This is a genomic window from Sphingobium sp. GW821-FHT02B05 (assembly GCF_059421905.1).
Window position 1 is genome coordinate 230,687 of the sequence record NZ_JBWKVW010000002.1, and the last position, 57,671, is coordinate 288,357.

Below are 57,671 nucleotides of genomic sequence, written 5' to 3' on the forward strand. Positions count from 1 at the left end.
CGACCGCCTTTACCGTGCCGCGCGCAGACAATCGGCGCAGCTGGCTCTATCGCATGCGGCCCAGTGCCATGCACGCCCCTTTCCTGCCCTATGCCAAAGCGAGTTTGCTGCGCAGCGCGCCCGACCCGGACGCCGTCGCATCGCCCAACCGTATGCGCTGGAATCCTCTGGAGCTGCCGACCGCGCCCGTCGATTTCATCGACGGCCTCGTCACCTATGCGGTCAATGGCGACGTCGCGGCGGGTGTCGGGTGCAGCGTCCATCTTTACGCCGCGACGCGTTCCATGGTCGATCGCGCCTTTTTCAGCCCGGACGGCGAATGGCTGATCGTGCCACAACAGGGCCGGTTAAGGATCGTCACCGAAATGGGCGTGCTGCCGGTTGCCCCGCTCCAGATCATACTGATCCCGCGCGGGGTGCGCTTCCGCGTCGAACTGCTGGACGATGATGCGCGCGGCTATGTCTGCGAAAATCACGGCGTCCCGTTCCGCCTGCCGGACCTTGGGCCGATCGGCGCCAATGGCCTGGCCAATGTCCGCGATTTCGAGGCGCCGGTCGCAGCCCATGAGGATGGGGAGGGCGCGCATGAACTGGTGCAGAAATATCAGGGGCAGCTATGGTCGAGCAAGCTGGCCCACAGCCCGTTCGATGTAGTCGCATGGCATGGCAATGTCGTACCCTATCGCTATGATCTAACGCGGTTCAACACGATCGGCACAGTCAGTTTCGACCATCCCGACCCCTCCATCTTCACCGTGCTGACGTCGCCCAGCGACAGCGCCGGCACCGCCAATATCGACTTCGTCATCTTCCCGCCGCGCTGGATGGTGGCGGAGGACACGTTTCGGCCACCCTGGTTCCACCGCAATATCATGAGCGAATTCATGGGCCTCATCACCGGCCAATATGATGCCAAGGCGGGCGGCTTTGCGCCGGGCGGGGCCAGCCTGCACAACATGATGTCCGCCCATGGCCCGGATGTCGCCAGCCATGACCGGGCCGTCGCAGCGGCTTTGCGACCGCACAAGATAGAGGAAACGATGGCCTTCATGTTCGAAAGCCGATTGCCGTTCGCGCCGACAGAGTGGGCGATGAAAACGCCTTTGTTACAAGGCGATTATGACGCATGCTGGGCGGGTTTTCGCAAGGCCCAACTGCCGGCCGCCGGGGGCGCGGCATGAACTGGTGGACCACCGACGATACGCATGATCCCGCCCGCACCAGTTGGGTGGAAAGCGCCAACGGCCATGCCGACTTCCCGATCCAGAACCTGCCCTATGGCGTGTTTTCTCCGGCCGGCGGAGAGGCACGCATCGGCGTCGCCATCGGCGACCGGGTATTGGACCTGCTCGCGTGCTCCACAGCCGGCCTGCTGTCCGCTTCGATCGCGCCGCTCTGCACGGCAGGAACGCTCAATGGGTTGATGGCGCTGTCCGTCGCCGACCGGCGTGCGTTGCGGCACGTGTTGAGCGATCTCCTGTCCGATCCTGCCCATGCGGATCGCCTGACGCCCATGCTCCACGATACCGCTGGCTGCGCCCTGCATCTGCCCGCGCATATCGGCGACTATAGCGACTTCTATGTCGGCATCCACCATGCCACCAATATCGGGCGGCAATTCCGACCGGACAATCCGCTTCTCCCCAATTATAAATATGTGCCGATCGGCTATCATGGCCGGGCCTCCTCGATCCGTCCGTCGGGCGTGGCGCTCCGCCGGCCGGTGGGGCAGCGCAAGCCGCCTGAAGCCGACGCCCCCCTTGTCGGCCCGTCCGCCCGGCTGGATTATGAGTTGGAGCTGGGCGTGTGGATCGGCGCCGGCAACGCTTTGGGCACGCCCATCCCGATCGCGCAGGCGGCGGACCATGTCGCTGGCTTCTGCTTGCTCAACGACTGGTCTGCGCGCGATTTCCAGGCCTGGGAATATCAGCCGCTCGGCCCGTTCCTGTCCAAAAGCTTCCAGTCGACCATTTCCCCATGGGTGGTGACGAGCGAGGCGATGGCACCCTTCCGCCTAGCACAGCCGCCCCGCCCGGCGGATGATCCGGCGCCTTTGCCCTATCTGTCGGACGCCGACGATCAGGCGCATGGCGCGCTGGGCCTGATGCTGGAGGTGCTGATCCTGACCGAAGCGATGCGTGCGCGGGGCGATGCGCCGTTCCGGCTGAGCAGCGGCCCGGCCAGCAACATGTACTGGACCGTGCAGCAGATCGTCACCCATCATGCGTCCAATGGCTGCAACCTCAATCCCGGCGATCTGCTGGGCAGCGGCACCATCTCCGCGTCGGACCGGTCGGGCCATGGCAGCCTGATCGAACTGTCGGCGGGGGGCAAGGAGCCCGTCGCATTGCCCGATGGCGAAAGCCGCACCTTCCTGGAGGATGGCGACGAGATCATCCTGCGCGCGCGCGCTTGGGCACCGGGCTTCATGTCGATCGGCTTTGGCGAATGTCGGGCAATGGTGATGCCGGCGCTCTGAGCGCGGCTTCGTAAGTGGCGACCAGTCGGCCGAAATGCGCGTCCTCATTGAAGCGGGCGCATACGTCGGCATGGCCCGCCGCGCCCAATTGGCGACACAGCGCCGGATCGTCCCACAGCCGACGCATCTGTCGGGCTAGGTCGGGGGCGTCGCCGGGCACGAAATGCAAGCCGGTCGCGCCTTCGCGCACCGTGTCCTGCAACGCGCCAATGCGTGAGGCGATGACCGGCACCCCCTGCGCCATGGCCTCGGCCGCGACGATCGCGAAGGTCTCGAACCAGAGGCTGGGGACCACCAGCGCCCGCGCGCCGCGATAGACGGCGGCCAGCGAAGCGGGGCCATCGGTGATCGTCACCGGCACCCCCCGTGCCAATAGCGGTGCGGGATCACTGCCGGCGGGTCCTGCGACATGGATGGGCAGGCCAGATAATTGCGCGGCCGCAATCAGGACGTCCAACCCCTTTTCCGGCACGAAGCGGCCGGCAAAGGCGAAATAGCGGCCGGTCGCCGGATCGACCGGGTTGGACGCGGCGGGAATGGCGCATTCATTGACGCTGATCCGGTCAATCGGGATCGCAGCATGGCGATGCAGCCAATCGCGACTGAAGTTAGTCAGCACGATGAAGCGACTGACATGGGCATAGAGGTTTCGCCGCTGTGCCACCGCATGGCGCAACGCGAAGGCGGCGCTTTCGGGCAGGTTGTTGCGGCAATTGCGCACCAGCCCCTGATGCGCGCCCCGATCGGCGCAGCGGGTGCAGACGGCGGCGCCATCATGATGGATGGCGATCGGGCAGGTGATACGGAAATCATAGCAGCTATGGACCACTGGCACCCCGGCGCGCGCACAGAGCGGGAAAAGCCACGGGGTGATCAGCGGATAGAGTTCATGGCTATGCACGATGTCCGGCCGCTCCCGCTCCAGCCGTGCGGCAAAATCTCGCAGCGTGGCGACGGGATAGAGACCTTGGGTAAAAGCCGTCATCTTGCCTGACAGTCCATTTGAAAGATGGCGGCTATCCTTTTCGAAAATATCGATATCCAATCCGCGCCGTCGCGACAGGGCGATGGTTGCGTCCCATGCGTTGTCGGCTCCGCCGCCATGGCGATGGCGGTTGAAGACATGCAGGATCTTCATGCCACCTGCGCGGGTGCGAACAGGTCGGGGCGGTAGGGTTCGCCGATCGAAGCGGCATCGGGGCGTCGGCCCGCCGCCTTGGCATCGACCAGATGGTGGAAAAGGTCAGCATAGGCCGCAACCACGGCGTCCCATCGGAAGGTCGCGGCCGCATGCGCCTGCGCCGCCCGACCGAGCGCCGCGCGATGCTGCGGATCGGTATCGAGCGCGCGCAGGATCGCCGCGAGATGGCCGCTATCCTTGCGGAAATAGGGCGCTTGAGCGCCGACATTTTCCCGGTGAAACACGACGTCGACGGGCACGCAGGGCGCACCCCAGTGCATGGCCCGCAGCAGGCTGGGGTTGGTGCCGCCGACTTCATGCCCATGCAAATAGGCGGCGCAATGGCGATATAGGGCATTGAGCGCGGCGGATTCGAACACTCCGCCGACGCACCGCACCTGTCCGTCATGCTCGGCCGCCACGGCGCGGGCATAGGCGCTGTCATAGGGGACCGATCCGACGACGATCAGCGGCTTCCTGACGCCCGAAGCGCGATATTCCCGAATGATATGATCGACATTATTCTCCGGCTCCATCCGCGCGACGACCAGATAATAGTCGCCGGGCGTGACGCCATAGCGGTCGAGCATGGCTGCATCGGGCGGGTCGCCCACCGCGCCGGAATAGGGGATGTAGGTAGAGGCGGCAGCATATTCGCGGGCATAATAATCCTGCATCGCGCGCGAATCCGTCACCAGCCAGTCGGCGGCCCAGGCACTCACCCGTTCAGACCATCTGTAATAAGTGCGCTGCAACCTGTTCCATTTGCGTCTTTGCCATCCCAGACCATCGGTGTGAATCAGCACCGCCATGCCGCGTGCGCGCAGCGGCAGGACGAACGGCCCATTGCCCGGATCGACCACGAAGACGATGTCGAAACCGGCCAAGGCCGCATCCCATATCGCCAGGTTGCTGTGTACGATACTCTCGAAACTCTTGCCGCCCGGCGCGGGCAGGTATCGGCATCGCACGCCCTTCCAGACCGGCGGGCGCGCCTCATAATAATGGGTACGGCAATAGACGGTGACGTCCATGCCATGATCGCGGACCAGCCCCGTGGCCAGTTCCTCGACCAAGGTGGAAAAGCCGCTATAGCGGGCGGGAATGCCACGATCGCCGATGATGGCGACGCGCAGGGGCCGGGCGGGTCGGGCGGGATCAGCCATGGGGCTTGTACCCGATCCAGATATCCTGCGTCATTCGAGCCTTCGGACCGGGGCGTATCTGCTCCACCCGGTCGAACGCGGCGAGTAGGTGATTGCGAACCCAGACGGGCGGATGAATGGCAAAATACCATTTCTTCCCCTCGGCAAAATGGCTTTGGGTGACGAGTTCCCCGCGCGCATAGGCGTCCGCTTCCTCTCGCCGCGTCAGCAGATAGCGATAATGATCCCCATGGGTGGTCGCGATCATGAGCCCACCGGGGCGCAGAACGCGGTGGAGCTCAGCGGTCCAGTCCCTGTGCATCTGTGTCGACAAATGGGTGAAGACGGAAAAATTATAGACCGCATCGACACTATTGTCCGGCAGCGGCAAGGGCGGCGCCAGCCCGTTCAGCGCGAAGTCTATACCGGGCAGATGGGCGCGACACCAATCGATCGTGGCCGCATTATAATCGGTCCCGATGATGTGCGGCGTCCGGTCCGCCAGCAAGGCTGGCATGTGGCGGATCAACCGACCCGGGCCACATCCCCATTCCAGCACGCGCAAGGCGGACGCATGGGGCATGCGCTCCCGGATCAACCGCGCGAACAGCCCGGCATGGACGATGCCCAGGTCATGATAATCGGCCCAATCGACTTTATTGTAGGCGTCGAAGGCCAAATCGGGCGGCGGTACGGCGAAATCGGGATGGCGAGCGGTGAAGGCACGATTGCTGCGCGCCGTCACCGCCCGCTTGCGCAGGAAGGCCATGCGATCGAACATCGGCAGCAGGCCGAGCGACCGGGTGGCGCTGAGAATGTGATATTTCATGTGCTTGTGCCTCCTTGTTCATTGGAGATGGAAGGAAGATCGAACAGGCGGCGGACATAGGCCCGATCCTGTCCCACGATGGCGATCAGCGGGAAGGGCGCGTCCGGCTGGGTCAGGCGGAAGCGGGTGGCGCGATCCTGGATGAGGTCGATCAGCACGGCCGCGACCACGCCCGCGCCAAGGCCCATGATGACCGAAGCGATCAACAGCAATTTGGTCTGCGGTGCGTCCGGCTTGTCGGGCAGCGCCGCGCCCTCGACGATCTGGATCGTGGACGGCGCGGACTGGGCCGTGGCCGCCGTCACCGCCGCCGTCATCAGCTTGTCCTGCAATGCCAGATAGGTCTTCTCCAGCATGTCATGGGCGCGGCCCAGGTCATGGCTGTCCTTCATCTTTTGCGGAATGCGATCAATCGCTGTGCGGCGGGCGCCGACCTCCGCCGACAGGGTGGCAAGACCCGCCCGGTCGCCGGCCAGTTGCGCCTGCAACGCCGCCTGCCGCGCGCGCAGCGCATCATAGCCGCCGTTGCGGGCGATATTGCTCTGCTGCACGCCGCGCTGGGGCTGCCCAGCCAGTTGGCGACCGATCGCCGCGATCTGATCGTCCATGTCGCGCACATCGGGTGAATTCGGCAGGTATCGGACCAGCAGCGCGTCCCGCGCGGCGACCAGCTTCGCCTGTTCCTGCTTCAACTGGGCGGCGACAGGATTATCCTGCACCAATCGGCTGGCGAGAACATCCTTCGGCTCGCGCGCCAGTTGGGCGGTGACGGTCGCCAATTCGCTCTGCGTGGCGGCGATGGTGGTGCGCTTGCCGTCCAGTTCCGCCTGCTGGCTCAGGAACTGGCCGATCTCGACCTTGTCCTTCTCGAACATCAGCAGCATGTCATTCTGGGTATAATAGCGCTCCATTCGCACTTCGAGCAGGCGCAGGTCGGCGCGGGCGCGATCGGCCTCCGCCTGCAAGGCGGCGTGCGCCTGCCGTGCTTCATCGGCGAAGCGGGCGCGGCGCTGGGCGATATAGGTCGTCGCTACGGCATCGGCGATCTCCGCCACCCGGGGGGAGGGGCCGCGCACCGTCAGCAGCGCGATGTGGCTGTCGGGTATCTGCACCATGGCGACGCCGGTGCGAAAATCGTCCAGCGTGCGGGCGCGATCCACCTCTTGCGCGCTCGGCACATAGCGGGACGGCGTCCGCGGGAAGAGCAGGTCCTTAAGTCCCCGCCATGCGCGCCCCGGCCAGCTTTGGGTCCACAGCCATGTCAGATATCGCAGCGGCGGATGATAGACGTCGCCATAGCCGAGCCGCTGGTCGGCGATCACCTGCTTCAGCACCGGGCCGGACGTGGCCAGGATCATCTCGTCCTTCAGCGCATTGCGACGGAATACGGCCCAGTCGTCGTAGAAGCTCTCGCGCTGGCGATCATCGTCGGACATGGCTGACAAGGTGACGCTGGCCGAATAGACCGGCGGCCAGACAAGGATGTAGAGGCCGACCAGTGCCACCGTGAGCGCCGCGATCGCCAGGATCAACCGGCGATGAACGGCGATTGCGAACCCGACTACCTGCCCCGCGCGGCGCAGGTCGAAATTGTCGGCTTCCGGACGATAGGGCACGGCTTCGGGAAGGCCGGTCATCGGTCGATCTCCTGCAGCAGGCGCAACTGGACATAGGGCGCCATCAATTGGCTGAGGCCACCCAGCGGCGCATTCACATAGGTCTGGAGGAAGCGGGCGAAGCGCGCGCCGCCGCTTTCCTGCACGACAATGATGTCGTCCGGTTGCAACGGCACATTCTGGAGCGCCAGCAACATGCCCGCATGGCCGCGCCCGCCGCTGCGCACTATATGGGCGGTCAGGCGCCCGTCCTCGCCCAACCGGACGAGCGCGATGTTGGAAAGCGCCGCGCCCTTGCCCGCGTCGCCCGCTATAATCAGCGCCTGCGCAGCCGTGGGCGCGTCGCGCAGCGGGACCGGGCCGGGCCGGTTGACCTCGCCCGCGACGAAGACTTTGGGTTCGCGCGGATTGGCCACGGCGACGCTTACCTGCGGATCGCGCACCCGCGTCAGCAGCCGCTCGCGCACTGCCACCGCCGCGGCTATCGGCGTCAGGCCGGCGACGGCGATGTCGCCCGATCGGGGCAGCGTCACCATGCCGTCGGCCCGCACGGTCGCGCTGCGCGACAATTCTGGCATGCGGTCCACGACGATCTCCAACTGGTCGCCGGGACCGATCAGATAGGCCCGTTCATAGCGGCCGGTGGAGCGGATCACGTCCGGCGCGGCGGTGATGCTCTGTGGCGCGGTCAGGCTGGTGGAACAGGCGCCCAGCAAGATGGGGATAAGCAGAAGCAGCGCGGTGATCAGGCTGGTGCGACGCGCGATCATTCCGCTCCTCCCGACACGGCAAGCCGCGCCCGCATCGCCCAGGCATGCGGCGATAGCGGGTTGGCGGCGCAAGCCTGCGCCAGCGCGGCGCGTGCAGCGGCGGCATCGCCGTCGTCCAGCCGCATCTGTGCCTGCGCGCGATGCAGCCGGGCGACGATCGCCCGGCGCCGGCGTTCGGGTGCACCGACATAATGGCGCCGCTCCAATATGCGCAGCATCGTGCCGACGACCTGGGGATTGGCCATCAGGCCCAGCGTGTTGCGCAACTGCCCGGCATGGTAGCGAAAGCCGATCAACGTCGCCGGATCGAACCATCCGGTCGCGCCGATATCGCCCAGGCGGGTGAAGATGTTCAGCTCGAACGGGAAATTGCCATGGCAGTCGGCATCGACGAAGCCGGACCGGATCAGCGCCTCCGTTCGCAAGACCGTGCCGGAAATCGGCGTGAAGCCGCTGCGCATATGCGTGTCGAGGATCGGGAATGGCCCGACTTTGCGCCGCGTCCGGCCATGGTCGCGATGATAGGCGGCGGTCATCCCTCGCGACGGCTTGCCGTCCACATCCATCAGCCACGGGTTGGCGACGAACAGCGCCGCGTCTGGTGCCCTGTCCAGCGCGGCGAGAGCCCGTTGCAGATAGTGCGGCGACAACAGGTCGTCGTCATGCAGGATGCAGAAATATTCAGCTGCTCCCGCCGCTCCGAACAGATAGCGGCCCTGCCCATATTCTCCGCCATTCTCCGCCTGCTGCACGAAGCGGATACGCGGATCACGCAGCCCCTCCACATAGGCACGCACCGCATCCCCCGCGCTATCGGGCGAGGCATTGTCGCTCACCACCGCGCGAAAATCGCGCAGGCTCTGCGCGCGCAGGCTCTCCACCGCGTCCCGCACCAGATGCGGCCGGTCATAGGTGGGGATGCCCACGAAGATGCGCTCAGAAGAAATGACGATGCGCCTTGTACCAGAGGAAGGTCTGGGCCAGCCGCTCGTCCAGCCCGGCGCCAGGCGCCCAGCCCAATTTCTCGGCCGCCAGCGCGGAGGAGAGATATTGCGCCTGAATCTCGCCATGGGCATTGTTGCGTACGTCGGGGTCCAGGTCGGCGCGCCCGGCGGCGGCGAGCGTGCGACGGGTCAGGTCCAGCACGCTCACCGGCTCGCCCGTGCCGAAGTTGAAGGCGCGGCCCACGACATCCGCGTCGCCCATATGCTGGGCGAGCAACAGGTAGCCACGCACGATATCCTCCACGAACACATAGTCGCGCACGGGCGACCCGTCCGACCGGATCACCGGCCGCGTCCCGTCGATTGCGGCCAGGCAGGTGCCCGGCACGATCCGGTTGCTGTTGAGGTCGCCCGGCCCGAACAGATTGCCGCAGCGGGTGATGGTCACGGGCAGGCGGTATGTCGTCGCATAGCTCAATGCGATCAGGTCGGCGCAGCTTTTCGACACGTCATAGGGATGGCGCCCCTGCAACGCGAAATCCTCCTGATAGGGCAGGACATCATGGTCGCCATAAGCCTTGTCGGAGGAGGCGATGACGATCCGGTCGACCGTGGCGACGCGGCGGCACGCCTCCAGCAGCACCCATGTGCCCTTGATATTCGCTTCGAACGTGGAGAGCGGATTGCGGTTGGCGACCCCGACGATTGCCTGCGCCCCCAGGTGAAAGACCGTATCGACCGCATATTCGTTCAAGGCGCGCTCGATGACGTCATAATCCTCCAGCGCGCCGCGCACGACCTTGGCGCTATCGGATAGGCCATCCGCCTGAAAGCGCGATTGCGGCACCATGTCGCGGACCAGCGCCACCACCTCCGCGCCCTCGCGCAGCAATTGGGATACCAGGCTGCCGCCCAGAAAGCCGGTGGCGCCGGTGACGAGGCAGGTCTTGCCTTTCCAGAAGCCGCTCATGCCGCGCGGTCCTCGATCTGGTCGCCTGCGATCCAGGGCAGCGGTACGCCCGACGCGATCACCTCGTCCGCCTCGATCACATCCTTGTAGCTGTCGAACGACTTGAAGAAGCCGCCATGGCGGTAGGTGAAGGCATCACCCCGCGCGATCATCGGCGGAATGATGTCCCGTTCCAGATTGTCGCCCTGCCAGTCGTCGAAAATGGTCGGGTCCATCACCATGAACCCCGCGTTGATCCAATAATCGGCGATCAGCGGCTTTTCGGCGAAGCGGGCGATGGCGCCATCCTCCTCGACCGACAGCACGCCATATTGCGAATACATCGGCACCGACGTGATGGTCAGCCGCGCATCATGGCTTTGATGGAAGGCGACGACATCGGCCAACGGCACATCGGACAAGCCATCGCCATAAGTGGCGATGAACGGCCCGTCGATCAGATGGCGGCAATTCCAGATGCGGCGGCCGGTATCGGCATCCTCGCCGGTGTCGACGATCCTGATGCTGGCACCGATATCCTTACCCTCGAAATAATCGTGCAGGACATCCTGCCGGTATCCGGCCGCAAGAATGAACTCGCGAAACCCCTGGCGAATGAAATTCTTGATCACATGGACCAGCACCGGCGTGCCGCCCAAAGGCAACATCGGCTTTGGCAGATAGGTGGTGAAGGGAAAGGCGCGGATGCCCTGCCCGCCGCACAATATGACGACTTTCATCTGTCGGTTCCTTTCTTCATCGGTGGTTGGGAGAACTGGTCGAGGGACATGGTGGCAAGGCCGATGCCGAATTCCGGCCCGGCAACGCCCCGCTGAATCAGGGGCGCGAGCCGCCCGCGCGACACATGGCCGCCGAACCAGAGGCGGATAATGTCTCCGTCGCGCAGCGGGCCGGGGGCGAGTATCTCTCCATCGGTCCAGCCCGTGCTGGCGCGGGTCAGCACGGGCGCGGGGTCTTCGCGGAAATGAAGGCCATCGGGCGCGCGGGCATGATGGATCGCCACCTGCTGCCATTCGGGATCGGCGCCGGGGCTGACATGGGCGACCGAGTAGAACAGGTCGATCGCGCCATCCGCATCGGCGAGCGCAGCGGGAGAGGAATAGCCGGCATACCCCTTGGTCGCCGGATAGAGCGGTCCTTGCGTCATGACCTGTTCGGGCGCGCTGAAGCACGCGCCATCGGTCGATCGGATCAGGCCGATCGACTGGCGCGGTGGCCCGCCGCCCTGCCGCGCACCCACGGCAGAGAAATAGAGCAGCAGTTCATCACCGCGCACCACAAGGCCCGGCTCGCCGACCAGATAGCCGTTCCAGTCGCTCGCTCCACCGGTGGCCTTGAGCAACGTCCAGTCGGCGACCTGCCAGCGCACGCCGTCGGGCGACACGGCCAGGCCGATCGCCATCGGCGATGGATCCGGATCGGCATAGACGCCGGTGAAGCCCATCCAGTATCGGCCGGCAAAGCGCACCACGCTGGGCGTCTCTATGCTGGCATAGGGGCCGCCCGCTGGTGACAGCAACGGCGTGGCCGGTGACAGCGTCCAATGCACGCCATCTATCGACACCGCCCGAAAGGGCAGGATGGGCGGCTTGAACGGCGCGGCGACGCTGCTCGTCATGTAGAGCGCATAGCCTTTATCGGTGCGGAGCGGGCTGGGGTCGTTCCATAATGCCTGCGCCCGCAGCGACCCTGCGGCAACGACGGGGGCGTCGCGCCGCACCGTCCAACCCGGCATCGGATCGGGCAGGTCGGGCGCCGGTGCGGGACTGGCGCATCCGGCCAACAGCGCGAGGAGGGGGAGCGGCCTGCGCATCAGAAGGCGTTCCGCTGCACGAACGGCACGACCAGCGTGCGCGCCAGAATCTGAAGGTCCAGCCACAGCGACCAACGGCGCAGATAGTCGATGTCATGCACGACCCGCTGCGCCATCTTGTCATGCGTGTCCGTCTCGCCGCGCCAGCCGCTGACCTGCGCCAGACCGGTGATGCCGGGCTTGATCTTGTGCCGCACTGCATAGCGATGGATCAGCGGACGGAAATTATCGTCCAGCGCGACCGGATGGGGACGCGGTCCGACCACCGACATGCTGCCCAGCGCGACATTGATGAACTGCGGCAGTTCGTCGATGGAGGTGCGCCGCAGCAACGCGCCGACCCGCGTGATCCGGCTGTCGCCCCGCCGCGCCTGAACGAAGACGTCATCATCGGCGACCCGCATCGATCGGAATTTCCAGATACGGAACGGCCGGCCGTCGAGGCCATAGCGGGTCTGGCAAAAGAAGACCGGCCCGCGCGTCTCCAGCTTGATCGCGATCGCCGCCAGCAGCGCGAGCGGCAGGATCAGCGGCAGGGCGATCAGGGTAAGCGCGATATCTTCCGCTCGCTTCACCCAGCGCATATGCCCTTCGAACGGGGATTCCACGATGCTGACGACCGGCTGGCCATAGACATCGTCCCAGCGGGCGCCCACCAGATCCAGCCGGAACAGGGGCGGGCAATAGTAAAGGGATGCGGTGGTGTCGCCGAACCGGTCGAGGATCGCCTTGATCCGCTGCTCCGCCGCCATCGGCAGCGTCACATAGATGCGGCTGACCGCCCCCGTCCGCGCCAGTTCATAGAGGCGATCGACCGGCCCGCCGAAATCATGGGGCGACAGGGCCACGGTGCGATCGTCCGACGGGCGACGGTCGTCGAACACGCCCAGCGACCTTATGCCCATCCAGCGCTGCCGCGCGAAGACATCGACCAGCCGCTGCGCGGTTTCGGTCGCCCCGATGAAGGCCGCGCTGCGCTGGTCATGGCCGACGCTGCGCCATAGCCGCAGGGCAAGGCGCATGGCGATGTGGAACAGGATGATCGCGCCAAGCGAACTGCCATACCAGAGCGTCGCAGCTGGCATCCATAGCGGCGCCTGCGCCAGCGGCAGATCGCCCAGCAGCGCGAACAGCGCCATGATGCCGGCAAAACTGATCGACCAATGGGCGGTCAGGTCCGCCAATTCATGGCGCAACCGCACGATCCGCCAGGACCGGCTGAGGTGGAAAAAGGATGCCGTCAGTTCCAGCACGGCGACGCACAACAGCGCGTCGATGATCGCCGGCCGGTTAGAAAAGGCCGCGGCGGTCGCCGCCAGGCACAACAGGATCAGCCCGGTGTCGACCAGCCGGCAAAGCCGCACGAACAGCGCGCCGAACTGCTGGAACATCCCGCTTGTCCTGAAGTCCGCATCCCATTGGTGGGTCGGCATGGCTGTCACGCTCCGATGTAAAGTAAAAACGCCGATCAAATACATAAAATACGAATTTTCTAAGTAATCAAATTCGCATATTTCATATATATGCGATGTCATTTACCGAATCACGATATGATGAAATCAAAAATGAAAGATGATTGGTAGGATGATTAACTGTAAAATTTCCGGTTGTGCCAATTTGTGACGTTAACAATTGACCATATTGATATGGATAGGCCGGAATATATTATTGCGTTCGAAACATTTATTTCGATTCGAATTTTTCGGTTGCTGGATGGATATGGCAACCTGGCCGGGAAAGGGGTGAGCGGGCGGATGCTGTGCACATGGGGCTATCACCGGGCCGATCCGGCTGCTGCCTGGAACGGCGGCATCGGCTTTACCCGCTGCCTTGGTTGCGGTGCAGAACTGGTCCAGCGGCCCGGTGCCCGCTGGACGCGGGTGCCGCGCGGCTATGCAGTCGTTTGGCGCCCCGCCATGGAACAGCCGGTGCTGGCGGCACAGGGAAAGGCGCGCCCGTCCCCTCTTACCCGCCTGTCCCCTCTCGCCCGCCTGTCGCGGCGGGCGATCGGCCATCGGCCTCTGCCCGTCGAACCGCCCTCACGCAGCTATCGCTATCTGGCACGCCGGATCGGCGATGCGCGCACCATTGTGCTGAGTGGGCTCTGCGCTGCCGATACCGCCAATGACGCATTTCTGTTGCTCGCCGCCATGCTTCAGGAGGAGCGGGGCGGGCGAATGCTGCTGATAGACGCGACGCTCGCCGATGATGGGGTAAGCGCGCCCTTGGGCGCTCGCGGCCATCCAGGCATATCCGAAGTCCCCGTCGATGATCCCTGGCCAGCGGTGGAGGCGATGCGCCTGCTGGCGCGGCCGGACATGATCCTGCTGGGCGCCGGGCTGAACCCGGCCGCAGGGCAGCCGGACCGGATTACAGCAATGCTGCCTTTCCTGGCCGACCGGTTCGATCATATCCTGATCCAGCAACGCGACATCGGCAGCGACAGCCGCCATCTCGCACTCGCGCGCGCCGCCGATCTGGTCTGGACGCTGGCGGAGGAAGGCCGATCGGCCATGGCACGGTTGACCGATGCACGCGACGCCTTTCGCGCGCACGGAATCGTGCCTGCCGGCCTGATCCTTACGGTGCCCGCGCATGGCCGCTGATGCGATCCAGCCCGGCCGCGCCCTGATGGTCGTGGCGGCCGCCAGCGCAGCAGCGCTCGTCGTGGCGGCAGGCCTCTCATCCGGCCGCGTGCCCGCTTTGGCAGCGGTCGGCGCGGTCGCACTGGGCGGGGCGCTCTGGGCGAGCGGCAATCCCCGGCTCGCCTGCCTGTGGGGTGTCGGCCTCACCGCCCCGCTCGGCATCGCCAAGCGCTTCCATCCCATGCCCCATATGGGCGGGGCTGGCGCCTATGCGATAGAGGCGGTCGATCTGTTCCTGCTCGCCCTCCTGCTCTTTCAGTGGCGCGACGCCCGGCGTGGAGGCCCGCCGATGGCCATGCCCCTGCTTGCTTGCGGCTGGATCGCGATGATCCTGCTTGGCCTGATCGACGCGCTGACCGGTCCCTATCGCCAGCTGGCTCTGGTGGAGGCAGTACAGATGGCCAAGTCGCTGGCCTTGTTCCTGCTGCTGATCGGAGAACTGACGCGGGTACGGCGCTTCCTCCATCTCTTCGCCGCACTGGTCGTGGGTCTGGGCCTGCAAGCGGCTGTCGGCATCGCCCAATATGCGAAAAAGGGCGATATCGGTCTGCAATTTCTGGGCGAGGCGACGATGACCACGCTCGAATATGCCAATCGTGCCACCTATATGGATGGCGGCGCGACCTTCCGCATCGGCGGCTTGCTGGGCCATCCCAACATTCTGGCCGGCTATATTGCCATGCTGGCACCCATGTTGCTAGCAATGCTGATGGCGCGCCTGTCTATGGCACGAAAGCTGGCCATCGGCGGGGTGCTGGCCGTGGCGCTCCTTGCCCTGCTGCTCACCTTGTCCCGATCTGGCTGGCTGGCCTTTGCGCTCGCCGTGCCGATCGTCATGGGCCTGATGCTGCGCGACCGGCGATCGCGGCAAAGGGCGCTGGCGGGTTCCGTAATCGCGCTGGTGACCGGTTTCACCGCTACGCTGGTGACGGCACCGGCCATCATCCGCCGCTTTACCCAGAGCGATCCGGGCGCGATCGATTTCCGCTGGGACTGGATGGGGGTCGCCTGGGCCATGGTGCGCGATCATCCCTTGCTGGGCGTCGGCCTCAACAGCTTCGTCCTGCACCTGCCCGGCCGCACCATCCATGGCGGGACCGACGGGCTGACGCGCAGCTTCGGCACCAACTGGCCGGTGGTGCACGATATCTATCTGCTGATCTGGGCGGAGCAGGGGACGATCGGGTTCGCCTGTTTCCTGGCCCTGCTGATCGGCCTGCTCCGCACCGCCTTGCGCAACGCCACGCATTGCGCCGATCCGCTGCTGCACGCGCTCAACGCCGGCGCGTTGGCCGGCCTTTGCGCCAATCTCCTGGACGGTTTCGGCAGCTTCTTCCTGCGCCAGATGCCCGGCGCGCGCCTCTTCTGGATACTGGCGGCGATCATCGTCGCGGTCGATGTCTGGCAACGACGCAATGGGAGGATGGCATGACCTATCCTCTCAAAACCGGCGCAACCTTGGCGTTCGGGCGGATCGCCTTGTCCGCGGTGCGTATGCTGGCCGCGCTGATCGTCGCGCGACTGGCAGGCGCCGAGGATTTTGGCGCCTATGCGCTGCTCCTCAGTCTCGTCGGTCTTGCAGAATGGATCGCCGATTTCGGGCAGACCGACTTGGCGGTGCGCGATGCGGCACGGCGGCCGGGGCGCAAGGTGGCGGTGCTGGATGCGCTGGCGCGGGTGAAACGAGTTCAGGGGCCGACGGTGGCCGCCGCACTGCCCCTGATGATGCTGATCGCCGGGCAGGATCGCGACATGGTGATGGCGGGATGCGCAGGAAGCGTCGCCGTGCTGGCCACGGCCTGGCTGCAACCGGCGCGCGCGGCGCTGCGGCTGGGGTTATGCATGGGGCGGGATATCGGCGCAGAACTGGCCGGCGTCGCGCTGATGCTGCCGCTGCTTGCGATCGCCTGCCTGTATCGCGCGCCGCTGCCCTGGCTGATCGGCAGCGTCGCCGTCGCGCGTCTGGTGCAGGCGGCGCTCGCCGCGCGCTGGGCCGGTCCCAGGGCGAAGGCGCCGGGGAGGTTCCATACCGGCCGGCTCGTTCGGCGGGCATGGCCGCTGGGATGCGCCGGCCTGCTGGTCCTCTTTTATGATGCGATCGCGCCGCTGCTCCTTGCTCGGCTGCTGGATATGCGGGCGGTCGCCCTTTACGCGGCAGCAGCGCGCTTCGTCATGCCGGTGCTGGTCGCGATACAGGCGGTCGGCAGCGCGGCCTTCCCCCTTGTAGCCCGCGACTGGCGGCGCGATCCCGTGGCCTGCGCGCGAACGCAGCAGGCCGTGCTTGAAATGTCGGTTGCGCTGGCTGCGCTCGCATTCGCGGGCATCCATGGCGGCAGCGCCTTCCTGATGGGATTGATGGGGCCTGATTTCGTCGCCGGTACGCCGCTGCTACGCCTGATGGCCTGGACGCTGCTGGCCCGCGCCGTCACGACTGCCATGTCCCCACTGATTGTCGTCGCCGGGCGGCAGGGGCGATCGATGCTGCTCACGGTCCTTTCATTGGCCAGCCAGTGCGCCGCCCTGTTCCTGCTGGTGCCGATGCTGGGCGTGATCGGCGCCGCCTGGGCCTGCCTGCTGGTCGAATTGCTGCTCGGCACAGTCGCGGTCAGCGGGATCGCGCAAAAAGCGTCCGGCCTGCCGATCGACTGGCGCCCGATCGCGGCACTGAACGCCGGTGCCATCCTTGCAGCGTTGCTGGTCACTGCCAGCCCTCTGGCCGGCAGCCTGATCGGCGGCATCGCGGCAGCGCTCGTCATGCTGGCGCTCATCGCCCTGTCGAAGGTCCGATGGCGTCCTGTGGCCGGGGGGTTCGCATGATCCCCCGCGTTGCGATCGCCTGCCCTGGCGTAGGTCTTGTCCAGCGCGGTTTCGAGCGGCTGTTTCGCGACCTGTTCGATGAGATGCGCGGCGACTTTCCCATGACCCTGTTCAAGGGCGGCGGCAAGGCTCTGCCTGACGAAGTCGTCCTGCCCTTCCTGGCACGCGGCGGCAACGCAATCCGCTACCTGCCCTTGCACCGGCTGATGGGCCGCACGCCGATGCACACCGAATGCCTGACCTTCGCGCTGGCGTTGCTCCCGCACCTGATCGCCGGGCGCTATGACATCGTCCATGTGATCGATCCGCCACTGGCGCGCCTGCTCTTCCATCTGCGCCGCCCTTTTCGCCTGAAGTTCCGCCTTCTTTATACGGAAGGGACGGCGATGCCGCCGCGCGACTATCCGCCCTGCGACCTTTTGCACCAGATCAGTGCAGCGACTTTGGCGGATGCCGTCGCGCAGGGCCATGACCCGGCGCGCATGATATTGCGCCCTTGCGGCTATCGCCCGGACCGCTTCGTCGCCAGCGCCGATCGCGCTACGCTTCGTGCCCGGCACGGCATCACGCCCGACCGTTTCGTCATCCTGTCCGTCGCGGCGCTCAATCGCGGACATAAGCGCACCCATCATCTGATCGACGAAGTCGCGACCATGCCCGGCAATCCGCTGCTCTGGCTGGACGGCAGTCTGGACCATGGCGACCCGGACCTGCCGGCCTATGCCCGCGCGAAACTGGGCGAGCGCGTGCGCGTGACCCATGTGCCGAGCGCGCAGGTGGCGGACCTCTTCGCACTGGCCGACGTCATGCCCCACGCCGCCACGTTCGAAGCCTTCGGCCTTGCCATCGTCGAAGCGGCGGCGGCGGGCCTGCCCATCATCCTGCACGACGCGCCGCATTTCCGCTGGCTGATGCCCAACTCCGCCTGCTGGATCGACATGACCGCGCCCGGTGCGCTCGCCACGCTGCTGACGCGCATGGCCGCCGACCCTGCCGAACGCCACCGGCGGCGGATGCAGGACCATGCCCGCGCCACCTATGACTGGGCGGCGCTGCGCCCGGCCTATGCCGATCTTTACCGGAGCATGATGCCATGACGCGGCTCGCCATCATCATCGTCAACTGGAATGTTCGCGACCTGTTGCGCGACTGCCTTGCCGCCGTCCCGCTGGCGACCCGCTCGCCCCCCGGTGCGGTCGAAACGATCGTTGTGGACAATGCGTCGGCGGACGACAGCGCAACCATGATCCGCACGGACTTTCCCTGGGTGCGCCTGATCGAAAGCGGCGCCAATCTGGGTTTCGCCGATGGTTGCCAGCTTGGCTATGACATGACCGACGCGCCGGTCGTCATGCTGCTCAATCCCGACACGGTGGCCGATCCCGGCGCCATCGCCACGATGCTGGACACGATCGTCGCAGACCCCAGCATCGGCATCATCGGATCGCGGCTGCGCAACAGCGACGGCAGCTTCCAGCGGGCGTCCGGCGGTGCCTTTCCCACGCTTGCCAATCTCGGCTGGAACTATCTTTTTCTGGGCCGCCTGCTGCCCCGCCGCTGGGCGCCGCCCGCCGTCTATCTGGATGACGATCCGCCCGGCCTCCGCCCGATCGACTGGGTATCGGGCGCGTCCCTCACCTTCCGCAGGGAAGCGGTCGGCCCGCGCATCTTCCACCCGGCCTTCTTCATGTTCGGCGAGGATATGGAATTGTGCCACCGCGTCGCACGCGCCGGCTGGCGCGTCCTCTATTCCGCGCGCCAGACCATCACCCATCATCATGGCGCCAGCTTCGCGCGCCAGCCTTCGCTGGAAATCCTGTCCAGCGTCTATAAGGGGCCACGCTTCTTCTTCCGGCAAAGCCATGGGCCGCTCGCGCGGATCGCCTATGACGCCATTCTCTTCACCGGCTACGTCCTTCGCTGGGCGGGCTTCAGCCTGCTCGCCCTGCTGCGCCCCGGCCGGGGCCACGGCGCGATGGCGCGCTTCAGCCGAACCTATCTGGCCGCCATGGCCGCCACCATCTTCAGACCGAAAGGAGCAACGCGATGAACAGGGGTATCAAGCGTATATTGGTGACCGGCGGGGCCGGTTTCCTGGGGTCGCATCTGTGCGACCGGCTGGTGGCGCAGGGGCATGACGTACTGTGTGTCGACAATCTCTTTACCGGGTCGAAAAGCAATCTCACCCAGCTGCTTGGCCGGTCCAATTTCGACTATATGCGCCATGACGTGACCTTCCCCCTCTATGTCGAGGTGGATGAGATCTACAATCTCGCCTGCCCGGCGTCCCCGGTGCAATATAGCATCAATCCGGTCCAGACGACCAAGACCAGCGTGCATGGCGCGATCAACATGCTGGGGCTGGCCAAACGCACCGGCGCCAAGATCCTGCAAGCCTCGACCAGCGAAGTCTATGGCGATCCGGAGGTCCACCCCCAGCGCGAGGATTATTGGGGCCATGTGAACCCCATCGGCCCGCGCGCCTGCTACGATGAGGGCAAGCGCTGCGCCGAAACCCTCTTCTTCGACTATCATCGCGAAGGGCGGGTGCGGATCAAGGTCGCGCGCATCTTCAATACCTATGGCCCGCGCATGGACCCGGCAGACGGGCGCGTGGTGTCCAACTTCATCTGCCAGGCCCTGTTGGGCCAGCCCATCACCCTCTATGGTGACGGCCAACAGACCCGGTCCTTCTGCTATGTCGATGACCTGATCGACGGGCTGATCCGCCTGATGGGCAGCGCGGACGCGATCACCGGACCGATCAATATCGGCAACCCCGACGAATTCACCATGGTCGAACTGGCCGAAATGATCCAGGCGCTGACCGGGTCGCGATCATCCCTCATCATGCGCCCCTTGCCCGCCGACGATCCGCGCCAGCGCCGCCCGGACATCGCCCGCGCCCGCGACATGCTGGACTGGGAACCGACAGTGCGGCTGCGCGAAGGGCTGACCCGGACCATCGCCTATTTCGATGCGCTGCTGGGCGGCGCGGCCAGCCCCGTGCTGCCACTCGCCATGCCGGGCGACATCATCCTGCCGCACGTCTATCCGATCAACCGGCTGGGGGTATGAGCATTGTGAAGTCGGCCGGAACGGCCGACGAATTACAGAATGTGGTAAGCAAAAGACAATCGGAGCATCGTCCGGTTCGACCTAATCGGACGATGCTCTGACAGGTGGGCAGGCGGATCGGCGCGACGACGCCCATGCAACCGCATTTTCCAGCATGGTGACATAATGGGGGTCGGCATAGGTTTCGGGGCGATGGCCGATGCCGGAATAGAAGACCCGGCCCTTGCCGACGCAGCGGGTCCAGGCGATCGGATGGTCGCCCATGGCCAGGGCGCCGGGCTTGTAGCTGCCCTCGTCCAGCGTCGCGATCACGGCGCTGCCGGGGCGGGGATTGACGGTAAAGCTATACCATTCGTCGTTCATCACCCATTCGCCCGGCAGGCCGGCCGCCACCGGATGCGTGCGCCCCTCGACCACGACCCTGGCATCCTGAAACTGCGGGTCCATGGGGTGGCCGGCAAATTGGGTGCCGACCAGCGTATCGACATACCAGGGCCAGAAAGTGGACGGATCGCCCGACGATCCATGGACCGCGACATAGCCGCCGCCCTGTTCGATATAGGCTTCGAACGCGGTCCGCTGCGCCAGCGTCAGCACGTCGCCGCTGACATTGTTCCAGATGACGGCATCGAACTGGCGCAGCAGGGCCGGCGTCATCACGCCCCCCTTGTCGCTTACCACCACGGCCCAGCCCTTGCGCTGCGCCATCGCCTGAAAGGCGGCGCGGGCGGCATCGACCGAAGGGCCGTCGCGAAAGCCGTTGATCTTCTCGAAGATCAGCAGCCGGGGCTTGCCCTTGGGCATCGCGATGGTCGGGCGGTCGTCATCGTAGCGCGCGCAGCGCGCCACCCTGTCCTCCGCCGTGACCGGCAGGGCGCGCAGCTTCGCGTCCAGCGCCGCCATCTTGTCGGCAGGCAGGTTCTTCATCTTCGCCAGCGCCTTCAGGTTCAGGATCGCGGCAAAGGTCGGCGCCTGCGTCGCAAAGAAGCGCGGGGGCAGGGCGGTGAAGACTTCCGGCACATCCGCCTCCAGCATCGCTTTGGCCGCTGGGCTCAGCAACAGGTCGACGATCGGCGATTGCGTGGAAAAGGGCGCATCGCGTAGAGCACAATCGGTGACGGGCTTAGCCATCGCACCGATGGGCGACAACGCCAACAACAGGGCGGCACCAGCCGCAAACGCTTTTCTCATGTCCCTCTCCCACGCTTTTTTCGCTTTTCCTAGCTCGCCCGGCGGCGCACGGAAAGCCGATCCGTGCGCCACTTCATGGCTTGCAAAAACAGCCTCTATCGCTCAGAGTAATGATAACGCTACCAGGCGCAAGCGAACAGGGAGAGAATGATGAAACCACTGTCCAACTCGGTGTCGCATTGGCGACGGCTGGTCTCCCTCTCCGCCATGGCCCTGGCCTCTCTTCCGGCTTCGCTGCTCGCCGCCGACAGCGTTTCGATCAGCAAGGACTGGCGCTTCACGAAGGGCGATCCGGCTGGCCTTACCACCGATCTGCGCTACGACGTCCGCCCGCCGATCGAGGATACGGGCGATGGCAAGCTGGCCGACACGCCCGCCGACGCAGCCGTGAAGGTGGAAGATAGCGGCGCCAACGTACTGAAGCCCTGGATTTTGCCCAGCGCCAATCCCTTCATCAAGGATCCGGCCAAACATCATGTCCGCCCGGCCGGCAATCCCGGTGGCGACGTCCCCTATGTTCGGGCCGGTTTCGACGACAGCGGCTGGACCCATGTGGACCTGCCGCATGACTGGGCGATCGCCGGTCCCTTCATCAAGGACGGACCCTATGGCGGCATGGGCCGCCTGCCCAGCTGGGGCATCGGCTGGTATCGCAAGACGCTCGACATTCCCGCCAGCGACAAAGGCCAGTCCATCTTCCTCGATGTGGAAGGCGCCATGTCCTACGCCACCGTCTGGCTGAACGGGAAACTCGTCGGCGGCTGGCCCTATGGCTATAACAGCTTCCGCCTCGACCTGACGCCCTATGCGGTGCCGGGGGCCAGGAACCAGCTTGCCATCCGCCTCGACAATCCCGCCGCCTCTGCGCGCTGGTATCCGGGCGGCGGCCTCTATCGCGACATCTACCTCACCACCGCGAACAAGGTGCATGTCGGCCAGTGGGGCGGGACAGTCCGCACGCCGCAGGTAGCCAAGGAACGCGCGACCGTGGATCTCAGCCTGACGCTCGACAATGATGGCGACAAGCCCGCACAGGTCGAAGTCTCGACGGATCTTTATCCGCTGGATGCTGAGGGCAAGCGCACCGGCCGCCGGGTGGCAAGCATCACGCGCCAGTCCGCCAGCATCGCGCCGGGCGGGAAGGCGGTGCTGAACGGCTCCACCACCCTCGCCAATCCCCGCCTCTGGGGACCGCCGCCCACGCAGCAACCCAACCGCTATGTCGCCGTTTCCACCGTGACGCAGGGCGGCAAGGTGATCGACACCTATGAAACCCGCTTCGGCGTGCGCGACATCAGGTTCGATCCCGACAAGGGTGTGATCGTCAATGGCGAACATATCCCCCTGCGCGGCGTCAACAATCATCATGATCTTGGCGCGCTGGGCGCTGCCTTCAACGCCCGCGCAGCCGAACGCCAGCTGGAAATATTGCGCGACATGGGCACCAACGCGGTGCGCATGAGCCACAATCCCCCCGCGCCCGAACTGCTCGAACTCACCGACCGCATGGGCTTCCTGGTGATGGACGAAGTGTTCGACAGCTGGGAAAAGAAGAAGACGCCGCACGACTTCCACCTGATCTTCCCCGACTGGCATGAGGCGGATGCCCGCGCCATGCTGCGCCGCGACCGCAACCACCCCTCCATCATCCTGTGGAGCGTCGGCAATGAAGTGGGCGAACAATATGATGGCGAAGCGGGCGCCAAGATCGGCCGCGAACTGGTCGCCATCGCGCATGAGGAAGACCCGACCCGTCCCGCCACGGGCGCCATGAACTTTGCCAAGGCGGACATGCTGCTGCCGACCACCGTGGACGTCATCAGCCTCAATTATCAGGGCGCGGGTATTCGCGGCATCGTTGGCCAATATCCCAACTTCCGCGCGAAATTCCCGGACAAGGTCATCCTGTCCACCGAAAGCGCCTCGGCGCTCTCCAGCCGCGGCGAATATATGTTCCCGGTCGCAGGCGCCATCAGCGGCCCGGTGCGCCCCTGGTCGGGCGGCAATCCCGACACGCATCAGGTGTCGGCCTATGAACTGCACGCCGCCGATTTCGGCTCTTCGCCCGATCGGGTGTGGGCCGCTGACGACCAGAACCCCTATGTCGCGGGGGAATTTGTCTGGACCGGCTTCGACTATCTTGGCGAGCCCACGCCCTATTACACGTCGCGCAGCAGCTATTCGGGCATCATGGATCTGGCCGGTTTCCCCAAGGATCGCTTCTGGCTCTATCAGGCGCGCTGGCGCCCGGACCTGAAATTCGCCCATATCCTGCCGCACTGGACCTGGCCCGACCGGGTGGGGCAAATCACCCCCGTCCATGTCTTCTCCTCGGCGGATGAGGGCGAATTGTTCGTCAACGGCAAGTCGCAGGGCAAGATTAAGAAGCGCGACTATGAATATCGCTTCCGCTGGGACTATGTCGTCTATGAACCGGGTGAGCTGAAGGTCGTCACCTGGAAGAAGGGCCAGCCCTGGGCGACCGCCACGATCCGCACCGTAGGCGAAGCGGCCAGGCTGTCGCTGACCGCCGACCGCCCCGCAATCGCCAGCGACGGCCGCGACCTCAGCTTCGTCACGCTCAAAGTGCTGGACAAGGACGGGAATGTGGTCCCGGCCGCCAAGCAGAAGGTCGATTTCACGATCGAGGGGCCGGGCGAGATCGTCGCGACGGACAATGGCGATCCAACGGACATGACTGCCTTCCCGTCCAGGAGCCGCGATGCCTTCAACGGCCTTGCTCTGGCGATCGTGAAGGGCGACCCCAAGCGTAAGGGCAAGATCATCCTGCGCGCCCGCGCACCAGGACTGGGCGAAACGCAGGTGGAGATCGTCACCCGTTAGGGCATGAGCGAAAAGGGCAGGGCTGTCCCATATGGACGACCCTGCCCCTTTGATCAGGCGGCGTCGACCAGCACGATTTCGCTGTCCTCGATAGCCGTCACGCGGATGACCTCGACGTCGCTGATCGCTACGCCGTCGCGCGCATTGGCACGGACATCGTCGATCTGGATCGCGCCGGTGGCGGGCACCAGATAGGCCTTGCGATCGGCACCGATCGGATAGTCGGCGCTTTCCCCGGCCTTCAGCGTCGCCGCAACGATCCGCGCATCGGTGCGGATGGTCAGCGCGTCATTGTCATTCTCATATCCCGACGCCAGCGTCACGAAATGCCCCGACCGTTCGCCCTTGGGGAAGGGACGGGCGCCCCAGCTGGGCGCTTCGCCCTGACGGGTGGGGATGATCCAGATCTGGAAGATCTTCGTCGTCACATCTTCGCGATTATATTCCGAATGGCGCACGCCGGTGCCTGCGCTCATCACCTGTACGTCGCCCGCTTCGGTCCGGCCCTTGTTGCCCAGGCTGTCTTCATGGGTGATCGCGCCTTCCCGAACATAGGTGATGATTTCCATGTCGCGATGCGGGTGGGGCGGGAAACCGGTATGCGGCGCGATCGTGTCGTCGTTCCAGACGCGCAGATTGCCCCAATGCATGCGGGCGGGATCATGATAGCCGGCGAAGGAAAAATGATGCTTGGCGTCGAGCCAGCCATGATTGTCACCGCCAAGGCTGTCGAAGGGGCGCAGTTCGATCATTGTCGTATCTCCTGATCGGGCGGAGGGCCGGGATGGCGTCGCCCTTGTTTAAGACGTCTTTACCCCTTGCCATCTTTCCTGTTCAGATGGATAAAACCGATCCTTATGTTCGAGGAAATGGAATAGTGAACAATCCCGGTACACCGACATTCGACCAGCTGCGCATCTTTCTGGCGATCGTGGACACAGGCAGTTTTGCCGCTGCCGGGCGCAAGCTGAACCGCGCCGTGTCGGTCATCAGCTATGGCATTTCCAATCTGGAGGCGCAGCTGGGCCTGTCCCTCTTCGATCGGGAAGGGACGCGCAAGCCGCAACTGACCGTCGCGGGCCGCGCCTTGCTGGCCGAGGCGCGCAGCATTTCCCACGGCCTGGATGGATTGCGCGCGAAGGTAAAGGGTTTGCTCGACGGGCTGGAGGCGGAAGTCGATCTGGCGGTCGATGTTATGCTGCCGTCCGACCGGCTGGGCAAGGTGCTGCGCGCCTTTTCGCAGGCCTTTCCGACGGTGCAGCTGCGTCTCCATGCCGAAGCATTGGGCGCCATCACCGCGATGGTGCTGGATCGGGCAGCCGTGATCGGCATTTCAGGCCCGCTATCCGCCGGTGTCGAGGGGATTGAGAGAATGGCCGCCGGCCTCGTGCCGATGGTCCCGGTCGCCGCGCCCGACCATCCACTGGGCCGCATGGAGAAGATCGCGCCGGGGGCCGGCCGCACCTATACGCAATTGGTGCTGACCGACCGGTCCCGCTTTACCGAGGGGCAGGATTTTTCCGTGAGCAGCCCCAAAACCTGGCGTCTGGCCGATCTGGGCGCAAAACATGCGCTGCTGCGCGAAGGCATTGGCTGGGGCAATATGCCGCTGCCGATGATCGAGGGGGATTTGGTGGCCGGTACGCTGGTGCGGCTGGTCATGCCCGACCATAGCGGGGGCACCTATCGTTTTTCGGGCATCTGGCGCCGCGATACGCCGCCGGGGCCGGCCGCAAGCTGGCTGCTCGACCAGTTTGTCGGACTGGGCCGCGACGACATGGAGCCGGACGGCATGAGCGACGTCTGATCCGTCACCCCACCGTCCGGCTTCCTGTCATCATGGCAGTAACCGCCTGGCCGCCACCTCGACGCCGTTCGCTTAGAGCCTGTCGAGAAGTATTCTCGAATATGCTCGAAACGAACGCCGGGTGTTGGGCGGTGCCTTTTAACCCTGGATGAAGGCCAGGATATCGGCGTTCAGCTCATCGGCGTTCACCGTCAACATGCCGTGCGAATAGCCTTCGTAGATTTTCAGCGTGGCGTCGGGCAGCAACTCCGCCTGCAACACGCCGGCATTTTTATACGGTACCACCTGATCGCCATCGCCATGCAGCACCAGCGTCGGCACCGTGATCGCCTTCAGATCGTCGGTCTGATCGGTTTCGGAAAAGGCCTTGATCCCTTCATAATGGGCAAGCGCGCTGCCGTTCAGGCCCTGCCGCACCCAATTGTCGATGACGGCAGGCTTCACATCGGCGCCATCCCGGTTGAAGCCGTAGAAGGGGCCGCTCGCGACATCGCGGAAGAATTGGGCCCGATTGGCGGCGAGCCCGGCGCGCAGACCGTCGAACACATCCATCGGCAGGCCGCTGGGATAGCGATCCGTCTTCAGCATGATCGGTGGCACCGCGCTCACCAGCACCGCCTTGGCGACGCGGCCCTGCGGCAGGCCATGGTGGGCAACATAGGCGGCCACTTCGCCGCCACCGGTCGAATGGCCGATATGAACGGCATTCTTCAGGTCCAGATGTTCGGCGACCGCGGCGGCGTCGGCGGCATAATGGGCCATGTCATGGCCGAAATCGACCTGCGCCGAACGGCCATGGCCGCGGCGATCATGGGCGATGACACGATAGCCCTTGGACAGGAAGAACAGCATCTGCGCATCCCAGTCGTCCGACGACAGGGGCCAGCCATGGTGGAACATGATCGGCTGGGCATCCTTGCTGCCCCAATCCTTGTAGAAGATATCGACGCCGTCGGTGGTGGTGATGAACTGGCTCATGGGAAGGCTCCTTGCTGGGTATCGGCCGGATCGTCCGGGCTGAACCAAGGTCTAGTCCAACTTCATTGTTCAGCGCATATGTATAAAATCGGTTCAATCATTCGATATTGTCGAAAAGCTGGCGACGATCCGGGGATCGCCGCCAGCTGTCCAACTCGCTGTCTCGCTTAGGCGGCCAGGTCGAACCGGTCGGCATTCATCACCTTGGTCCAGGCCGCCACGAAGTCGCGGACGAACTTGTCATTTGCGTCGGAAGACGCATAGACCTCCGCCAACGCACGCAACTGCGAATTGGCGCCGAAGGCAAGGTCGGTGCGGGTCGCCGTCCACCGCTGCTCGTTGCTGGCCCGGTCGGTGCCCACGAACGTCTCGTCGCTCGTGTCGTCCACCTGTTTCCAGGCCGTACCCATATCGAGCAGATTGACGAAATAGTCGTTCGTCAGCTGCCCGACCCGATCGGTCAGTACGCCATGGGTCGAACCGCCATGATTGGCGCCCAGCACGCGCAAGCCGCCCACGAGCACCGTCATTTCCGGCGCAGACAGCCCCAATAGTTGCGCTCGATCGACCAGCAACTCCTCGGTCGGCACATTGTAGCGCGTCTGGAGATAGTTGCGGAAACCATCGGCCTTGGGCTCCAGTACCGCAAAGCCGTCGACATCGGTCTGATCCTGCGACGCATCGGTGCGTCCCGGCGTGAACGGCACGGTCACATCATGGCCTGCCGCCTTCGCCGCCTGCTCGATGCCGACGCTGCCGCCCAGCACGATCAAATCCGCAACCGACGCGCCGCTGTCGTTGGCGATCGCCTCATAAACCGCCAGCACTCGTGCCAGTTCGGCCGGTTCGTTGACATCCCAGTCCTTTTGCGGCGCGAGCCGGAGGCGACCGCCATTGGCGCCACCGCGATGGTCGGAACCGCGATAGGTGACGGCGGATGCCCAGGCGGTCTTGACCAGATCGGCAACGGACAGGCCCGCCCCGGCAATCTTATGCTTGAGCGCAGCGATGTCCGCTTCGCGCAGGGCAGGCCCGGTCGGCGCAGGGATCGGGTCTTGCCAGATCAGGTCTTCGGCCGGGACGTCCGGGCCGAGATACCGGACCTTCGGCCCCATGTCGCGATGGCACAGCTTGAACCAGGCGCGGGCGAAGGCGTCGGCGAAATAGGCCGGGTCTGCCCGGAATTTCTCCATCACCGCGCGATAGGCCGGGTCCACCTTCATCGCCATGTCGGCGGTGGTCATCATCGTGGGCACCTTGACGCCGGGCGTATGCGCCTTGGGCGCCAGCGTCTCTTCCGGGTTGCCGACCGGCTGCCACTGCTTGGCGCCCGCCGGGCTGCGGACCAGCTGATATTCATGGTCCAGCAGCATGTCGAAATAGGTCATGTCCCACGTAATCGGCGTCGGCGTCCAGGCGCCTTCGATCCCGCTGGTGATGGTATGGTCGCCCATCCCGCTTTCATGGCCGCTCTGCCAGCCCAGGCCCTGCTGCGCGATATCCGCGCCTTCGGGCTCTGCACCGACCAGCGATGCGTCGCCTGCGCCATGCGCCTTGCCGAACGTATGTCCGCCCGCCGTCAGCGCCGCCGTTTCCTCGTCATTCATGCCCATGCGGGCGAAGGTTTCGCGAATATCGCGGCCCGACTGGAGCGCATCGGGATTGCCGCCCGGCCCTTCGGGATTGACGTAGATCAGCCCCATCTGGATCGCAGCCAGCGGGCTTTCCAGCGCCATGTCCTTTTCGGGCTGGATGCGCGTTTCATTGGCCTCGTCGCCGACCCAATTTTCTTCCGTACCCCAATAGATGTCCTTCTCCGGCTCGAACACATCCGCGCGCCCGCCGCCAAAGCCGAAGACCGGGCCGCCCATCGATTCGATCGCGACATTGCCGGCCAGGATCATCAGGTCCGCCCAACTCAGCTGCTGGCCATATTTCTGCTTGATCGGCCACAGCAGCCGGCGCGCCTTGTCCAGATTGCCATTGTCCGGCCAGCTGTTGAGCGGGGCGAAACGCTGCGACCCGGACGATGCGCCACCACGCCCGTCGCCGGTGCGATAGGTACCGGCACTATGCCAGGCCATGCGGATGAAGAAGGGACCGTAATGGCCGTAATCCGCCGGCCACCATGGCTGGCTGTCGGTCATCAGCGCGGTCAGATCCGCTTTCAGCGCATCATAATCGATCGTCTTGAACGCGGCCGCATAATCGAAATCCTTGTCCAGCGGATTGCCCGACAGGCCGTTTTGCTGGAGGATGTCGAGCGACAGCTGGTTGGGCCACCAGTCGCGATTGGTCCGGCCCAGCAAGGTGCGCCGTGCGGCCGGCTCCTTCATCGGACAACCCAGCGGGTCGGAAGTCTTCGCATCCATGAGATATTCTCCTGTCATTTCCCTGCGTCGGTTCTAGAATTGGTCAAAGCGCTCGCAAAACCGAGATTATCGCTCTGTCTGATTGATAGAATTGCGCAATGGCGCGCCGGTGACAATGCGCCGAATATGTACGTTTCATCCAAAAGATGGCCACAACGCTGCCGTCCCCGCCATCATGGGTGATGGCATGCAGATCAGGCGCGCGCCGGAACGCGCCAGCGGGCAGGGTTGCGCCTGACGCGGAACGTCAACTGCGCGGGGTAAGGCCGCCCAGGGCGATATCGACCAGCTTCTCCGCGACCTCTCGCGGACTGAGCGGCCCTTCTGGATCATGCCAGCGCGCCGGCCAGTTGAGCGCCCCCGCCAGCGCGAAGGAGGCAAAGCGCACATCGACCGGCGCAATGGAGCGATCGGCGATCCCCTGCGCGATCATGTCGCGCACCGCCTCATCAATCTCTCTTTTGCGCGCCCGAAACCGGATGGCGCTGTCCATCGACAGCACTTCCTCGTTGGTGCGGATCACGCAACGGCCGAAATCATCCATGTTGATACAGGCATAGCGAAGCAGGAAGGCGCGTAGCCGGTCATGACCGCTGCCCGGCGTCCCGGCGGCCGCATCCGCCGCCTCGCGCAGCATGGACAGGCCACGATTGACGCATTCGACCAGCACCTGCTCCTTGTTGCCCAGATAATGGTATATGGTCGGCTTGCTGATACCCAGACTCGCGGCGACATCGTCGAGCGAGGCGGCATGATAGCCGCGCGCGTTGAACATGCGCACCGCCGCCACCAGCACGGCTTCCCGCTTGTCCGCCCGGTCCTGTTCCCGTTCCGACTTGCTGCGAAAGGGCGAGGCAAGAGGCTGGGCAGGCGTGATGGCGACGGACTTGGGCAATAGTGGCTCCTTGGGCGTTGCGAGCATTGACAAGAAACGTAGGAACAATCAATATACTCACCAGTATATAAAATACGAGAGAGTAGATGCTGACGGATGTTCAGGCCGCCATTCGCGATACGGTGCGCGATTTCGCACAAAATATGATCCGCCCGCACAGCGCGCGCTTCGAGTCGGAGGGCGGCTATCCGGCTGCCTTGTTCAAGGACTTGGCGGGGCTTGGCCTGTGGGGCATGACCGCGCCCGAAGCCTTTGGCGGCGCGGAGGCGGATGCCGTCTCCTACGCGCTGGCCCTGATGGAGATCGCGGCGGCGGATGGCGCATTGTCCACCATCGTCTCGATCCAGAACAGCATCCTCGTCTCTGGCTTGCTCAAGGATGGCAGCGAAGCCCAGAAATCACGCTTCCTTCCCGACCTTATTGGAGGAAAGACCATCGGCGCCTTTGCCCTGACCGAAGCCGACGCCGGATCCGACGCATCGGCCGTGCGCACCCGCGCGGTGAAGGTCGACGGCGGGTGGCGCATCAATGGCGCCAAGCAGTTCATTACGTCAGGCAAGATCGCGGGTCTGGTGATGATCATTGCCGTCACTGACCCGGAAGCCGGCAAGAAGGGCCTGTCCGCCTTCATCGTACCGACCGACCGGCCCGGCTATGGCGTGGACAAGGTCGAACATAAGTTGGGGCAGGGTGCGTCGGATACCTGCGCGTTGCGCTTCGACGACATGTTCGTGGAGGACGACCTGCTGATCGGGCATCCGGGACAGGGCTATCGCATCGCGCTCGCCAACCTCGAAACCGGTCGCATCGGCATCGCCGCCCAGTGCGTCGGCATGGCGCAGGCCGCGCTGGAGATCGCGGTCGCCTATGCCAGGGATCGCCAGAGTTTCGGCAAGGCGATCATCGAGCATCAGGCGGTGGGCTTTCGCCTGGCGGATCTCGCCACCCGGCTGGAGGCGGCGCGCCAGCTCGTCCTGCACGCCGCCCGGACCAAGGATGCCGGGCTACCCTGCCTCGCCGAAGCCTCCATGGCCAAGCTCTTTGCCTCCGAAGCGGCCGAAGCGATCGTGTCCGGCGCGATGCAGACGCTGGGCGGATATGGCTATCTGGAGGAATATGGCATCGCCAAAATCTATCGCGACGTGCGCGTGTGCCAGATTTACGAAGGCACGTCGGACATTCAGCGCATGGTGATCGCGCGCAGCCTTTAACCACGCTATTTCAGGAGAGAGACCATGCAGGACGATCCGGTCGTCATCGTCAGCTATGCCCGCACGCCGATGGGCGGGTTTCAGGGCGCCTTGTCATCCGTAAAGGCCACCGAACTGGGTGCCGCGGCCGTGAAGGCGGCCGTCGAGCGCGCCGGTGCGCCGAGCGATGCCATCGACCGCATCTATATGGGTTGCGTGCTGCCCGCCGGCCTGGGGCAGGCGCCCGCTCGTCAGGCAGCTCTTGGCGCTGGCCTCGGTCTCAACACGCAAGCCACTACCGTCAACAAGATGTGCGGCTCCGGCATGCAGGCCGCGATCATGGCGCATGAGGCGCTGGCGTCCGGCGCGGCCGACATCGTCATTGCGGGCGGCATGGAAAGCATGACCAACGCGCCCTATGCCTTGCCCAAGCATCGCGGCGGCGCGCGCATCGGCCATGACCGCATCGTCGACACGATGATGATGGACGGCCTGGAGGATGCCTATGAGCCCGGCAAGGCGATGGGCGTCTTTGCCGAAGAAGCGGTGCGCGACTATCAGTTCACGCGCGAGGATCAGGACGCTTATGCCATACGCTCGCTCGAACGCGCCAATGCAGCGATCGGCAGCGGTGCCTTCACCCGGGAAATCACGCCGGTGTCGGTCAAGGGCAGGGGTGGTGACATGATCGTCGATACCGACGAGCAACCGGGCAAGGCCAGGCCGGAGAAAATCCCCTCGCTTAAACCCGCCTTCGTCAAGGACGGCACCATCACCGCTGCCAATGCGTCCTCCATTTCGGACGGCGCGGCGGCGCTGGTCATGACCCGCGCCAGCGTGGCGGAAAAGCTCGGCCTCAAGACAGTGGCAAAGGTCGTCGCGACCGCCGCCCATGCGCATGAGCCGTCCAAATTCACCACCGCACCGGTGCCTGCCATGCGCAAGGCGCTAGACAAGGCCGGCTGGACGGTTGCCGATGTCGACCTGTTCGAGGTGAACGAGGCCTTCGCCGTGGTCGCCATGATCGCCGCCAGGGAACTGGGCATCCCGGACGACCGGATCAACGTCAATGGCGGCGCGACCGCGCTCGGCCACCCGATCGGCGCATCGGGCGCCCGCATCCTGGCGACGCTGATCGCGGCGCTGGAGACGCGCGGCCTCAAGCGCGGCGTGGCGAGCCTGTGCATTGGCGGCGGCGAAGCAACCGCCATGGCCATCGAATTGATCTGAAGGAGACAGCGACATGGATATCAAAGGCGTAGCGGCGATCGTCACCGGCGGCGCGTCGGGGCTGGGCAAGGCGACCGCTGCGATGCTGGCGGCGCAGGGTGCCAGGGTCGCGATCTTCGACCTGAATGAGGATGCGGGAAAGGCGACCGCACAGGGGCTCGGAGGTGTCTATGTCGCTGTCAACGTCGCAGACGATGCCAGCGTCACGGCGGGTCTGGATGCGGCCGAAGCAGCACATGGCGTCGCCCGCATCCTAGTCAACTGCGCGGGCATCGCCCCGGCCGTAAAGACGGTGGGCAAGGAAAATGTGCCGCACCCGCTCGACACCTTCGCCAAGACGGTGGCGGTCAACCTGATCGGCAGCTTCAACGTCATTTCCAAATTCTCCGCACGCCTCGCCGCGGCGGACGAGGTGGACGGCGAACGCGGCGTCATCGTCAATACCGCATCGGTCGCCGCCTATGACGGGCAGGTCGGCCAGGCAGCCTACAGCGCGTCGAAGGGCGGCGTCGTCGGCATGACCCTGCCGATCGCCCGCGACCTCGCCCAGCACAAGATCCGCGTCATGACGATCGCGCCCGGCATTTTCCTGACGCCGATGCTGGAGGCATTTCCGCAAAATGTTCAAGACGCGCTGGGTGCGCAGGTGCCGCATCCCAGTCGCCTGGGCAAGCCTGCCGAATATGCGCAACTGGTGGAAAGCATCGTCCGCAATCCGATGCTGAACGGCGAAGTCATCCGCCTCGACGGCGCGATCCGCATGGCGCCGCGCTAGACGATAAAGCCCCCGGACCGGTGTGCAGCCCGATCCGGGGGCGGGGAGACCGGCCTCAAAGACCGGATTGCGAAGGCCCTTGCCCTTCGTGCGCGTCCAGCGGACGGAGGGCGCTTTCTGCTGCCCTATTCCTCGATCACCAGCGCGCCGAAAGGCGGCAATATGCCGGGCGCGGCGCCGTTGACGGTGCTGATCAGCTTGTTCGTCGGCGCGATCTGTTCCGGCCAGGCTGCCGGCTCGCCCGACAGGTTGAACAGGCAAAGCAGCGACTGGCCATCGGCGGTGCGTCGAAACAGCAAACGCTGCTTGTCGGCGATAAGGATCTCCAGACGGCCATGGCGCAACGCCGGATGCGCCTTGCGCAGGGCCAGCATGGCGCGGGTATGGTTGAGCAGCGAGTTGGCGTCCACCTCCTGCGCGTCGACCGCCAGCGCCAGATGATCCGCGCCATGCGGAAGCCAGGATTCGACGTCGCTAAACCCCGCCTGCGCTGCGTCCGCTGCCCATGGCAAAGGCGTCCGCGCGCCGTCGCGCGACAGGGTCAGCGGCCAGTTGGCTATCGCTTCGGGATCTTGCAGCCGCTCAAAGGGAATATCCACCTGGGTGATGCCCAGTTCCTCCCCCTGATAGAGGATCGCGTTGCCGCGAAGCGCGACCAGCAGCATCGCCTTCAGCCGCGCGAAGGCCGGGCGATCCTCCGGCGCGCACCAACGCGACAGTGCGCGTGGCGCATCGTGATTTTCGAACGCCCAGCTCGGCCAGCCCATGCCCGGCTCGTCGGGCCAGCGATCGACCGTGTCTGCCACCAGCGTCGGCGTCAGCGCGTCGGCATAGAGGAAGTTGAAACCGTAAGCGCTGTTGAGATGGCCTTCGCCTGCGGTATAAGCCTTCATCTCCGCTTCGGACAGGTCGCCACCCACCTCTGCCACGGTAAAGATCGCGCCATATTCGTTACAGAGCGTGCGAATACGCTTGATGAAATCGACCACGCCGGGATGGGACTGGCTGTAGCGCTTGATCTGGAAATCGAAGGATCGGGTCCGCGGCTTCCCTGTTTGCGGCGCGGGCGGATTGTCGCGCAGCAGCGGATCATGCATCGAATGATTGAGCGCATCGAGGCGGAAGCCATCGACGCCGCGGTCCAGCCAGAAACGCATCGCATGCAGCAGCGCATCCTGCACCGCCGGGTTATGGACGTTAAGCTGCGGCTGACTGCTCAGAAACTGGTGCATATAATATTGGCCGCGCCGCCCGTCCCAGGTCCAGGCCGGGCCGCCGAACACAGACTGCCAGTTATTGGGCGGGGTGCCGTCTTCGCGTGGATCGACCCAGACGAACCAGTCGGCCTTTTCACCCGTCCGGCTGGCGCGGCTTTGCGCGAACCAGTCGTGCTGGTCGGACGTATGGGCATAGACCTGATCGATCGTGACTTTCAGTCCCAATGCGTGCGCACGCGCGACCAGCGCGTCGAAATCCGCCAGCGTGCCGAAGATCGGATCGACATCGCAATAGTCAGCGATGTCATAGCCGAAATCACGCATCGGAGAGGTGAAGAAAGGGGAGATCCAGATGGCGTCAGCGCCCAGCTTCGCGACATGGTCCAGCCGCGCCGTGATGCCATTGAGGTCCCCGATACCGTCGCCATTGCTGTCCTGAAAACTGCGCGGATAGATTTGGTAGATTACCGCTCCCTTCCACCAGGGCTGATCGGTCGATGTCGTCGCAAGCGTCATGAAGGCGTTTTCCGTTTTCAGGGTTTGGCAGCGCAGACGGCATAGCCGAACGCAGGCAGGGAAAGGGCCAGGCTGCCCGGCGCGTTGGGAACGTCCGGGCAGGCGCCAGCCAGCGACGTGAAGCCGCCGCTTGCCGGATCGACCGCGATACGGACCGACAATGGCGCGGACGATGTGTTGAAGGCGACCAGCACTTCGCGGCCCGTGTCGGGATCGAAGCGGGATACAGCGAAAAGGCCGGGCTTGTCCGAACCGACGCGGAGCAGAGTCGCGCCGCGCGACAGGGCAGGGGTATCGCGGCGCAGCTTCGCCAGCCTGGCGATCGCGCGATAGAGCGGGTGGTCGGGGTTGAAATTGTCGGTCGCCGTGGTCGCGCTGGTGCCGACCAGCCGGTCCGCATTATATTCTGAGACCCTGGACGCGAACATGTCCTGCCGCGCCTGCTGGTCGTTGCCGGTGCCGGCAAAGCCTTGTTCGTCGCCATAATAAAGCGTGGGCACGCCGCGCAAAGTCAGCAGCATGGCATGGCCCAATATGGCGCGTGCCAGTTCTTCGTCCGCGCTCATGCCAGGCTGGGCCTGACGCAGGAACCAGGCGAAGCGGCCCGCATCATGATTGCCAAGAAAGGTCGGCAGTTGCAGCGCCGCCGCCTGGCCACCTTCATAGAGGGCATCGTCATCGCCCAGCCGCGCGAGCATCTCGGTGCCGCTCTTGCCACTGGCCGCATCGACGGCGGCGCGCATGAAGGCGAAGTCCAGCACCGCCGGGAAACCGGCATTGCGGGTCCAGCTGGCCAGCAGCGCCGGATCATAGGCGTCGGTCGCGACTTCGCCGAAGATATGGAAATGGGGGATTCCCCTCGCCGCCGCATGGGCGCGGATGGCGGGGATGAAAGCGCGCCAGAATTCGGCGTTCACATGTTTGGCGGTGTCGATGCGATAGCCGTCGATGCCGAACCGGTCGATCCAGCCCTTGTAGATGGCGATGAAGCCGGCGACCACGCGCGGATCTTCTGTGGCAAGGTCGTCGAGGCCAACGAAATCGCCATATTGCGCGCTCTCGCCCTTCCAGTCGGTGTCGCCGCGATTGTGATAATGAATGGGATTGTTCAGCCAGGCGGGGACTTTGATCCGTGCCTCGCCTTTGGGTACGACCGGCGTGTAGGCGAAGGCGGGATCGCTCAGCTTATCCCAATTGGCGACGCTGCCGTCGCGGTCGCCGGCGAAACCGGTATTGATCGCCTTGCCTGCTGCGCCACCCCGGCGCGACCAGGGATAGTCGGCCTTGCTGCGATAGGGTGCCGCGCTGGACGGGCTTTCCCGATACCGGATCACATCGGCCGTATGGTTGGCGATGATGTCCATATAGACTTTCATGCCGCGCTGGTGCGCCGCATCGACCAGCGCCTTGAAGTCGGCATCCGTGCCGAAATGCGGATCGACGGTGGTGAAGTCCGTCACCCAATAGCCATGATAGCCCGCGCTTTCCTGCCCCTTGGCGCCCTGAACCGGTTTGTTCTTGAACACCGGCGCCAACCAGATGGCCGTCGCGCCCAGCCCCTGAATATAGTCCAGCTTCGCGGTCAATCCTTTCAGGTCGCCGCCATGATAGAAGGCGCGCGACGTCGGGTCGTATCCGGTCCGGAGGGGGCCGCCTTTCAGGCCGCCAGGGTCATTTTTCCGGTCGCCATTGGCGAAACGGTCAGGCAGGACGAAATAGACGATTTCCTGTTCCGGCCCACGCGCACGCAGGTCGGACAGCGTGTCCGCCCGCGCATGTCCCACGCCGGTCAGGGCCGCAACTATCCCGGCAGCCGTCACGAGGAAAGTCGTGGCCGTTCGACCCATCAGGGACATCCCTTAGCTAGAGCCTTGAAAAAGGCCCGGCGACGTACAGCCGCCGGGCCACTCTACACATCAGAAGCGGTAGTTGAAGCCTGCCATGAAACGGCGGCCATAGCTTTGATAGTTGCGGATCTGGATCGACGCGCCGGTGTCCACGGACACGAAGGGTTCATCGGTCAGATTCTGGCCCTGTACAAACACCGACAGGCCTTCCAGCGCGCTGCCCTTCTGGAAATCATAGCCGACCTGCGCGTCGACGATGGTTTCGGCGAGCGCCCGGCGCAGCTCGCGTTCACCGCCAAAGCCGACGAACTGACCCACGAAGGCTGAGCGATAGCGGGCCGAAGCACGGGCGTTGAACCCCCATTTCTCGAAGAAGAGCGTACCATTGGCGACCCAGCGCGAATAGTCGGGCAGGTCTTCCGATGCGGCGCCGACGCCCGGCTTGATGCTGGTCTTGGTATAGCCCATGCCGCCGGTCAGGCCGAAGCCGTCCAGCGCCGGCGTGACGATCTCGAATGGCACCGTCCCGGCCAGCTCGAAGCCATAGAGCTTGCCGCCCTTGCCGTTGACCGGGCGGGTCAGCGTGCCTTCGGGATCGGTCACGCCCGGCGGCAGGACTACGGGCAGGCCGCTATAGTCGAACGCCGCCGTCTCGCGATAGACATAGCTTTGCAGCTTCTTGGCGAAGAGTTGCAGGCCGACATAGCCCTTCGTCCCGAAATATTTCTCGAAATTGAGGTCCGCCGCCCAGGCGCGATAGGGGCGAAGATAGGGATTTCCGCCAGTGCCGGTGATGACGCCGCTGGCCGTGTTATAGCCATAGTCGAGGCTGACCTTCATATCCTCGAACCGGGGTCGCTGGATTTCGCGCGCCGCCGCCAGGCGGACGACAAAGTCGCTGGGGAAGCGCAGCGACAGGTTCATGCTGGGCAGCACGTCCCAATAAGTGTCGCCTCGGGTCGTGGGCACCAGATCGGCCGCCGCCAGGTTGACGAAACCGCGCGATTTCTGTTCGGTATTCTGCGCCAGCACGCCGATATTGCCGCTCAGTTCCGCCGAACCCACCGATTGCTTGATATTGGCCATCAGATAGGCGGACATCACCCGCTCCGTCACCGAATAGGCTTTGGCGGGCACATCCTTGCTGGGGTTCAGCGTCCTGATATAGACGCCGTCGGCCAGCAGCTTGAACGGATCATAGGACAGGATCGGGCCGACGCCGATGAAGCTCAGGTCCGTCGCCGCCAGACGATATTGTTCCGGCAGTACCAGCGACGTCGCGCCATTCGCGAGGTTGAGCACATATTCTTCGGGCGTCTTGGATTTGGTGCGATCGACATAGCCCAGGCCTGCGGTGATCTTCGACAGGAAGCTGCCTTCGATCTCCTTGCCGAATTCGACCTGATAGCTTTTGATCTCATCGTCGATGATGCGATTATTATAATAGCCTTCCTGATGGCCGAGCGGCGCGCCGGCGCCCCAACCCAGCGGATCGGTCAGCACCATCAGATTGGGGTTGCCATAGTCCAGCTGATGGCTGGTGAAATGCGTGCCCTTCCCGTCGCTCACGAAATCCAGCGTGTCGGTGGCGCCATTGCCGGGGCCATAGCCCGTGCCGGCATTGGATTCGAGCGACAGTTCGTTGCGGTCGGTGCGCGAATAGCCGAAATCCAAACTGGCCGACCAGCCATCGTCGCCGGTATATTTGGCGTTGAACCCGCCCGAAAAAATCTTCGACTTGCGTTCATAGCCGTGGTTGTTGACCACGGCCTCGACACCGGTGAAGCTGCCCTTGTTGATGAAGTCGCCGTCCGTACCGATGCTGGCGGGCACCAATGTCGCGCCGCTCCAGTAGAGTGGGAATTCGACGCCGCGCTTGATCTGCTTTTCCTTGAAGTCGCCATAAAAGCCGTCGAAGGTCAGCAGCAGCGTATCGGTCGCCTGCACCTGCACCGCGCCCTGGATGCCCAGACGCTTCAGTTGCGTGGACACGCCGAACGGCTTGATGCCGCCAATCACCTTGTCGCCATTGGGCCCATCGGCATAGCCCCAGGCCTCGAACTCCTTCGACTGATAGGGTTCGTCATTATAGGCGGCCGACAGCGACACGCCGATACGATCCCCGGCAAACTGGCCGACATAGGTGCCGGTCAGGCGATAGCCCTTGTCCTTGCTGTCGGCATTGACCTTGCCAAGGTCGGTATAGACGCCGCGCGCACCGACCGAAAACAGTTCCTTGCCATAATCCAGCGGACGAATGGTGCGAATATCGACCGTGCCGGCCAGACCCTGATTGATGAGGTTGGCCTGCGGCGATTTGAACACATCCACGCGGCTCACGACTTCGGAAGGATATTGGTCGAATTCGACATTGCGCTGTTCGCCCGTCGAGGTCTGCGGCCGGCCGTTGAGCGTGGTCGAGGACAGGTCGGCGCTCGCGCCACGGATTGCGATCGAATTGGCGCGGCCGAACAGGCGCTGCGACGTCAGGCCGGGCAGGCGGGCGATGGATTCGCCGATCGACGCATCGGGCAGCTTGCCGATATCTTCGGCCGACACCGATTCCACGATCTGCGCGGCATTCTTCTTCACATTGACGGCGCTTTGGAGCGCGGCGCGAAAACCCGTGACGACGATCGTATCGCTGCCGCCGTCCTGCGGCGCGGCGTCAGCCTGCGTAGCCTCCTGCGCGGCGACGGGGCTGGCCGTAGCCATGATGGCCAGAAGCGAAGCGCCCAGCAAATGGACGCGGTTATGATGATAAGCCACTTTATCCTCTCCCCCAAAGACACCGGACAGACCCTGATCGCCGGTGCTGGAAACCCTCGCCGCCGGCATGACTTTACGGTGCCATGTCCCTGCGGGTTCGCCCTGCATAGGCTGCGTTCGATCGCCCCCGCCAGCAGGCATACGTATGCGCATATTATGCAGGGGGTATCGGCTGTCACCGGATTGTCACGTTCGTCCCTGTCGCGAAGGCCGCAATTGCCTTGTTTTCATGGGCCATCTACCATGGCTGTGGCGCATCGGTCCTTCGCGCCGGGAGAGGGAAGATGGGGCGTCCGCCCGGCAACAAGCCGACCAGCTTCGATATTGCCTATCTGGCCGGCGTGTCACAGCCGACGGTCAGTCGCGCGCTGCGCGGATCGCGATCGGTCAGCCGCACCACTCGCGAACGGATCGAGGCGATCGCTCGCGACCTCAACTATTCGGTCGACAAGAACGCTTCCTCGCTCCGGTCGCAACGGTCCAACACCATCGCGCTACTGTTCTTCGAAGATCCGACGCCGGACGAATCGAACATCAATCCCTTCTTCCTCGCCATGCTGGGATCGATTACCCGGCAATGCGGCGCGCGTGGACTGGACCTGCTCATTTCCTTCCAGAAGATGGAGGATGACTGGCATGTCCGTTATCAGGACAGCCATCGCGCCGACGGTCTCATTCTCCTGGGCTATGGCGATTATACGCTCTACCAGCGCCGACTGACCGAACTGGTCGATCATGGCACCCATTTCGTGCGCTGGGGGTCGGTGGGGACGGACACGATCGGCCCGACGGTGGGGTCGGACAATATAGGAGCGGGGCGGCTGGGGGGCGAACATCTGCTGGGGCTGGGGCGTCGCCGCATCGCCTTTCTGGGCCAGGCCGACGAACATTATCCCGAATTTGCGGATCGCTATGCCGGGCTTTGCGATGCGATGGCGGCTCATGGTATCGCGCCGGACCCCGCGCTTCAGGTCGATGCGCTGACCGCGGAGGATGCCGGCCATGCCGCTGCCCGGACCCTGATCGGGCGGGGCATATCCTTCGACGCGATCTTCGCCGCCAGCGACCTCATCGCCATCGGGGCGCTGCGCGCGCTGGCGGAGGCAGGCCTCACTGTGCCGGGCGACGTCGCCATCGTCGGCTTCGACGATATTCCGGCCGCCAGCCTGACCACGCCGCCGCTCACCACCATCATGCAGGACATGAAGGGAGCGGGGCAATTGCTGGTCGATACGCTGGTCGCGCAGGTGGAGGATCGACCCTTACCGCCCACCATATTGCCGGCGCGACTGGTCGTCCGGCGCAGCACCAGCGGATAGGCTCAATCGGCAAGCCCCCGCGCACGGATATTCATCGCAGGCCCCAATTCATGGCGAAGGCTGTCCACGGCCATCTGCACCTTGGGCAGCAAATGGCGGCGCTGGGGATAGACCGCCCAGATCGGCTCGTCCGCCGGCTGGCAATCCTCCAATATCAGCGCGACCATGCCATGTTTCAGGAAAGGCAGGATATAGAAGTCGGGCAGCTGGCAGATGCCCAGCCCCGAAATACAGGCCTCCATCACGGCGTCGCCGCTGTTGCAGCGGAACCGTCCCCTGGGCTGGTGCACGGCCTCCTTGCCTCCAGCGTTAAAATGCCAGGTCGCGCTGCTGCCTGCGATACATTCATGCGCGGCCAGATCACCAACCGTCCTTGGCGTGCCGGCGCGGGCAAGATAGGCGGGGGCAGCGCAGGTATGCAACGTGCGCGACGCGACCCGTGTCGCGATCAGGCGGGAATCGGCGACATGGCCTGTACGGATCGCCAGATCATAGCCCTCCGCCACCAGATCGACGACGCGATTGGACAGGTCGATCGTCACGTTCAACCTGGGGTGGGGCATGGCAAAACGACGGATGATGGGTGCCACGAACCGCTCGCCCATGGCTGTAGAACAGGTTATCCGCAATTCTCCCTGCGGTTCGCCCTTTTCCCCGATCAGCGCGATCGCCTCGTCCCGCTCCTGCGCGATCCGTTCGCATCGTTCGAAAAATATCTGCCCCGTATCGGTCAGGCGAACGGTCCGGGTCGTGCGGTGGAACAGTTGCGCCTGCACGCGCTGTTCCAGCGCCATGATGGAGCGGCTGACATGGGTGGGCGACATGCCGATGGCGCGCGCCGCGCGGGTGAAGGACCGGGTCGTCGCCACCGCGATAAATTCGTCTATCCCATCCCAAGCCGACATATTATCCCTCAAATGACATAGTCTATTGCAAAAAATCCATATTAACGCAGGATTGGACCAATGATAGAGCGGCTTCATCCTCGCAAATCAAGGAAGTCGCATGAAGACTCGCGCCGCCGTCGCATTCGAAGCCAAGAAGCCGCTCGAAATCGTGGAAGTCGATCTCGAAGGCCCCAAGGCCGGCGAAGTGCTGGTCGAAATCATGGCGACCGGCATCTGCCACACGGACGCCTACACGCTGGACGGTTTCGATAGCGAAGGCATTTTCCCGTCCATTCTTGGCCATGAAGGCGCGGGCATCGTGCGGGAAGTCGGTGCGGGCGTCACATCGGTCAAGCCGGGCGACCATGTCATCCCGCTCTACACGCCAGAGTGCCGCCAGTGCAAAAGCTGCCTTAGCGGCAAGACCAACCTGTGTACCGCCATCCGCGCGACCCAGGGGAAGGGGCTGATGCCCGATGGGACGACCCGCTTCAGCTACAAGGGGCAGCCGATCTTCCATTATATGGGCTGCTCGACCTTCTCCAACTTCACCGTCCTGCCCGAAATCGCGCTGGCGAAGATCCGTGAAGACGCGCCGTTCCAGTCGAGCTGCTATATCGGTTGCGGCGTGACGACGGGCGTGGGCGCGGTCATCAACACGGCCAAGGTGCAGGTGGGCGACAATGTCGTCATCTTCGGGCTTGGCGGCATCGGCCTCAACGTGATCCAGGGTGCCCGACTTGCCGGCGCGAACAGGATCATCGGCGTGGACATCAATCCCGACCGTGAGGAATGGGGCCGCAAGTTCGGCATGACCGACTTCCTCAACAGCAAGGGGCTGTCGCGCGAGGAGACGGTCGCCAGGATCGTGGAACTGACCGACGGCGGCGCCGACTACACGTTCGACGCGACCGGCAATACCGACGTGATGCGCACCGCGCTGGAGGCCTGCCACCGCGGCTGGGGTACGTCGATCATCATCGGCGTGGCCGAAGCAGGCAAGGAGATCGCGACCCGTCCCTTCCAGCTCGTCACCGGCCGCAACTGGCGCGGCACGGCCTTTGGCGGCGCCAAGGGGCGCACCGATGTGCCCAAGATCGTCGATATGTATATGACCGGCAAGATCGAGATCGACCCGATGATTACGCATGTCATGGGTCTGGAGGAGATCAATACCGCCTTCGACCTGATGCACGCGGGCAAAAGCATCCGATCGGTCGTCGTCTTCTGATGGAAACGGTCAGCACCAATTGCGCCTTTGGCGGCGTGCAGGGCGTGTACCGGCACGCCTCCACCGCCACTGGCACGGACATGACCTTCTCCGTCTATGTCCCGCCGCATGCGAAAAGTACGAAGCTGCCGGTCGTCTGGTATCTGTCCGGCCTGACCTGCACCCATGCCAATGTGACGGAAAAGGGTGAGTTTCGCGCGCTGTGCGCGGAACGGGGCCTCATCTTCATCGCGCCGGACACCTCGCCGCGCGGAGAAGGCGTGGCGGACGATCCCGACGGTGCCTATGATTTCGGCCTTGGCGCGGGCTTCTATGTCGATGCGACGCAGCCGCCCTTCGCCCCGCACTACCAGATGTGGACCTATATCACGCAGGAACTGCCGGCGCTGATCGCGCAGGCGTTTCCGGCGGACATGGATCGCCAATCGATCATGGGCCACAGCATGGGCGGCCATGGCGCGCTGACGATCGGCCTGACCTTCCCGGATCGGTACAAGGCGGTGTCGGCCTTTTCGCCCATCGTTGCGCCATCCCAGGTGCCTTGGGGGCAGAAGGCCCTGACCGGCTATCTGGGCGACGATCAGGCCGTCTGGCGCAAGCATGACGCCGTCGCGCTGATAGAAGATGGCGCGCGTGTCCCCGACCTGCTGGTCGATCAGGGGGATGCCGACAACTTCCTCACGAACCAGTTGAAACCCGAATTGCTGGAAGAAGCGTGCAGGACGGCGGGCATCGCGCTGACGATGCGGCTGCAACCGGGCTATGATCACAGCTATTATTTCATTTCCACCTTCATGGCGGACCATCTGCGCTGGCATGCCGACCGTCTGGGATGCCCGTGACGGTGATGCTGGAGGGTCGGTCGTCTTTATCGCCCATAAGGATGGAAGCAAACGGATGAGCGTTGATCTGCTGGGCCGCTATTATGCTGCCTTCAATCGTGGCGATGCCGCCGCCATGCTTGATCTTGTGACCGACGATGTCGTGCATGAACCGTCGCAAGGGGCCGTACGCCAGGGCAAGCAGGTCTTCGCCGAATTCCTCGACCATATGAACCGCTGCTATAAGGAAGAGGTGATAGATCCGATCTTTATCCTCACCCCGGATGACGAGCATGGTGCGGCGGAATTCATGCTGACGGGGCGTTATCTCGAAACCGATGGCGACCTCCCGCGGGCGCGCGGGCAGGGCTATCGGCTGCGGGTCGGCACCTTCTTCCAGTTCCGCGAGGGTAGAATCGCGCGGGTCAGCAACCATTATAATCTGGCCGACTGGCTGGCGCAGGTGCAATAGCACGCACCGCCATCGACGCTCTGCGCGAGGAAGGCATATTATCGAAGGCCTGGGTCAGATCGCCTATCTTCTTCGGGACGCATCTGAGCCCCGGCCTGTCGATCTCAAGGCGGACCAGAAGGCCGGCACATTGCTCGTACAATCCCATCATCTGGAACCAGGCGCGCCGCCTGACACGGACGACGCGCTCCGGCAAGAATTGCGCCTGCTCGCCGGCTGGCTTGGCCTATCCTATCGATAGCCCGCAGCGGCAAGGATAGCGAGCAGGTTCATCCGCTTCACTTTGAGCGACGGCAGCGGACTGATATCGATCCATTCGTCCAGCGAGTGACCGCGTCCGCCGGTCGCCGCCCGCGAAATGGTGATGCCGGGGATGCCCAGGTTCATGGGTACATTGGCGTCCGTCGAGGAGAAGCTGAGCCGTGCGGTAACGCCCTCGGTCGCATAGGCGGCCATCGTCTGCTGCACCAGCGGGCTGGCTGGGTCGGTGTTCCCTGCGGGGCGATCGCCGATCAGTTGCTTGTCCACGCTGATCGCACCATCCTTGGTCGATCGCGCCGCATTTTCCGATGCCACGCCGGCATCGACCTGCGCCAGCACGGACTGCTCCAGCTTCGCCAGTTCCGCCGCGCTTTCCGACCGCATGTCCAGCTGCAACCAGCTCTCACGCGGGATCGCGTTGACGGACGATCCGCCGCCTACCACGCTGGCGCTGAAAGTGGTCTTGGGCGATTTAGGCACCGGAATCTTGTAGATATTGACGATCGCCTGGCTCATCGCCGTCATCGGATTGACGATGCCGAAGGCGCCGAAGCTATGGCCACCTGGCCCCTTGAACGTCAGCTTGTAACGCTTGGAGCCGACACCGCCATTGGTCAGGCCGTCGACCGACCCGTCGTCGATCGAAAAGAAGCTGGCAATGCGGTCCTTATATTTGCCCTTCAGGAACAGATGCTTGACCCCGCGCAGGTCACCCAGTCCTTCCTCGCCGACATCGCCGACGAACAGGATGTCCATCGGCGCTTTGATCTTCGCCGCCATAAGCGCCTTTATCAGGCTGATCTGCGTGGCAAGGCCCGCAACATCGTCGCCGATTCCCGGCGCATGCAGCTTGCTGCCCTCGCGGCGCACGGTGACATCGGTGCCCTCCGGAAAGACGGTATCCAGATGGGCCGATACGACGACCAGCTTGCCGCCCGGCTTGCCGGCGCCGCGCAGCAGGCCCAGCACATTGCCTTCCTCGTCAATCTCGACGTCGCCCAGACCGGCCGTCCTGAACATATCGGCATAGGCCTTGGCGCGCATGGCCTCCTTGAAGGGCGGGGCAGGGATCTGCGTCAGGGCGATGATGTTCTCGACCCACTGACCATGCTCCTGTTCGAGCGCGGCGAGCGCGGTCTTGACCGCCGGACGGCCCTTCATGACCGCCATCAGCCTGGTATTTGCCGAAGAAGGCGTAGCGCCGCCGGCCGGCATGGAAAGCCCGGCTGAAAGGGACAGGAGCGAACCCGCCAATATCGATTTCAATATAGTCTGGTTCATCTCTTATCCCCTGCTCAGTTCATGACGGCGTCCGTTCAGGACGCCGTCATAGCCTTTTTCGTTCAGAAGCGAACCTTCGCCCCCGCCGTCATGTAACGGCCGATCGTGTCATAGTGGATCGCGCCATAGGTGGTCAGCGGCGGATCGCGATCGAACAGGTTGTTGACGTTGGCGAACAGGGTGAACTTGTCGATATTCACCTGAGCGCCGAGGTCGACATAGACGCGCGCTGCGATGTCGTTGTTGGCGATGTCCAGCTGATGGTTGAACTTGCCACCGCCGACATACCGAACGCGGGCGTCGACCGACACATCCTGATTGGTGTAGTTGACCGATCCGGTCGCGCGCCAGTGCGGCGTGCCATAGCTGACATTGTCGCCCACATCACCGGCGCGGTTCACCCCGTCGATGATCACCTTGGGCACATAGGTTGCCAGACCGCGGAAGCGCATCGTGCCGCCCAGGCCACTGCTGACCTTGTTCAGCGGCAGGCTGTAGCTGGCTTCCATGTCCACACCCTTGGTCCGATATTCGGCCAGGTTGATATAAGTGGTGTAGATGGTCGTGGGCGCGCCGCTGCTGTCACGCACGATCTGGCTGCACAGACTGTCATTGCCGCCCGCGCAACCGCTGACCACATCCTGCGCGCCCAGCGAGGTGATCGCATCCTTCAGCTTGATGTTGTAATAATCGACCGACAGGTTGAAGCCCGGCAGGAAAGTCGGCGTGAACACTGCACCCAGCGTCAGCGTGCTGCCGATTTCGGGCTTCAGGTCCGCGTTGCCGCCGCCATAGCGGGTGATCGAATAGGTATTGCCGTTCTCCGCGACGGTCGTGAAGCTGGTCGTGGTGGTGGTGTAGAGTTCAGCGAGGCTGCCCGAACGAATGTCCCGCGAACGCGACACGCGGATGAGCAGATTGTCGAAGATGCGGTCGGTCAGACCCAGCTTCCACGACCAGATGCCGCCGCTGGTGCTGTAACGGCTGTATCGGGCCGCGCCATTGACGTCGAGCTTGCTGAACGGCTGGTCCAGCAGGGGGATGGCGACTTCGCCGAAGCCTTCCTGCACGTTGAACCCGCCGTCGAGCGGCGAGAAGTTGAAGCGGCTGAAGCCCTTGGCCGCCGATGTGGCGTCCAGGCTGTTGGTCACCTGCTCTTCCCAGCGCGCTTCGGCTCCGACGGCGACGGAGACGGGGCCGGCCCAGGTTTCGAACAGGTCGCCGCGCAGGCTGGCGCCGGCGCTGTCCATCTTGGTCGTGTAAACGACGCGGGCGGTGTTGCCGAACACATAGTCGATCGCACCTTGGCTGGCGGTGCCGGTGCCCAGAATGTTGAGCGGACGGCAGGCCGTGTTGGCATCGGTCAGCGCCACGCGGCAGACGATATTGCCGCTCGAATCGCGCACCGCGTCCAGTGCGTTGGTCAGGTTCGTGCCGGTGATCTGATTGTCATAGCTCTGCATGTTGCGGTTTTCGCCATGGCTGTAATAAGCCGAATAGCGCCACTTGCCGTCGGCGAAGCTGCCGTCGACACCGACCGAACCTTCCACATTCTGGCGGTAATAGCCGAACGTGCGATAGCCATAATCCTCGAACACGCGGCCGACGCGCACGCTGCTTTCACCAGCTGCGGCAAGCTGGCTGCGGATCGTGTCCGACAGATAGGGGTTGCTGGCCGACAGGGTATAGGTGCCGCTTTCCGCGTAGAAGGGATATTTCGCCCAGATACGGCTGTAGCTGCCATCGGCCCAGAAGGTAGCGTCACCGACTTCGAAGCTGGCGCGGGCATAGCTGTTGACGCGCTGATAGGGGTTGGTCAGCGAATATTCGTCGTTGGTGGCCACGCCTTCGCCGCCGACCATCGTCGTGCCGCTGATCTGGCTGCCATATTGGAAGGCGCGCAACGTGCCGTCGCTGTTGAAGGTCTGGCCCCTCAACGTGCCGGCAGTGATGAGGCCGCCCAGGCTGGTGTTGGACGCATTGACGTCGCGTACCAGAATATAGTCGTGATCGCCCGTCGTCGGCGAAAAGAGATTGGCGCTGCCGACATTCTTGCGCGAATTGCGGTCAAGGATGCCGTCATCCTTCTGATATTCGGCGCCGATCATGAAGTGACCACGCCCACCGGCGAATTTGGTGCCGAAGGTGGCGTCCAGGCTGTAGCGATAGCCGTCGCCGCGCGACGAGATACCGTTCTGCGCGCCCAGCGTCAGGCCCTCCAGCTCATCGTCCAGGATGATGTTCACGACACCCCCGATCGCGCCCGAGCCCCAGGCCGCCGATGCGCCGCCGGTGACGACCTCGACGCGCTTCACCAGGCCCTGCGGCACGGTGTTGAGGTCGGTCGCGCCGGTGAAGCGGCGGTTGTTGAGCAGGGTCAGCGTGCGGGTGACGCCCAGCCCGCGAAGATCCATTGCGGAGGAGGAGGAGTTGGTGTTGGCGACCGTGCTGGCCGGCGACTGGGTCGCGCGGAACTGGGGCAGGTCGTTCAGCACCTGTGCGATGCTGGGGCGGGCACCCAGGCGCAATTCGGTTTCACCGATGACGGTGGTCGGCGTCGGCGCTTCGAAACCCTTGCGGTCGATGCGCGATCCGGTAACGACGATCGCCGGTTCGGCTTCGTCGGCGGCATCTGCGGCAGGCGCGCTCGTCTGCGCCATCGCGATGCCGCCATGCGCCAGTGAAAGGATCAGCCCGGCAGTACCAGCCATCAACAGGTTGCGAAACCCGGTCTTATTATCAGTCATGTTCAGTCCCTTTTCGTCTTCTTGCTTTTTTGTCCGCGACCTGAGCGGCTCTCTTTTATTCACTTGAAATCTGGTCAGTCGGCCCGGCGGAACAGCACGTCATAGGCACGGCCCTCGCCAAAGCGCAGGGCCGTGACGGCGCCATTGGCGTCGCGCTGGAACTTCACCGTGATGCGGCCTGCATCCGGCACCGCCTCGCCGGTAAACACGTCGGCATAGGCGGGGCTGAGCGTCTGGTCGGCCCAGCGCGGGCCGCTATAGGTCAGCGTCTCACCCTGCTGGCGGAAGGTCAGGCAGGCATGGGCGTCGGCAGCGCAGAATTTCCCGACATAGGGCTTGGCGTCGAAGGTCGTGACCGCCTCCACCTTGCGATACGGGATCTTTTCACCCTCGCGATTCTCCCGCACCAGCCCGCTCTTGCCAAAAGCGAAGATATCCTCGCGCTGCGCCCAGCGGCCGGGGCCAACCGGGGTCAACAGCTTGCCATCGGCGCGCAGGCGGCCCTGTTCGTCGCTGTCAAACTTGACCGGGAAGCCGTTCATGCCGTCGGCATAGAGGCCCGACGGCAGCGGCCCTTTGGGCGTGTAGGGCTTGTCCTTCCACGCGGGCAGGAAAACGTCCGCAACCTCGCGGCCCAGCACCGGCGTATCGGCATTGCCGGTGTTGCAGAGCAGGGACACGGCCAGTTTCTGCCTGGGATAACGAGCCATCCACGCACGATAGCCGCCGGTCGAACCGCTATGGCTGACTTCCTGCTGGCCATGATGGTCCAGGTTCACCAGCGCCAGCGCATAGGCGATGGGGGTGCCGTCGTTCAGCTTTGTCGGCGTCTGCATCTGATCGGTGAAGCCAGGACCGAACGTGCCGGCATCCAGCGCCGCCTGCCACTTCACCAGATCACCGACCGTCGTCAGCAGGCCGCCATTGCCATAGGCGTCCTCGATCACCTGATCGTTGCGATAGAGGCCATCCTGCCAGTCATAGGCGCCGGTCCGGCCGGGCACGATGTCGCCATGATCGTCGCGCCAGCTGGTGTGGGTCATGCCCAGCGGCGTGAAGATGCGGTCGCGGGTGAAGTCGGCGAGCGACTGGCCGCTGACGCGCGCGACGATGATCGCCGCCAGATTATAATTGCTGTTGCTATAGAGATAATGCGCGCCGGGCGCGAAGTTCAGCTCGGTCTGACGCGACGCGATCTCCAGCACATCGTCGTTGCTGGCGGTACGGCTGTTGCGCGGCCAGCCTTCGATCGCGGCGACCGATCCCCAGTCGCGCAGGCCGCTCGTGTGGTGCAGCATGTGGCGGATGGTGACGGGCGCGCTGTAGGCGGGCAGTTCGGGCAGATATTTGCGGATATCGTCGTCCAGAGACAGCTTGCCCTCCCGCGCCAGCATCAGGATGGCCGCGGCGGTGAACTGCTTGGAATCCGACCCGGCCTCATAGATGCTGTCCGGGGTCGCAGGGACGCCCTTTTCCAGGTCCGCCATGCCATAGGCGCGAGTCGCGATCGCCTGCCCATCGCGCGACACGGCGACGGCGCAACCGGGCGAATTCTTGCTGTCCCATTTGGAAAACAGGGCATCGAGGCGCGCCAGCGCAGCGGAATCGGCCGGCGCGCTATCCTGCGCCAGAACGCCGCCTGACAGCGGAACGGCCATGCAGAACATTATCCCCGCAACCGCGGAGCGACCCGTCATCATAGTTCTGATTCCCCTTGGAAAATGGCGAAGCGCTTATTTGCGCGTCATTTTTTTGCGACCCGAAGGCTGTGGATTGTCATCCCGCCATTCGTCTTCCCCAATGTCCTAACCGGAGTCGCTGTCATGAACCTGACACAATGGGTCGGACACGGTCGGATGCGTAATCAAAGGCAAGATCGGCCCCGGATCACTTCGCATTTGCAATCCAACGCATGATGCGTATCGCAATTTAATGTCGATCGGGCATGAAGTCCGAAGGACGGAAGGTTTGTCAGTTCATGCGTTTGTTGCTGGTGGAAGATGACGAGCGGCTGGCCCGCGGCATGGTCGCCTCGCTGGAGGCGGCAGGTTTTGCCGTCGATATTTTGACGACCGGTGAAGACGCCCTGAAACTCGCCGACCAGGAACCCTATTGCGCGATCATCCTGGACCTTGGCCTGCCTGACATGGACGGGCTTGACGTACTGAGCCAGTTGCGCGCGCGCGGCGCAGCCACGCCCATCATCATCCTGACCGCACGGGACATGATGGACGATCGCATCCATGGCCTCGATCGCGGCGCCGACGATTATATGGCCAAGCCATTCCATCCGCGCGAACTGGAATCGCGCATCCGCGCCCTTGTACGGCGCAGCCAGGGGCAGCTGGACCCGATGCTGCGGATCGGCACGCTGATGTTCGACCGGTCCAGCCGCACCGTCTATCTCGACGACAAGATGCTCGACCTGCGCCGCCGCGAACTGGCCGTGCTGGAAACGCTGATGGGCCGGCCCGGCAAGGTCATTGCCAAGGAGCGTCTGTCCGCCGAAATCTTCAATTTCGACGACGCCGTCACACCCAATGCGCTGGAAGTCTATGTCGGCCGTCTGCGCCGCAAATTGCAGCCGTCCGGCCCCGCCATCCGCACCGTGCGCGGGCTTGGCTATATGATAGAGGCTGCCTGATCCGCATAATCTGCTAACAGCGTGACGATGCGGAGCCTGCCCCCCTCATTGCGCCTGCGCCTGACCGGCGCGGTCATGATGCCGCTTGCGGCGTTGGTCCTGCTGTTCGGGATCATCACCGCCTGGGTGACGCATGATACGGAGGCCGACACGGTCGATCGCGTGCTGGTCGGCTCGGTACGGACGCTCAGCCTCGTCTATAACAGCCGTTCGCCGGAGCGGGAGAGCCTGTTGCCGCTCGCCGTCCACCTGCTCCAGCGCCGGGCGCGGCCGGTCGTCCATTACAGCGTCTATCGCGGCAGCCGATTGCTGGCAGGCGATCCTGCCCTGCCGCCGCCGGCCGACTATCGCGAAACATGGGATGGCGCGATCGACCCGCATGCGCCGGCAACCTTCGTCAACGCCTATCGGGCCAACCCTACGGTGCGCGGCTATCTCGATCCGGCCGACGCCCGACAGGTGACGCAGGCCGCCTATCTGCGCGACGGTATATTGCACGGCAAGCCGGCCCGCATCGCGACGGAGATACGCCGCCCTACCGGCGAAACCGGCCTCATCGTCATCCAGATCGCCGACTATATCGACGATCGTCGTGACTATGAGCATCAGTTCATGATCCGGGTGCTGCTGGTCGGGCTTGCAGTGCTGGTCGTCACGGGCCTGCTCTTCTGGTGGGCGATCCGCTGGGGCCTGCGCCCGCTCATCGACCTCACCAATCAGGTGGAAATGGCGCAGCTGGATGCCTCGCCCGCTTTCCGTCTGAAAAGCAGCGACAGCGATCCGGCCGAGATCCGTCCCTTCGTCGCAGCCTTCAACGGCCTGATGACCCGGCTGGAGCGGGCAAGCAATTCGCTGCGGCAATTCACCTCCAACGCCTCGCACCAGATGCGCACGCCGCTCGCCGTCGCCCGTGTCCATCTCGACGTGCTGGAACGCTACGGCCCCCATTCGCCGCAGGGGCAGGCCGCGCTCACGGATATTCCGCACGCGATCGATTCCCTTGAACTGCTGCTGCGGCAGATGATCGCACTGGCCCGCAGCGAGGATCAGGGGGACATGCAGATGCAGCCCTTCAATCTTGCGGCGCTCGCCGCCACCATCATTGCCGATCGCGCCGCCCAGGCGCCCGCTACCCTCGACATCGGCTATGACAATCGCATGGACGGCCCGGTCATGGCGCTCGGTCAGCCGGCGCTGGCGGGCGAGTTGCTGGGCAATCTGCTCGACAATGCCATTCGTTACAACCGCCCCGATGGCGCGGTCGCCGTCAGCGTCTGGCTCGACGATCAGGAGGCCGTCGTCGAAATCGACGATAACGGCCCCGGCATCCCCGCCGACGAGCGGGACAAGGTATGGGAACGCTTTTATCGCATTAGCGGGCGCACGGCGGCCCCCGGCACCGGCCTTGGCCTGCCGATCGCCCGCGCGCTGGCCGACCGCTTGGGCGCACGGATCGCGTTGCGCGACGGCCGCACCGGGCAGGGGCTGTGCGTCCTCATCCGCTTTCGCCTCCCTCCGGTCTGACGCAGGCGGCGCGGCTATGTGACAGGTTCATGTCAGCCGCCTTGGCTAAGTCTTGCCGGGTCTGCCGACATCGGCATCGTCCAAGGGGACCGCGTTCATGCCTGCCATTTCTCCTCGCCGCGCGCTGCGCACCCTGCTCTGCGCCGGTGCCGCCGCCATCCTGTCCACCGCCTTGCCGGCCCATGCGGAGGAAGAGGAAAGCGGTGGCCAGCTGACCACCACCACCGTCCCCAGCACGCCCATAGCGGGCGATTTCAGCTTCGCGGCGGTGGGCGATCTCATCTATTTGCGGCCGATGATGGCGACGATCGAAAGGCAGTCGCCCGACATGCTGCGCATCCTGCGCGGTGCCGACATCACATTCGGCAATTTCGAAACGACCGCGCTCGACCTCAAGACGTTCAAAGGCTCGCCCCAGGCCGAATCGGGTGGCACATGGATGCTCGCCGACCCCGCCGTGCCGGCCGATGTGGCGAAAATGGGCATCGATATCGTCAGCCACGCCAACAATCATGCCACCGACTGGGGCGTGGAGGGCATGGCCGAAACGCTCGACCTGCTGGACGCCGCGCACCTCACACATGCCGGCACCGGCCGCAGCATGACCGCCGCGCGCGCACCGGCCTACCATGACGCGCCGTCCGGCCGCGTCGGCCTGATTTCGGCGACCACCAGCTTCACGCCCATGTCGCCCGCCGCCGATCCGCTGGGCAAGGTGCCCGGCCGCGGCGGTGCCAACGCCATCCGCAGCACCGAAATCGGCCTTGTATCGGACGCCGACCTTGCCACCATCGCCCGCTTGGCCGGCACCAAGGCCGGCGCACCGGTCAAGATGAAGGGCCGCGAATATCGCGCGACCGCCAATCCGGCCGTGCCGATGAAGATCGAATATGACCTGAATGCAAAGGACGTCGCCGCCAATCTGCTCGCCATCCGCCAAGCCAAGCAGAATGGCAATTTCGTCGTCTTTTCGCTGCACAATCACGAACCTGGCAATGCCAGCCAGATCGTCGCCAATTTCGCGCAGCCTCTGGCCCACCAGGCGATCGACGCCGGCGCCGACGTCTATGTCGGCCATGGCCCGCATCAGTTGCGCGGGATCGAAATCTACAAGGGCAAGCCGATCTTCTATTCGCTTGGCAACTTTGCGATGATGAACAATTCGCTCGATGACCTGCCGGCCGACATGTACGATCAATTCGGCATCACGCCCGGCACCGTCACCGCGCCCGAACTGCTCCAGGCGCGCGGCGCAAAGGAATTTGGCGATCCCAACCTCTATGAAACGGTGATTGCCGTCAGCCAGTTTCGCGACGGCAAGCTGAGCGAAATCCGTCTTCACCCGATCGACCTAGGCGTCACCGCCACCGGGGCCGGGCGCGGGGTACCCCATATGGCGGACGCCACCACGGGCGCGCGCATCCTGGAACGGCTCCAGCGCCTGTCGCAGCCCTACGGCACGCAGATCGCCATCGAACGCGGCATCGGCATCATTCGGCTGAACACCGCCAAATGATGCTGCTGCCGGCCTGATCCATCCGTCTCCACGCCATCGAGCTGGGTGGCGGAGACCGGCAGGGCCATCATCATGGGCATTTCCAAATTGCGCGCCATGCGCCTATCACTGGCTGATCCAAAAGACAGGTGACAGGCGTGATGATGCGAAGGGGATCGGGACTTGCAGTCTGAAGAGAGCGGCCCGCAGGCCTATTTTCGGCGCACGGATGACGGCCGCTTCATGCCTACCGCCCATGTCGGGGGCGCCTGGAATGTCACCGAACAACATGTCGCGCCGGCGATCGGCCTGCTCGTCCATGCGGTCGAGGCGGATCATGCCGCACGCCGCACCGACCGCCTGCAAGTCGCACGCCTGTCCTATGACATATGGGGCGTCATCCCGATGGAGGCCGTCGAGATAGAGGTCGCCATCCTGCGCCCCGGCCGGACCATCGAACTGGCCGAGGCGCGCCTGATCCATGACGGCCGCCCGGCCATCATCCTGCGCGCCTGGCTGACCCAGGCCTATGACAGCAGCGCACTGGCAGCGGTCAACTTCCCACCACTGCCGCCACCAGACGCGATGCCCGCCGGGGATCCCTCCGCCATTTGGGACGGTGGTTTCATCGCCAGCGTAGAAGTGCGGCGGGTGGAAGAAGGGCAGGGGCGTGCCCGCTGCTGGGTCCGCTCACCCTTGGCCCTGCTCGATGGCGACACCGTGTCGCCTGTCGCTCGGATGATAGGCTTGGCCGACATCGCAAACGGCCTTGCGCCGCTGGCCTTGCCACGGGATGCGGTCTTTCCCAATCTTGATCTGACCGCCCATATCTTCCGGCAACCGGCGGGCGACTGGCTGGGCTTCGACATATCGGTATCCGCCGGCGAAAGCGGTATCGGCCTTACCCACAGCATATTGCATGACGCCGCCGGTCCGTTCGCCACCGTATCGCAATGTCTGACCATACGGCCCCGACCGTCAGCCTGACCGCGCCTCAGCCGATCGCGGTCACCAGCGACCCGGGCACTCTCAACAATGACCCATGCCGCGCGCCTGCCGGCATGGTCAGCCTTGCGCTGACATCCTCCCACTCGACCATGTCGCGCGTCATCGCCGCGCCCCACCGTCCTTCCTTATAGACGTCATAATAGCAGACCAGTGCATCGCCGATCCGCGTCGCCATCGGCCCTTCGACCCAGGCGGGAGAAAAGGGTTTGGAGAGCGCCCCGAACGGCCCGGTCGGGCTATCTGCCTTTGCCATCTGCAAATATTTGCGGGGCGGGGCGACCGTCTCGTCCTTGACGATCAGATAAAGGTCGCCGTCCGGCCCGTGCGCGAAACTGCCGTCGATCACGCTGAAACCGGGATCGTAGAGTGGCTCAGGGATCGAAAAATGGACGAAATCCGCCGTGCTGCTATGCCAGATCCGGTGATTATAGCCCGATTCCGATGCACCCGCCGTCTCCGCGAAACGGCCGCTCACGGTGCTGGACCAGAATATCTGGTGCCGACCGGTGCGCGGGTCGTGGATCGCTTCGGGCGCCCAGCAATTGCGGGTGCCCGGCACATCGGCCATGACGGGGATGGCCTGCTGCGCCGACCAGTGGATCAGGTCGCGACTGGTCGCATGGCCGATCGTCACCCCTTCCCAGGCGGTGGTCCACAGCAGATGATAGACCCGCCCGTCGTGGAACAGGAAAGGATCGCGCAGCAGCTTTTTCTCCCCCACCGCCGGCACCAGCAAGCTTCGCCCGCCAGCCAGTGTGCGAAAGGTGAAGCCATCCTCGCTTGCCGCCAGCTTCAGCCCGTCCGCTTCACCCGCCTTGCCGGTGGTGAAATAGGCGAACAACAGCAGCTCTTCCCCGCGCGTCATTCGCCCGGTCGCACGAGCGGCCGCTGTCATGGCGGCCAGGCTCATGGCGCCCAGCCCCAGCGTGAAATCCCGGCGCCTCATCGATAGGCTTTCGCCATCTCGCCATAGAGTTTGAGCAGATCGTTGGCGACATAATCGCCACCTTCGCCCATAGGGCCCGTCGGCTCCGGCTTGGGCACCGCTTGGGCGCTCGCGAGGCCCCCTGGCGCTTCGGCACTGTTCAATCCTTGCGAAATCAGGTCGGGCTTGGCGCCTTCGCCCGCATTGTGGCCGTTCAGGTCGAATATCGCCTCCTGATGCCGCGTCGGCTCCCAGATGAACGCACCCCAGCCATGTTTGCCCGGCAAGGCATGGACCAGATCGTTGATGTAGCGCTTCCGGCTCGAATATTCCGCGACCAGCAGCCCCTTGTCGGGGTAACGTTTGACGAACTCGCCAAAGCTGGTTTCCCAGTCGCCCTGCGCCCGCTGCTGGTAGCAGGAAAAGCCGATGACATCGAAATCGACCTTGCGCGCGATCAGCGCGTCGGTCCATTCGCGCACGATCGGCCAGTGGCGCCCCAGATGATTGTGCAGCTGGATCGCGACGTCCGGCTCGGCCCGCCGCGCGCCTGCAATGCCAGCGCGCAGCAATTGCGCAAAGCCGTCAAACCCGCCGACCGCGCCGACCTTGGCATGATTGGCGTCGGTCACCGGATTGCCGGTCGATGTGGACAGCTTTACCCGCCCGTGTGGCCAGAGCATGCCAAATGTCGTCTCGTTGCCGATCACCGCCATGTCGACCGGGGCGCCGCCCGCCCGCATCGCCACCAGCGTATCGTGCGTATGCGCTTCGACCGCTTTTGCCAGTTGCGCCAGATCGTAACCGGCCCAGGCGGCCGGCACGCCCTGATGCTCCGGATCGGCCCAGATATCGCTATAGTGGAAACTGAGCACCAGATAGAGGCCCGCCTCGCGGATGCGCCGGCCCAGCTTGATCGTCTGCGCCAGTCCCGCCCACGCCTTGTCCGGCTCGCGCCGCGAATAGCCCTTTGCCGGATCGACGAAGATGCGTAGCCGGATCGCATTGAAGCCGGCATCGCGCAGCAGCTGTATCGGATCTTTCTGTCCGCCATCGACGAAATAGCGCGCGCCCGCGGCCTCATCCTCGGGAATCCAGCTGATATCCGCACCGATCAGATAGGGGCCGGGCCGGGCGCC

At 64.4% G+C, this 57,671-nt stretch carries 46 protein-coding genes (2 of these 46 running past the window's edge); 22 read left to right on the forward strand and 24 right to left on the reverse strand.

Features of this window, described 5'->3' with window-relative positions; all coding sequences use genetic code 11:
• Together hmgA and fahA are read left to right on the forward strand one after the other, a co-directional pair.
• Positions 1-1,181, forward strand: the 3' portion of a protein-coding gene (hmgA, locus tag AC07UX_RS10860) for a homogentisate 1,2-dioxygenase (protein WP_495192011.1). 130 nt of this gene lie to the left of the window's left edge; only the last 1,181 of its 1,311 coding nucleotides appear in the window; the start codon falls outside the window, past its left edge; its stop codon occupies positions 1,179-1,181.
• On the forward strand, positions 1,178-2,479 hold the full coding sequence (gene fahA, locus AC07UX_RS10865; protein WP_495192012.1) for a fumarylacetoacetase: 1,302 nt from the start codon (positions 1,178-1,180) through the stop codon (positions 2,477-2,479). The genes hmgA and fahA overlap by 4 nt, the downstream gene beginning before the upstream one ends.
• Here the strand turns inward: fahA and AC07UX_RS10870 are convergent.
• The 10 genes from AC07UX_RS10870 to AC07UX_RS10915 are packed head-to-tail and all read right to left on the reverse strand — an operon-like array spanning position 2,427 to position 13,137.
• Complete coding sequence (locus AC07UX_RS10870; RefSeq protein ID WP_495192013.1) at positions 2,427-3,617, reverse strand: glycosyltransferase family 4 protein; 1,191 nt, start codon at positions 3,615-3,617, stop codon at positions 2,427-2,429. The two genes, fahA and AC07UX_RS10870, sit on opposite strands and share 53 nt — an antisense overlap.
• Positions 3,614-4,825, reverse strand: a complete 1,212-nt coding sequence (locus AC07UX_RS10875; RefSeq protein WP_495192014.1) for a DUF1972 domain-containing protein — start codon at positions 4,823-4,825, stop codon at positions 3,614-3,616. Before AC07UX_RS10875 ends, AC07UX_RS10870 begins: the two co-directional genes overlap by 4 nt.
• Positions 4,818-5,633 (reverse strand): class I SAM-dependent methyltransferase, encoded by an 816-nt coding sequence (locus tag AC07UX_RS10880; protein WP_495192015.1) that lies wholly within the window; start codon positions 5,631-5,633, stop codon positions 4,818-4,820. The genes AC07UX_RS10875 and AC07UX_RS10880 overlap by 8 nt, the downstream gene beginning before the upstream one ends.
• The gene (locus AC07UX_RS10885; RefSeq protein WP_495192016.1) at positions 5,630-7,270 is read right to left on the reverse strand and encodes a GumC family protein; all 1,641 of its coding nucleotides are present in this window, start codon (positions 7,268-7,270) and stop codon (positions 5,630-5,632) included. Before AC07UX_RS10885 ends, AC07UX_RS10880 begins: the two co-directional genes overlap by 4 nt.
• On the reverse strand, positions 7,267-8,019 hold the full coding sequence (locus tag AC07UX_RS10890; protein WP_495192017.1) for a polysaccharide biosynthesis/export family protein: 753 nt from the start codon (positions 8,017-8,019) through the stop codon (positions 7,267-7,269). The genes AC07UX_RS10885 and AC07UX_RS10890 overlap by 4 nt, the downstream gene beginning before the upstream one ends.
• Entirely contained in the window at positions 8,016-8,945 is a 930-nt protein-coding gene (locus tag AC07UX_RS10895; RefSeq protein ID WP_495192018.1) for a glycosyltransferase family 2 protein, read from the reverse strand. The genes AC07UX_RS10890 and AC07UX_RS10895 overlap by 4 nt, the downstream gene beginning before the upstream one ends.
• 10 nt (positions 8,946-8,955) lie before the next feature.
• Positions 8,956-9,933 (reverse strand): NAD-dependent epimerase/dehydratase family protein, encoded by a 978-nt coding sequence (locus AC07UX_RS10900; RefSeq protein ID WP_495192019.1) that lies wholly within the window; start codon positions 9,931-9,933, stop codon positions 8,956-8,958.
• Entirely contained in the window at positions 9,930-10,652 is a 723-nt protein-coding gene (locus AC07UX_RS10905; RefSeq protein ID WP_495192020.1) for a nucleotidyltransferase family protein, read from the reverse strand. The genes AC07UX_RS10900 and AC07UX_RS10905 overlap by 4 nt, the downstream gene beginning before the upstream one ends.
• The gene (locus tag AC07UX_RS10910) at positions 10,649-11,746 is read right to left on the reverse strand and encodes a glycoside hydrolase family protein (RefSeq protein WP_495192021.1); all 1,098 of its coding nucleotides are present in this window, start codon (positions 11,744-11,746) and stop codon (positions 10,649-10,651) included. The genes AC07UX_RS10905 and AC07UX_RS10910 overlap by 4 nt, the downstream gene beginning before the upstream one ends.
• Complete coding sequence (locus AC07UX_RS10915) at positions 11,746-13,137, reverse strand: undecaprenyl-phosphate glucose phosphotransferase (RefSeq protein ID WP_495192022.1); 1,392 nt, start codon at positions 13,135-13,137, stop codon at positions 11,746-11,748. Before AC07UX_RS10915 ends, AC07UX_RS10910 begins: the two co-directional genes overlap by 1 nt.
• A gap of 315 nt (positions 13,138-13,452) precedes the next feature.
• Here AC07UX_RS10915 and AC07UX_RS10920 point away from each other — a divergent pair, with 315 nt between their 5' ends.
• The 6 genes from AC07UX_RS10920 to AC07UX_RS10945 are packed head-to-tail and all read left to right on the forward strand — an operon-like array spanning position 13,453 to position 20,286.
• A complete protein-coding gene (locus AC07UX_RS10920) occupies positions 13,453-14,352 on the forward strand; it encodes a hypothetical protein (protein ID WP_495192023.1) in 900 nt (299 codons plus the stop codon).
• Positions 14,342-15,823: an O-antigen ligase family protein gene (locus tag AC07UX_RS10925; RefSeq protein WP_495192024.1), complete on the forward strand. Its 1,482-nt coding sequence runs from the start codon at positions 14,342-14,344 to the stop codon at positions 15,821-15,823. The genes AC07UX_RS10920 and AC07UX_RS10925 overlap by 11 nt, the downstream gene beginning before the upstream one ends.
• Positions 15,820-17,208, forward strand: a complete 1,389-nt coding sequence (locus AC07UX_RS10930; RefSeq protein WP_495192025.1) for an oligosaccharide flippase family protein — start codon at positions 15,820-15,822, stop codon at positions 17,206-17,208. The genes AC07UX_RS10925 and AC07UX_RS10930 overlap by 4 nt, the downstream gene beginning before the upstream one ends.
• Positions 17,205-18,305 carry a glycosyltransferase family 4 protein gene (locus AC07UX_RS10935; RefSeq protein ID WP_495192026.1) on the forward strand — a complete coding sequence of 367 codons (1,101 nt, stop codon included), beginning with the start codon at positions 17,205-17,207 and terminating at the stop codon, positions 18,303-18,305. The genes AC07UX_RS10930 and AC07UX_RS10935 overlap by 4 nt, the downstream gene beginning before the upstream one ends.
• A complete protein-coding gene (locus tag AC07UX_RS10940) occupies positions 18,302-19,258 on the forward strand; it encodes a glycosyltransferase family 2 protein (protein WP_495192027.1) in 957 nt (318 codons plus the stop codon). Before AC07UX_RS10935 ends, AC07UX_RS10940 begins: the two co-directional genes overlap by 4 nt.
• Positions 19,255-20,286 carry a UDP-glucuronic acid decarboxylase family protein gene (locus AC07UX_RS10945; RefSeq protein WP_495192028.1) on the forward strand — a complete coding sequence of 344 codons (1,032 nt, stop codon included), beginning with the start codon at positions 19,255-19,257 and terminating at the stop codon, positions 20,284-20,286. Before AC07UX_RS10940 ends, AC07UX_RS10945 begins: the two co-directional genes overlap by 4 nt.
• 81 nt (positions 20,287-20,367) lie before the next feature.
• On the opposite strand, the gene AC07UX_RS10950 is transcribed toward AC07UX_RS10945, so the two are convergent.
• Positions 20,368-21,477: a ThuA domain-containing protein gene (locus tag AC07UX_RS10950; RefSeq protein WP_495192029.1), complete on the reverse strand. Its 1,110-nt coding sequence runs from the start codon at positions 21,475-21,477 to the stop codon at positions 20,368-20,370.
• Positions 21,478-21,624: 147 nt separating this feature from the next.
• Between AC07UX_RS10950 and galB the strand changes: the two genes are divergently transcribed.
• A complete protein-coding gene (galB, locus tag AC07UX_RS10955; RefSeq protein WP_495192030.1) occupies positions 21,625-24,321 on the forward strand; it encodes a beta-galactosidase GalB in 2,697 nt (898 codons plus the stop codon).
• 53 nt (positions 24,322-24,374) lie between these two features.
• Here the strand turns inward: galB and AC07UX_RS10960 are convergent, their stop codons facing one another.
• Positions 24,375-25,073: a pirin family protein gene (locus AC07UX_RS10960; RefSeq protein WP_056692756.1), complete on the reverse strand. Its 699-nt coding sequence runs from the start codon at positions 25,071-25,073 to the stop codon at positions 24,375-24,377.
• A gap of 125 nt (positions 25,074-25,198) precedes the next feature.
• Here AC07UX_RS10960 and AC07UX_RS10965 point away from each other — a divergent pair, with 125 nt between their 5' ends.
• Positions 25,199-26,128, forward strand: coding sequence for a LysR family transcriptional regulator (locus AC07UX_RS10965; RefSeq protein WP_495192031.1), 930 nt, complete (start codon positions 25,199-25,201; stop codon positions 26,126-26,128).
• Between the two features lie 138 nt (positions 26,129-26,266).
• Here the strand turns inward: AC07UX_RS10965 and AC07UX_RS10970 are convergent, their stop codons facing one another.
• From AC07UX_RS10970 to AC07UX_RS10980, 3 genes are all read right to left on the reverse strand, one after another.
• A complete protein-coding gene (locus AC07UX_RS10970) occupies positions 26,267-27,106 on the reverse strand; it encodes an alpha/beta fold hydrolase (protein WP_495192032.1) in 840 nt (279 codons plus the stop codon).
• 167 nt (positions 27,107-27,273) lie between these two features.
• Positions 27,274-29,478 carry a catalase/peroxidase HPI gene (katG, locus tag AC07UX_RS10975; protein WP_495192033.1) on the reverse strand — a complete coding sequence of 735 codons (2,205 nt, stop codon included), beginning with the start codon at positions 29,476-29,478 and terminating at the stop codon, positions 27,274-27,276.
• A gap of 247 nt (positions 29,479-29,725) precedes the next feature.
• A complete protein-coding gene (locus AC07UX_RS10980; RefSeq protein ID WP_495192034.1) occupies positions 29,726-30,373 on the reverse strand; it encodes a TetR/AcrR family transcriptional regulator in 648 nt (215 codons plus the stop codon).
• A gap of 86 nt (positions 30,374-30,459) precedes the next feature.
• Here AC07UX_RS10980 and AC07UX_RS10985 point away from each other — a divergent pair, with 86 nt between their 5' ends.
• Genes AC07UX_RS10985 through AC07UX_RS10995 form a run of 3 tightly spaced genes read left to right on the forward strand, consistent with a single transcriptional unit; the run spans position 30,460 to position 33,568 of the window.
• Positions 30,460-31,584, forward strand: a complete 1,125-nt coding sequence (locus AC07UX_RS10985) for an acyl-CoA dehydrogenase family protein (RefSeq protein WP_495192035.1) — start codon at positions 30,460-30,462, stop codon at positions 31,582-31,584.
• Between the two features lie 24 nt (positions 31,585-31,608).
• The gene (locus AC07UX_RS10990; protein WP_495192036.1) at positions 31,609-32,793 is read left to right on the forward strand and encodes an acetyl-CoA C-acyltransferase; all 1,185 of its coding nucleotides are present in this window, start codon (positions 31,609-31,611) and stop codon (positions 32,791-32,793) included.
• Between the two features lie 13 nt (positions 32,794-32,806).
• The gene (locus AC07UX_RS10995) at positions 32,807-33,568 is read left to right on the forward strand and encodes an SDR family NAD(P)-dependent oxidoreductase (RefSeq protein WP_495192037.1); all 762 of its coding nucleotides are present in this window, start codon (positions 32,807-32,809) and stop codon (positions 33,566-33,568) included.
• A gap of 125 nt (positions 33,569-33,693) precedes the next feature.
• Here the strand turns inward: AC07UX_RS10995 and AC07UX_RS11000 are convergent, their stop codons facing one another.
• The 3 genes from AC07UX_RS11000 to AC07UX_RS11010 all read right to left on the reverse strand — a co-directional run bounded on the left by AC07UX_RS11000 (position 33,694) and on the right by AC07UX_RS11010 (position 39,863).
• Entirely contained in the window at positions 33,694-35,301 is a 1,608-nt protein-coding gene (locus AC07UX_RS11000) for an alpha-amylase family glycosyl hydrolase (protein WP_495192038.1), read from the reverse strand.
• A 17-nt stretch (positions 35,302-35,318) separates the two neighbouring features.
• Positions 35,319-37,148 carry an alpha-amylase family glycosyl hydrolase gene (locus AC07UX_RS11005; RefSeq protein ID WP_495192039.1) on the reverse strand — a complete coding sequence of 610 codons (1,830 nt, stop codon included), beginning with the start codon at positions 37,146-37,148 and terminating at the stop codon, positions 35,319-35,321.
• Positions 37,149-37,217: 69 nt separating this feature from the next.
• Positions 37,218-39,863, reverse strand: coding sequence for a TonB-dependent receptor (locus AC07UX_RS11010; RefSeq protein WP_495192285.1), 2,646 nt, complete (start codon positions 39,861-39,863; stop codon positions 37,218-37,220).
• 338 nt (positions 39,864-40,201) lie between these two features.
• Here AC07UX_RS11010 and AC07UX_RS11015 point away from each other — a divergent pair, with 338 nt between their 5' ends.
• Positions 40,202-41,236 carry a LacI family DNA-binding transcriptional regulator gene (locus AC07UX_RS11015; protein WP_495192040.1) on the forward strand — a complete coding sequence of 345 codons (1,035 nt, stop codon included), beginning with the start codon at positions 40,202-40,204 and terminating at the stop codon, positions 41,234-41,236.
• Between the two features lie 2 nt (positions 41,237-41,238).
• Here the strand turns inward: AC07UX_RS11015 and AC07UX_RS11020 are convergent, their stop codons facing one another.
• Positions 41,239-42,141, reverse strand: coding sequence for a LysR family transcriptional regulator (locus AC07UX_RS11020; RefSeq protein WP_495192041.1), 903 nt, complete (start codon positions 42,139-42,141; stop codon positions 41,239-41,241).
• A gap of 100 nt (positions 42,142-42,241) precedes the next feature.
• On the opposite strand from AC07UX_RS11020, the gene AC07UX_RS11025 reads away from it, so the two are divergent.
• From AC07UX_RS11025 to AC07UX_RS11035, 3 genes are read left to right on the forward strand one after another with little or no spacing between them, the layout of a single operon-like run.
• Positions 42,242-43,354: an S-(hydroxymethyl)glutathione dehydrogenase/class III alcohol dehydrogenase gene (locus tag AC07UX_RS11025; protein WP_495192042.1), complete on the forward strand. Its 1,113-nt coding sequence runs from the start codon at positions 42,242-42,244 to the stop codon at positions 43,352-43,354.
• Positions 43,354-44,196 (forward strand): S-formylglutathione hydrolase, encoded by an 843-nt coding sequence (gene fghA, locus AC07UX_RS11030; protein ID WP_495192043.1) that lies wholly within the window; start codon positions 43,354-43,356, stop codon positions 44,194-44,196. Before AC07UX_RS11025 ends, fghA begins: the two co-directional genes overlap by 1 nt.
• 55 nt (positions 44,197-44,251) lie before the next feature.
• Positions 44,252-44,647, forward strand: coding sequence for a ketosteroid isomerase-related protein (locus tag AC07UX_RS11035; protein ID WP_495192044.1), 396 nt, complete (start codon positions 44,252-44,254; stop codon positions 44,645-44,647).
• A gap of 231 nt (positions 44,648-44,878) precedes the next feature.
• On the opposite strand, the gene AC07UX_RS11040 is transcribed toward AC07UX_RS11035, so the two are convergent.
• Entirely contained in the window at positions 44,879-46,069 is a 1,191-nt protein-coding gene (locus AC07UX_RS11040) for a M20/M25/M40 family metallo-hydrolase (RefSeq protein ID WP_495192045.1), read from the reverse strand.
• On the opposite strand from AC07UX_RS11040, the gene AC07UX_RS11045 reads away from it, so the two are divergent.
• Complete coding sequence (locus AC07UX_RS11045) at positions 46,068-46,214, forward strand: hypothetical protein (RefSeq protein ID WP_495192046.1); 147 nt, start codon at positions 46,068-46,070, stop codon at positions 46,212-46,214. The two genes, AC07UX_RS11040 and AC07UX_RS11045, sit on opposite strands and share 2 nt — an antisense overlap.
• Before the next feature lie 37 nt (positions 46,215-46,251).
• On the opposite strand, the gene AC07UX_RS11050 is transcribed toward AC07UX_RS11045, so the two are convergent.
• Positions 46,252-48,936 carry a TonB-dependent receptor domain-containing protein gene (locus AC07UX_RS11050; RefSeq protein WP_495192047.1) on the reverse strand — a complete coding sequence of 895 codons (2,685 nt, stop codon included), beginning with the start codon at positions 48,934-48,936 and terminating at the stop codon, positions 46,252-46,254.
• Between the two features lie 74 nt (positions 48,937-49,010).
• A complete protein-coding gene (locus AC07UX_RS11055; RefSeq protein ID WP_495192048.1) occupies positions 49,011-50,594 on the reverse strand; it encodes a serine hydrolase domain-containing protein in 1,584 nt (527 codons plus the stop codon).
• 320 nt (positions 50,595-50,914) lie between these two features.
• On the opposite strand from AC07UX_RS11055, the gene AC07UX_RS11060 reads away from it, so the two are divergent.
• The 4 genes from AC07UX_RS11060 to AC07UX_RS11075 all read left to right on the forward strand — a co-directional run bounded on the left by AC07UX_RS11060 (position 50,915) and on the right by AC07UX_RS11075 (position 55,586).
• Entirely contained in the window at positions 50,915-51,580 is a 666-nt protein-coding gene (locus tag AC07UX_RS11060; protein WP_495192049.1) for a response regulator, read from the forward strand.
• A gap of 27 nt (positions 51,581-51,607) precedes the next feature.
• Complete coding sequence (locus tag AC07UX_RS11065) at positions 51,608-53,104, forward strand: sensor histidine kinase (protein WP_495192050.1); 1,497 nt, start codon at positions 51,608-51,610, stop codon at positions 53,102-53,104.
• Positions 53,105-53,201: 97 nt separating this feature from the next.
• Positions 53,202-54,620, forward strand: a complete 1,419-nt coding sequence (locus tag AC07UX_RS11070; protein WP_495192051.1) for a CapA family protein — start codon at positions 53,202-53,204, stop codon at positions 54,618-54,620.
• A gap of 162 nt (positions 54,621-54,782) precedes the next feature.
• A complete protein-coding gene (locus AC07UX_RS11075) occupies positions 54,783-55,586 on the forward strand; it encodes a thioesterase family protein (RefSeq protein ID WP_495192052.1) in 804 nt (267 codons plus the stop codon).
• Between the two features lie 7 nt (positions 55,587-55,593).
• Here AC07UX_RS11075 and AC07UX_RS11080 read toward each other — a convergent pair whose 3' ends face one another.
• Both AC07UX_RS11080 and AC07UX_RS11085 read right to left on the reverse strand, forming a co-directional pair.
• Positions 55,594-56,553 carry a glycoside hydrolase family 43 protein gene (locus AC07UX_RS11080; protein WP_495192053.1) on the reverse strand — a complete coding sequence of 320 codons (960 nt, stop codon included), beginning with the start codon at positions 56,551-56,553 and terminating at the stop codon, positions 55,594-55,596.
• Positions 56,550-57,671, reverse strand: partial view of a glycosyl hydrolase 53 family protein gene (locus AC07UX_RS11085; protein WP_495192054.1) — the 3' portion only. It continues 72 nt past the right edge of the window; 1,122 of the gene's 1,194 nt are visible here — the last part of the coding sequence; its start codon lies off the right edge, out of view; its stop codon occupies positions 56,550-56,552. The genes AC07UX_RS11080 and AC07UX_RS11085 overlap by 4 nt, the downstream gene beginning before the upstream one ends.

What these genes read in the sequence shown, in the direction of transcription:
- AC07UX_RS11025 (WP_495192042.1), top strand. Translation starts at nt 42,242, where the DNA reads ATGAAGACTCGCGCCGCCGTCGCATTCGAAGCCAAGAAGCCGCTCGAA.
- AC07UX_RS11080 (WP_495192053.1), bottom strand. Translation starts at nt 56,553, where the DNA reads ATGAGGCGCCGGGATTTCACGCTGGGGCTGGGCGCCATGAGCCTGGCC.
- AC07UX_RS10970 (WP_495192032.1), bottom strand. Translation starts at nt 27,106, where the DNA reads ATGAGCCAGTTCATCACCACCACCGACGGCGTCGATATCTTCTACAAG.
- AC07UX_RS11015 (WP_495192040.1), top strand. Translation starts at nt 40,202, where the DNA reads ATGGGGCGTCCGCCCGGCAACAAGCCGACCAGCTTCGATATTGCCTAT.
- AC07UX_RS10900 (WP_495192019.1), bottom strand. Translation starts at nt 9,933, where the DNA reads ATGAGCGGCTTCTGGAAAGGCAAGACCTGCCTCGTCACCGGCGCCACC.
- AC07UX_RS10870 (WP_495192013.1), bottom strand. Translation starts at nt 3,617, where the DNA reads ATGAAGATCCTGCATGTCTTCAACCGCCATCGCCATGGCGGCGGAGCC.
- AC07UX_RS10940 (WP_495192027.1), top strand. Translation starts at nt 18,302, where the DNA reads ATGACGCGGCTCGCCATCATCATCGTCAACTGGAATGTTCGCGACCTG.
- AC07UX_RS10915 (WP_495192022.1), bottom strand. Translation starts at nt 13,137, where the DNA reads ATGTTCCAGCAGTTCGGCGCGCTGTTCGTGCGGCTTTGCCGGCTGGTC.
- AC07UX_RS11000 (WP_495192038.1), bottom strand. Translation starts at nt 35,301, where the DNA reads ATGACGCTTGCGACGACATCGACCGATCAGCCCTGGTGGAAGGGAGCG.
- AC07UX_RS11050 (WP_495192047.1), bottom strand. Translation starts at nt 48,936, where the DNA reads ATGACTGATAATAAGACCGGGTTTCGCAACCTGTTGATGGCTGGTACT.
- AC07UX_RS11010 (WP_495192285.1), bottom strand. Translation starts at nt 39,863, where the DNA reads ATGGCTACGGCCAGCCCCGTCGCCGCGCAGGAGGCTACGCAGGCTGAC.
- AC07UX_RS10885 (WP_495192016.1), bottom strand. Translation starts at nt 7,270, where the DNA reads ATGACCGGCCTTCCCGAAGCCGTGCCCTATCGTCCGGAAGCCGACAAT.
- AC07UX_RS10905 (WP_495192020.1), bottom strand. Translation starts at nt 10,652, where the DNA reads ATGAAAGTCGTCATATTGTGCGGCGGGCAGGGCATCCGCGCCTTTCCC.
- AC07UX_RS10990 (WP_495192036.1), top strand. Translation starts at nt 31,609, where the DNA reads ATGCAGGACGATCCGGTCGTCATCGTCAGCTATGCCCGCACGCCGATG.
- AC07UX_RS10925 (WP_495192024.1), top strand. Translation starts at nt 14,342, where the DNA reads ATGGCCGCTGATGCGATCCAGCCCGGCCGCGCCCTGATGGTCGTGGCG.
- fghA (WP_495192043.1), top strand. Translation starts at nt 43,354, where the DNA reads ATGGAAACGGTCAGCACCAATTGCGCCTTTGGCGGCGTGCAGGGCGTG.
- galB (WP_495192030.1), top strand. Translation starts at nt 21,625, where the DNA reads ATGATGAAACCACTGTCCAACTCGGTGTCGCATTGGCGACGGCTGGTC.
- AC07UX_RS11020 (WP_495192041.1), bottom strand. Translation starts at nt 42,141, where the DNA reads ATGTCGGCTTGGGATGGGATAGACGAATTTATCGCGGTGGCGACGACC.
- AC07UX_RS11060 (WP_495192049.1), top strand. Translation starts at nt 50,915, where the DNA reads ATGCGTTTGTTGCTGGTGGAAGATGACGAGCGGCTGGCCCGCGGCATG.
- AC07UX_RS10910 (WP_495192021.1), bottom strand. Translation starts at nt 11,746, where the DNA reads ATGCGCAGGCCGCTCCCCCTCCTCGCGCTGTTGGCCGGATGCGCCAGT.
- AC07UX_RS10880 (WP_495192015.1), bottom strand. Translation starts at nt 5,633, where the DNA reads ATGAAATATCACATTCTCAGCGCCACCCGGTCGCTCGGCCTGCTGCCG.
- AC07UX_RS10995 (WP_495192037.1), top strand. Translation starts at nt 32,807, where the DNA reads ATGGATATCAAAGGCGTAGCGGCGATCGTCACCGGCGGCGCGTCGGGG.
- AC07UX_RS10875 (WP_495192014.1), bottom strand. Translation starts at nt 4,825, where the DNA reads ATGGCTGATCCCGCCCGACCCGCCCGGCCCCTGCGCGTCGCCATCATC.
- AC07UX_RS11055 (WP_495192048.1), bottom strand. Translation starts at nt 50,594, where the DNA reads ATGGCCGTTCCGCTGTCAGGCGGCGTTCTGGCGCAGGATAGCGCGCCG.
- AC07UX_RS10950 (WP_495192029.1), bottom strand. Translation starts at nt 21,477, where the DNA reads ATGAGAAAAGCGTTTGCGGCTGGTGCCGCCCTGTTGTTGGCGTTGTCG.
- AC07UX_RS11065 (WP_495192050.1), top strand. Translation starts at nt 51,608, where the DNA reads ATGCGGAGCCTGCCCCCCTCATTGCGCCTGCGCCTGACCGGCGCGGTC.
- AC07UX_RS10985 (WP_495192035.1), top strand. Translation starts at nt 30,460, where the DNA reads ATGCTGACGGATGTTCAGGCCGCCATTCGCGATACGGTGCGCGATTTC.
- AC07UX_RS11040 (WP_495192045.1), bottom strand. Translation starts at nt 46,069, where the DNA reads ATGAAGGGCCGTCCGGCGGTCAAGACCGCGCTCGCCGCGCTCGAACAG.
- AC07UX_RS10930 (WP_495192025.1), top strand. Translation starts at nt 15,820, where the DNA reads ATGACCTATCCTCTCAAAACCGGCGCAACCTTGGCGTTCGGGCGGATC.
- AC07UX_RS11035 (WP_495192044.1), top strand. Translation starts at nt 44,252, where the DNA reads ATGAGCGTTGATCTGCTGGGCCGCTATTATGCTGCCTTCAATCGTGGC.
- katG (WP_495192033.1), bottom strand. Translation starts at nt 29,478, where the DNA reads ATGGATGCGAAGACTTCCGACCCGCTGGGTTGTCCGATGAAGGAGCCG.
- AC07UX_RS10945 (WP_495192028.1), top strand. Translation starts at nt 19,255, where the DNA reads ATGAACAGGGGTATCAAGCGTATATTGGTGACCGGCGGGGCCGGTTTC.
- AC07UX_RS10890 (WP_495192017.1), bottom strand. Translation starts at nt 8,019, where the DNA reads ATGATCGCGCGTCGCACCAGCCTGATCACCGCGCTGCTTCTGCTTATC.
- AC07UX_RS10935 (WP_495192026.1), top strand. Translation starts at nt 17,205, where the DNA reads ATGATCCCCCGCGTTGCGATCGCCTGCCCTGGCGTAGGTCTTGTCCAG.
- AC07UX_RS10960 (WP_056692756.1), bottom strand. Translation starts at nt 25,073, where the DNA reads ATGATCGAACTGCGCCCCTTCGACAGCCTTGGCGGTGACAATCATGGC.
- AC07UX_RS11045 (WP_495192046.1), top strand. Translation starts at nt 46,068, where the DNA reads ATGACCGCCATCAGCCTGGTATTTGCCGAAGAAGGCGTAGCGCCGCCG.
- AC07UX_RS11070 (WP_495192051.1), top strand. Translation starts at nt 53,202, where the DNA reads ATGCCTGCCATTTCTCCTCGCCGCGCGCTGCGCACCCTGCTCTGCGCC.
- fahA (WP_495192012.1), top strand. Translation starts at nt 1,178, where the DNA reads ATGAACTGGTGGACCACCGACGATACGCATGATCCCGCCCGCACCAGT.
- AC07UX_RS11005 (WP_495192039.1), bottom strand. Translation starts at nt 37,148, where the DNA reads ATGGGTCGAACGGCCACGACTTTCCTCGTGACGGCTGCCGGGATAGTT.